Source organism: Parageobacillus sp. VR-IP (genome assembly GCF_013357975.1).
GTDB lineage: Bacteria > Bacillota > Bacilli > Bacillales > Anoxybacillaceae > Saccharococcus > Saccharococcus caldoxylosilyticus.
Genome location: NZ_JABVYQ010000003.1, coordinates 403,701 through 461,371 on the forward strand (window position 1 = coordinate 403,701; position 57,671 = coordinate 461,371).

Consider the following 57,671-nt stretch of genomic DNA (forward strand, 5'->3'; position numbering starts at 1 on the left):
GTACATGGTGGCGAAAGCAATGAAAGACGCGGGTTATGAAATTATTCCGGTCAATCCAATGATTGAACAGTGGGAAGGAATTCCTGCTGTTAAAAAGTTAACTGATATTGAAGGACATGTTGATATCGTCAACGTTTTCCGTCGTTCCGAACATTTGCCGGAAATCGCCCGTGAATTTGTCCAAATTGACGCCGACGTCTTTTGGGCGCAGCTTGGTGTCGTCAATGAGGAAGCCTATGAATTTTTAAAAGAAAAAGGGTATACGGTTGTGATGGATCGCTGCATTAAAGTGGAACACGCGTTAACGAAACAACATTGAGTGAAATGGAAACGACCATCTTTTTAGATGGTCATTTCCATTTTTAGAGGGAATTTTGTCGGAAACGGTAAAATAAGCGTAGACGCTGGCGAATTTTATGTTACAATAAAACAGAAACAGATAGAAACAGATGTTCTTGTTTTTGGTTGAAAGGGGTATGCATGTGGCAAAACAATCCGTATATGAATACAACGATGATGCGATTCAAGTGTTAGAAGGACTCGAAGCAGTTCGAAAACGGCCGGGAATGTATATCGGCAGCACCGATAGCCGCGGACTGCATCATCTGGTTTATGAAATTGTCGACAATTCTGTTGATGAAGCGTTAGCGGGATACGGAAATTATATTCTCGTAAAAATACATAAAGATAATAGCATTACCGTCCTTGATGAAGGGCGCGGCATGCCGACAGGAATGCATAAGCTTGGCAAACCGACGCCGGAAGTGATTTTAACGGTTTTACATGCCGGCGGAAAGTTTGGCCAAGGCGGCTATAAAACGAGCGGCGGCTTGCACGGGGTCGGCGCATCGGTCGTTAACGCGTTGTCGGAATGGCTTGTGGTGACGATTCATCGCGATGGTTTTATTTATCAGCAACGTTTTGAGAATGGCGGAAAGCCGGTGACGACGCTTGAAAAAATCGGAACGACGAACAAAACGGGGACGATCATTCAATTTAAGCCTGATCCAACGATTTTCAGCACGACGACGTTTAACTATGAGACGTTAAGCGAGCGTCTGCGTGAATCGGCGTTTTTGCTAAAAGGGCTGAAAATCGAGCTCGTGGATGAACGGACCGGGATGCGCGATGTATTCCATTATGAAAATGGGATTGAAGCGTTTGTCGCCTATTTAAACGAAGACAAAGATGTGCTTCATCCGGTTGTCTATTTTGCCGGGGAACAAAATGGGATTGAAGTCGAATTTGCCTTTCAGTTTAACGACGGCTATTCGGAAAACGTATTGTCGTTTGTCAACAATGTGCGCACCAAAGATGGCGGCACGCATGAAGCGGGCGCCAAGACGGCGATGACGCGCGTTTTTAATGAATATGCGCGCAAGACGGGGCTGTTAAAGGAAAAAGACAAAAACCTCGAAGGCACCGACATCCGTGAAGGGCTGTCGGCGATCGTTTCGGTGAGAATTCCGGAGCACCTATTACAGTTTGAAGGGCAGACAAAAGGAAAACTGGGGACGAGCGAAGCCCGCTCCGCCGTCGATGCGATCGTATCCGAGCATTTAACGTACTTTTTGCAGGAAAACCCAGACATTAGCACGATGCTGATTAAAAAGGCGATCCGGGCATACCAGGCGCGTGAGGCGGCCCGCAAAGCGCGCGAGGAAGCGCGAAGCGGGAAAAAGCGAAAAAGGAAAGAAACGGTGTTAAGCGGAAAATTAACGCCGGCGCAATCGCGCAATCCGAAAAAAAACGAATTGTATTTAGTGGAAGGGGATTCTGCGGGCGGCTCGGCGAAACAAGGGCGCGACCGCCGCTTTCAAGCCGTATTGCCGCTTCGCGGAAAAGTGATTAACACGGAAAAAGCGAAGCTCGCCGATATTTTAAAAAATGAAGAAATCAGCACGATTATCCACGCGATCGGCGGGGGCGTCGGACCGGACTTTTCGCTTGAGGACATTAACTATGACAAAATCATCATCATGACGGACGCGGACACGGACGGCGCCCATATTCAGGTGCTGCTGCTGACGTTTTTCTACCGCTATATGCGGCCGCTCATTGAAGCAGGAAAAGTATATATCGCTCTTCCGCCGCTCTATAAAGTAAGCAAAGGCAGCGGCAAAAAAGAAATTGTTAAGTACGCATGGACCGATGCGCAGCTAAAAGAAATTACGAAGAAACTCGGCAAAGGCTATACGGTGCAGCGCTATAAAGGACTTGGCGAAATGAACGCCGACCAATTGTGGGAAACGACGATGAATCCGGAGACGCGCACCCTCATTCGTGTGCGCATTGAAGATGCGGCCCGAGCGGAGCGCCGCGTCACCACGCTGATGGGCGATAAAGTTGAGCCGCGCCGCAAGTGGATTGAAGCGAACGTTGCATTCGGATTAGAAGATGATCCAAATATTTTAGATCATGAGCACGTATTTGTCGCAGGAGGGGATTACTGATGGCAGAAAGGCTGCTAGACTTACCGCTGGAGGACGTGCTTGGCGACCGCTTCGGCCGCTACAGCAAATACATTATTCAAGAACGGGCGCTTCCCGATGTCCGTGATGGGTTAAAACCGGTGCAGCGCCGTATTTTATATGCGATGTATATCGACGGAAACACGGCGGATAAGCCGTTTCGCAAAGCGGCGAAAACGGTTGGTAATGTGATCGGAAATTTTCATCCGCACGGCGACTCGTCCGTCTATGAAGCGATGGTGCGGATGAGCCAGGACTGGAAGTTGCGCAACGTCTTGATTGAAATGCACGGCAATAACGGCAGCATTGACGGCGACCCGCCGGCGGCGATGCGCTACACGGAAGCGCGCCTGTCGTCGATTGCCGCCGAATTGCTTCGCGATATTGACAAGCAGACGGTCGAATTTGTACCAAACTTTGATGATACGACGAAAGAGCCGGTTGTGCTGCCGGCGATGTTTCCGAATTTATTAGTGAACGGATCGACCGGCATCTCTGCCGGATATGCGACCGAAATCCCGCCGCATCCTTTAGGGGAAGTCATTGACGCCGTATTGATGCGAATTGACAAGCCCGCTTGCACGGTCGATGAGCTGATGACCGTGCTTCACGGTCCAGACTTTCCAACCGGCGGCATTATTCAAGGAAAAGATGGCATTAAAAAAGCGTATGAAACGGGAAAAGGGAAAATCATCATTCGCGGCAAAGCAGCGATTGAACAAGGAAAAGGCGGGAAAAAGCAAATAATCATTACAGAGCTTCCGTATGAAGTCAATAAAGCGAACCTCGTCAAAAAAATCGATGAACTTCGCTTTGACAAAAAGCTCGACGGCATTGCCGACGTCCGCGACGAAACGGACCGCACCGGACTGCGCATCGTGATTGAGTTGAAAAAAGACGCCGATGCGGAAGGCATATTAAACTATTTATACAAAAACACCGATTTGCAAGTGCCGTACAACTTTAATATGGTGGCGATTCATCAGCGCCGGCCGAAGCTGCTAAGCCTTCCGGAACTGCTTGATGCCTATATTGAGCACCGCAAGGAAGTGGTGACGAACCGCTCGCAATATGAGCTGAAAAAAGCGCACGAGCGCCAGCACATCGTCGCAGGCCTGATGAAAGCTTTATCCATTTTAGATGAAGTAATCGCAACGATCCGCGCTTCCCGCGATAAGCGCGACGCCAAAGACAATTTAATCGCCAAGTATGAGTTTACCGAAGCGCAGGCCGAAGCGATTGTATCGCTGCAGCTATACCGCTTAACAAACACTGATATTACCGCGCTAAAGCAGGAAGCGGAAGAACTAGAAAAGACGATTCAGGAACTGACTGCGGTTTTAAGCGAGGAAAAAAAGCTGCTTTCCGTCATTAAAAAAGAGTTAAAAGCGATGAAAAAGCAATATGCCGATGAGCGGAGAACGAAAATTGAAGAAGAAATTGAAGAAATTAAAATCAACTTGGAAGTCATGATTCCAGCAGAAGACGTAATTGTCACCGTCACAAAAGAAGGATATGTGAAACGAACGAGCTATCGTTCGTACAGCGCGTCGAATGGTCAAGATTTCGGCATGAAAGAATCGGACCGGCTGCTCGCGCAGTTGCAAATGAACACAACCGACGTATTGTTATTGTTTACCCGCCGCGGCAATTATCTGTATTGTCCGGTTTATGAGCTGCCGGATATCCGCTGGAAGGACGTCGGCCAGCATATTGCCAATCTCATTCCGCTCGAACGCGACGATGACATTATCGCCGCAGTGCCGGTCAAACAATTTACTGAAGCGTTAAGCCTTGTGTTTGTCACGAAACAAGGCATGGTAAAACGAACTGAGCTTGCGCAATATAAAGTGCAGCGCCATACGCGGCCGTTCGTGGCGATGAATCTTAAAGAAGATGATGAAGTGATACACGTATATAGCACCGATGGTAAGCAAAGTTTATTGCTTGTGACGAATCAAGGATACGGATTATGGTTTGACGAAGCGGAAATCAGCACCGTCGGTGTGCGCGCCGCCGGCGTGAAAGGAATTAATTTAAAAGAAGGAGATTACGTCGTTTCCGCGCATCCAGTCGCGGGCGAAAAGGAGCGGTATTTAGTCATCGCCACCCAGCGCGGGGCCGTGAAAAAAATGCCGCTTAGCGAATTTGAAAAAACATCGCGTGCCAAACGCGGCGTCGTTATGCTCCGTGAGTTAAAGACAAACCCGCATCGGATCGTTGCTTCCGTGTTAACGGCGGATGAGGATGAGACACTATTCATTCGCACGGAAACGGGGACGGTCGAGACGCTTTCGGCTGCATCGCTGCGCAGTTCCGACCGCTACAGCAACGGCTCCTTTATCATCGACAGCGATGAAGCCGGAAATGTTGTTGATATGTGGAAGGCGCCGTCCAAGCTAGGAAAAGAGGAAATGGAATGAGATTTAAGCGTCAAGAGCCATTTCGTTATCAGTTTGGCCAGCCGCTCGCATGTTTGTTGCGCGTGGCGGGAATTGGCGGGCAGCAGAAGGAGGAAGAATACATCGGCTTATATTCATAATCTTAGCCCGCACGGAATGAAGCTAGAAATCTTGCAGCGCATCCCTTATGAGCATGGTAAGACGACGGTGGAGATCGCTTTTTCGATCAACAATGCACCTCTTCGTTTTTTCGGCAAGATCGTTTGAGAGAAACCGTTCGGGCGGACGCATTATTATGGGATGCGCTTGCTCGTGTCCGCTGAAGAAGAAATGCTTATTCTCGAAATCAAGCGGCACGCCGCGCTTTATCGCAAACGAAAATAAAAACAACTCGGCTTCCTGCCGAGTTGTTTTTTACCAAAATTTCCACCATTTATTTGAACGTTTCGCGCTGGCGCCAGCCGCCGCTTGGCGGAAAGAAAGGACGAGTTCGCGAAATGCTTTTTCCCGCTCGATAATTTGTTCTTCGAGGCGTTTTCGCTCTTGCTCCTGTTTTGTTTTTTCTTCCTGTAAAAACGTAGCGACATTTTCGAGATGTTCATGGATTTCTTCGGTTTCCTGTTGCAACGTTTTTGCATATTGCGCTAATGAATCACAAACGGTTTGCTTGGTAGCAGCGGACTGTTCTTGAATCTCATTCATATAGGATTTCACTTCGTTCATTGCCTGCTGCAAAACTTCCGTCGTTTCTTTTTTCAGCGCTCCGACAATTTCTTCTTTCATTCGCATTGCCAACTGCTCCGCTATGTATTGGGCATCGTGACGTGAAGAACGGGGAGCGTCAATAATTTCCCCTTCCATGACGGGCAGATCCAGTTCCATTTGCTGTGGCTGCTGTTTGAAATGACGGATAATGTCTCGTTTATGGCGCCCATTCGCCAGCCATTCTTTAATATGGCAAAACTGCGTTAGCAGCTCTTCTGTATAAATGCGAGCCCCTTGCTGGGTACGGGGGATGGTCACGCACTCGGCAAACTCTTTTTCCCACTGTTTCAGTATGTGTGGCGCTACCCCCAATTTCTTTGCCGCCTCGCGAAGCGTATATGTCTTCATCTGTGTTTGTCCATCCTTTCCTCACGATTTTTTCTCTATTTATTTTCCAACTAGTAAAGTTATTTTCCTGCCGGTTGACAAAACATAACAAAAGAAGTGGAATTTAGAGAAAAACTAACATGCATGTCGAAAAACGAACATACATGTTGAGAAAAAATTGTTGACGAACCTGTATATACAGGTTAAAATAAACATGACTTGTATATACAGGTTTTTTTGAAAACGGTTGCTGAAAGCGGTTTAGTTGGTTTCGAGGCTACATGAGAGGAAGAGGAGGCATTCTTATGGGGGCATATCAACAATCCGTTGAAAAAATTGTCAAAGCGGTTGGCGGGAAAGAAAATATTATCGCTGCTACCCATTGTGTGACGCGGCTGCGATTCGCGTTGAAAGATGAAGGAAAAGTAGATAAAGAAGCATTAGAAAGCATCGATATTGTGAAAGGATCATTTTCCGCGAACGGCCAATTTCAAGTTGTAATCGGTCAAGGGCTGGTGGATAAAGTATATGACGAAATGGTCGAAGTAACGGGAATTGGCAGGGCGACCAAGCAAGAAATTAAAGACGCCGCCGAAGCAAATTTAAATCCGCTGCAGCGCGCCATTAAAACATTGGCCGACATTTTTATTCCGATTTTGCCGGCGATCGTGACGGCCGGTTTGCTCATGGGGATTAACAACATATTAACAGGCCCAGGCATTTTCTATGAAGGCAAGTCGTTTGTGGAAGTGCATAAAGAATGGGCCGATCTTGCGGGCATGATCAACTTAATTGCCAATACGGCGTTTGTGTTCTTGCCAGGCTTAATCGGCTGGTCGGCCGTGACGAAATTCGGCGGCAGTCCGCTACTAGGAATTGTTCTTGGTTTAATGCTGGTCCATCCAGATTTGTTAAACGCATGGGGATGGGGAGCAGCGAAAGAAAAAGGAGAAATTCCGATTTGGAATTTGTTTGGCTTGGAAGTGCAAAAAGTCGGCTATCAAGGCCAAGTGTTGCCAGTGCTGGTTGCATCGTACGTGCTGGCAAAACTCGAGCTGTTTTTGCGCAAGCGCATCCCAGATGCGTTCCAGTTGCTACTGGTTGCTCCGCTCGCGCTGCTAATTACAGGGTTTTTAGCGTTTATCGCGATTGGACCGATTACGTTTGCGATCGGTAATGCGATTACGCACGCATTTGTGACTATTTTTGACAATGTTCCAGCGATCGGAGGCTTTTTATACGGAGCGTTATATGCGCCGCTTGTCGTGACGGGAATGCACCATACATTCTTGCCGGTTGACTTGCAGTTGATTGCCAACACAGGCGGCACGTTCCTCTGGCCGATCCTCGTCATGTCCAACATCGCCCAAGGCTCGGCAGCATTGGCGATGATGTTTGTCGCCAAAGATGAAAAATTAAGAGGTCTTTCCTTTACATCGGCGGTATCCGCATATCTTGGCATTACCGAGCCAGCGATGTTCGGCGTGAACTTGCGCTTCCGCTACCCATTCATCTCAGCGATGACGGGGGCGGCGATTGCCGGAATGTTTATTACGTTAAATAAAGTCATCGCGCCATCGATTGGGGTTGGAGGCTTGCCAGGATTTTTATCGATCGTGCCGCAAAAATGGGTGCCGTTCTTTATCGGCATGGCGATCGCAATCATTGTTCCGTTTATTCTAACCTTTATACTTGGCAAAGTTCGCAAAGCGGACCGTTAATGACAGTCAATATATACTATTGAAACTATGTTTTAAATAATCAATCGAACATACCATTGGTGCATCCCCACCAATGGTATCGTTTTTATCCAATAAATTAAATGAGGTGATGACAGCATGGAACAGCAACCATGGTGGAAAAAAGCGGTTGTGTATCAAATCTATCCGAAAAGCTTCAACGATACAAACGGTGACGGAATCGGCGATTTGCCAGGAATCATCGAGAAACTTGATTATTTAAAGCTTCTTGGCGTCGATGTCATTTGGCTGACGCCGATCTACAAGTCACCACAGCGCGACAACGGTTATGATATTAGCGACTATTTTCAAATTCATCATGAATATGGGACGATGGATGACTTTGACCGCCTGCTAGAAGAAGTGCACAAACGCGGTATGAAGCTGATCATGGATATGGTCGTCAACCATACGTCGACGGAACATGAATGGTTTAAGCAGGCGCGTTCGTCAAAACAAAGTCCATACCGAAACTTTTACATTTGGCGCGATCCGAAGCCGGATGGAAGCCCGCCGACAAATTGGCAATCAAAGTTCGGCGGCTCGGCATGGGAATATGATGGACAAACCGGGCAGTATTATTTGCATTTGTTTGACGTGACGCAAGCCGATTTAAATTGGGAAAACGAGGAACTCCGCCGCCGCATTTACGATATGATGCATTTTTGGTTTCAAAAAGGCGTCGATGGGTTCCGATTGGATGTCATTAATTTGCTTTCGAAGGACCAGCGTTTTCCTGATGATGACGGTTCGGTGCCGCCGGGAGACGGCCGTAAATTTTACACGGACGGGCCGCGCATTCACGAGTTTCTGCAAGAAATGAACCGCGAAGTATTTTCAAAATACGATATCATGACGGTCGGGGAAATGTCGTCAACGACGATTGACCATTGCATTAAATATACGAATCCAAATCGCCATGAGCTAAACATGACGTTTAATTTCCATCATTTAAAAGTAGATTATCCGAACGGGGAAAAATGGGCGGTCGCCGATTTCGATTTTCTTGCCTTGAAACGGATTTTATCGGAATGGCAAGTCCAAATGCATAAAGGCGGGGGCTGGAATGCGCTCTTTTGGTGCAACCACGACCAACCGCGCATTGTGTCGCGCTATGGCGATGACGGAAAGTATCATAAAGAGTCGGCGAAAATGCTCGCTACCGTCATTCATCTGATGCAAGGCACTCCGTATATTTACCAAGGCGAAGAAATCGGCATGACCGATCCGAAATTTGAGCGCATTGACGATTACCGCGATGTGGAGTCGCTCAATATGTACCGCATTTTGCAAGGACAAGGCAAAAGCGAACAAGAAGTGCTGGAAATTTTAAAACGAAAATCGCGCGACAATTCACGGACGCCAATGCAATGGGATGACAGCGAGCACGCCGGGTTTACGACCGGAACCCCTTGGATTCGCGTCGCAGACAACTATAAACAAATTAACGTCAAAAAAGCGCTCGAGGATCCGACGTCGATTTTCTATCATTATCAGCGCTTGATTCAGCTGCGCAAACAATATGACATTATTACGACCGGAGACTATCAGCTATTGCTTGCCGACCATCCGCAAATTTTTGCCTATTTGCGCAACGGCAAGAAGGAAAAGCTGCTTGTTGTCAACAATTTTTACGGTAAAGAGACGACGTTTGTCCTGCCGGATGACGTAGAGATCGACGGCTACGCGGGAGAAATATTGCTGTCGAACTACGCCGACTCGCCAAGCGAGTTTCGCACGATCCAACTTCGTCCGTATGAATCGATAGTTTATTACTTAAGTAAATCGTGATACAATACATGTCGGTGAGCGAGATGCATGAAAATAAATATTTAGCGATTTATCACGACCTTGTCGAAAAGATCCGCCAAGGTCATTGGAAGCCGTATGATAAACTGCCGTCCGAACATGAGCTAGCCGGTTGCTATCACACGTCACGGGAGACGATTCGCAAAGCGCTTAATCTGCTTTCTGAGCATGGCTATATTCAAAAAATGAAAGGAAAAGGCTCGATTGTTTTAGATGTCGGAAAGTATAATTTTCCTATCTCTGGGCTCGTTAGTTTTAAAGAACTGGCGCAAAACATGAAACAGCCGGTGCGAACGATTGTCCATGAGCTGGAAATAATAAAACCCAATTCGTACTTAAAACAACAGCTGCAAGCGGCAGGCAGAGACGAAATATGGAAAGTCATCCGTTCGCGTGAAATCGAAGGAGAACGCATCATTTTAGACAAAGACTTTTTTCTGAAAAAATATGTGCCGACACTGACAAAAAAAATATGCGAAGATTCCATTTACGAATATTTAGAGAAAGAGCTGAAATTACACATCAGCTTTGCGAAAAAAGAAATATTTGTCGACCGGGTGAATGAAGAAGACCGAAAATATTTAGATATCAGCGGATATGACTATATTGTCGTGGTCAAAAACTACGTTTATTTAAATGACGCGACACTGTTTCAATATACGGAGTCACGGCACCGGCTTGATAAATTCCGCTTTGTTGATTTTGCGCGGCGCAAGTAAATGGGCATTTGTCTTATTGAAGGCAAATGCCTGTTTCTTTTTTATTTTTATTTAATTTAAAAAACTATGTTCTAAATAATCAACTCTAATGATCATAAATTTCCGTAATTATGGCCATCCTTTTAACGATGAAAGGGTGAATGGAATGGAAGGAACATGGCTGTCATTATTGCCGTTTCTCATCATCATTCCGCTGGCGATTTGGCTGAAAGAAATTTTGCCGGGTCTTGTCATCGGTTTGATCGTCGGAGCGATTTGTTTGAAAAAAAGCGTACTTGCGGCGGTGGAACACGCTGTATTGGCAATGCTCGAAACAATCAGCGATATCGAGCATATTAAAGTGGTGGTGTTTTTGTATTTGTTTGGTTCCTTAATTGGGATGATGCAGATTACCGGCGGAATAAAAGGCTTTGTGGAGTGGATTGCGGAAAAGCTTCATTCGAAGCGGAGACTGCTGTTATTTATTTGGCTCACCGTTCCCTTTACTTTCTTCATGCCGATGTTTCGCATTATGCTGCTTGGTCCAGTGATGAAATCGGTGCTTGGAAAGTTCCGGATCGACAGAAGGAGAATGGCTTATATTATCGACGTGTCAACCGAGCCGATTATCGTCCTTCTTCCGGCAGCGACCGCATTTGTCGGCTTTATGACGTCGGTTGTGGCAGGGGCGCTGAAGCAAAACAAAATCGATGCATCAGCCTATCAATTGTTTTTGCAAAGCCTGCCATACAACTTTTTTGCCATTATTGCGTTAGGAGTCGGGCTGTTTACCACGTTTATGAACGTGAAGATTGGAAAGAAGGAAGGAAAAAAAGAAAAAGACAAGACAAACGAGCTTCACGGGCTGGGGCTGCGCAAAGAGCTGGCACTGGTGGCAGGAGAACCGCTTCATTTATTTTTTCCGCTTTTTCTTGTGCTCGTGCTGACATTCTTTTTCTTTTGGCATGATGGGAAAAGAAAAGGTGCAAGAACGTTTGTCGACGCATTTTCGCTAGCCGATGCGATGTTGGTGATGCTCATTGCCCTGTTTGTAACAATCATGATTTCTGCCGCTTTTTATCTTGTACGCAAACAACCGCTGCATGAGCTGATTTATCATTTTTTTGCCGGAGGCAATCAATTAATGGCGCCGATTGGGATGCTTCTTCTCGTTTGGGCCGTATCATTGGTCGCTGATGAGTTAGGTTTTTCCGCTTACGTTTCCTCTAGGTTTGGGACATGGCTGCCAAAAGAAATTGTGCCCGCCACCGTATTCGTGATCGGATCGTTTGTCTCTTATTTTATTGGCTCCTCGTGGGGGACATGGGGGATTTTTATGCCGCTTGGAATCACGCTCGCCAAAGCGACAGAAGCACCGCTGGCGATGACGATTGGAGCGGTGTTTGCAAGTGGAACGTTTGGCGCTTTCGCATCTCCGCTAGGGGATACGACGATCACCACAGCGTCGATTATGGAGATGGATCTAATGGGCTATGCCAAATATAAATTGCGCATTTCCTTATTGTGCGGAGTTTTATCGGCTCTTGCATATCTACTGTTGCCATTTTTGATAGGATAGCGGCTTGAAGGCAACGGCATCGCGCTTTTTGCGTTAGATGCCGCTTTTTCCATTATTTTAATCATAAACAAAACTATGTGCTAAATAATCAACAAAATAAAAAAATAGTTGTCGAAATAAAAAAATCCAGCTATGATAAAAACAACATACTGACTAGTTAGTAAACAGAGAGGGGAGAGGTTTATGGCGACCCATACAATAACGATAAACATTCGCTTTTGTGAAACAGATGCGCTCGGCCACGTCAGCAACACCAGCTATTTTATTTATTTGGAGGAAGCGCGCATTCGCATGTTTGAAGAATTAGGGTATGGAAGCGATATAAAAGACTGGTGTTTTATTCTCGCTTCGGCGAAATGTGATTTTGTCAACCAGGCGTTTTTCGGCCAGCGTTTAAAAATTGAAACGAATGTGGCGAGAATCGGCAATAAAAGCTTCCAGTTCGTCCATCGCATTTTGGACGAGAAAACGGGAAGGTTAATCGCGCTCGGCGAAGCGACGACTGTCTACTTTAACTTTCAAACGCAAAAAAGCGAACCAATTCCTGACTATTTAAGAAAACAATTGGAGCGTTATCTTATTTCTGAACCAAATGGGGTAACGAAAAAAGAGTAGGAAATCCGCCCTGATCAGGCGGATTTTTTTATGGACCAAACAATGGTTGTAACATACTTTATGAATAGGAGAAAGGGGGAGGCCGATGGAAATTAAAGCAAAAATAGGGGAAACGACGTTTACATGTCGCGGGGATTTAGAGACGTATTTCCGCCCATTTCGTGAAGCAACGATCGGCACGGATTTTACGTTTTCCACACCGTTTGGCGAACAGAAGCTGATTTATGCCGACTGGACGGCAAGCGGCCGCCTTTATCGGCCGATTGAAGAAAAAATCATTGAGGAAATTGGGCCGCTGGTGGCGAATACCCACACCGAGTCCAACATTACGAGCACGAAAATGACGTTAGCGTATCAATATGCCAAAGAAATCATTAAACATCACGTCCATGCCGGAAAACATGACGTGATTATCATGGAAGGGCCGGGGATGACGAGCGCTGTTAATAAATTGCAACGGCTTTTGGGTTTACGTGTGCCTGAACGGTGGAAAGCGCGCCTTTCCCTTGCCGATGACGAACGCCCCATTATTTTTGTGACGCATATGGAACATCATTCGAATTTGCTATCATGGACGGAAACGATCGGGGAAGTAATCACGATTCGTCCAACTGCGAATGGGGATGTAGACGTTGACCATTTGCGTGAACTGCTAGAGACATACGCGCACCGCCCGTTAAAGATCGGCGCTTTTACTGCCTGTTCCAATGTGACGGGCATCCAAACCCCATATCATTTTCTGGCTAAAATCATGCATGAACACGGCGGCATTTGCTTCATCGATTTTGCCGCTTCCGCTCCATATGTCGAGATCAATATGCATCCCGCTGACCCGCTTGAAAAACTAGACGCTATTTATTTTTCACCGCATAAATTTCTAGGAGGCCCGGGAAGCGCAGGGGTGCTTATTTTCGATGCGCGGCTGTATCAAAACCGCATCCCTGACCATCCGGGGGGAGGGACGGTTCTATGGACCGATCCATGGGGAAATTATAAATACATCGAAGACATTGAGACGAGGGAAGACGGGGGAACGCCTCCGTTTCTGCAAACCATCAAAGCGGCGCTTGCCATTCGCTTAAAAGAGAAAATGGGAGTTGAGCGTATACAGAAGCGGGAAAAGGAATTAACGTCCCTGTTGCTATCGCATTTAAAACAAATTCCCCGCGTCCGTGTGTTAGAAGGACATCGCGAAGACCGGCTTGGCATTGTCTCGTTTATCATTGAAGGAATGCATTATAATCTTGTTGTCAAAATGTTAAACGACCGCTTTGGCATTCAAGTGCGTGGAGGCTGCTCGTGCGCCGGCCCGTACGGCCATTATTTGCTTGGCATTGATAAAGAACAATCAGAAACACTGATGAAGCAAGTCGAGCAAGGAAATTTATTTGTCAAACCAGGATGGGTACGCATTTCGCTGCATCCGATTATGACAAACGAAGAGGTGTATGACATCATCCGCGCCATCCGCCATATCGTCCGTTACGCAGACACGTGGAAGCAAGAATATATGTATGATCAAACCAAAAATGAGTTTTACCATCGTGGCGACGACCGCTATATCCGCGGTTTCTTTGCATTGTGAGACATATTGGTTTCTTCCCCGCCCTGTAACAGGTAAAATAAAAACATACTAGAAGAGAAGGGGAGAACAAATGAACGAGCTATATCATTTGCTATTGCGCACAGAACGGGAGCGAAATTTATACGAACAGGCGCGCGAGCTGGCCGCTAGGTTTCACGAACGGGCGGCCTGGCATGATAAATACGGCGAATTTCCGTTTGCCAATTTCCTTGATTTAAAACAAGCTGGTTTTCTATCCTTAACCGTACCAAAGCAATATGGCGGAGAAGAAATTTCCTTATATGAATTTCTTCTCGTTCAGGAAACGATCGCCCAAGGCGACGGCGCGACCGCATTGTCGCTTGGCTGGCATTTAGGAATTTTGTTAAGTTTGGCGGTGACGAAAAAATGGCCGGAGCCCGTTTTTGCCCGGATTTGCCGTGAAGTAGTAGAAAAGAAGGTGCTATTAAACAGCGCTCATTCCGAAAAAGCGACCGGCAGCCCGGCGCGCGGCGGCAAACCGGAAACGACCGCGGAATTTCTCAACGGACGCTGGGTGATTTCCGGGCGCAAAACGTTTGCTTCACTGGCGCCGGCGCTCGATTATTTTATTATTTCCGCGACGATCGAAGCGACGGGCGAGATCGGCAATTTTCTTGTGCCAAAAACGGCAAGCGGCTTAACGATCGAAAAAACGTGGAATACGCTTGGGATGAGGGCGACACGAAGCGATGATATCTTTTTAGACAATGTCGAAGTCGAAGAAGAGGCGCTTGTCGAAATCATTGGCACGCCAAAGGCTGGCCAGCCGGCGCAAGGCTGGCTTTTGCATATCCCTGCCTGCTATTTAGGCATTGCGATTGCCGCACGCAACGAAGCGATTCGGTTTGCAAAAGCATACCAGCCAAACAGCTTGCCGCATCCGATTGCCGAAGTGCCGGAAGTACAGCGGAAAATCGCGCAAATGGACATACAATTGATGAATGTGCGCCACTTTATGTATGCCATTGCCGACCAATGGGACCGTTATCCAGAAAAAAGAGCAGAGATGAAGGAAGAGCTGGCAGCGGTAAAATATACAGCGACCAATACGGCGGTAAATGTCGTTGATTTAGCGATGCGCATTGTCGGAGGACAAAGTTTATTTGCAGACAATCCACTGCAGCGCTACTATCGCGACGTCCGCGCCGGGCTGCATAATCCGCCGGCCGATGATATTACCGTTTCTATCGTGGCCAAGCGCGCCCTACAATAAAAGAGCAGTCTACTCTCAGACTGCTCTTTTATTGTTTTTCCAATGCGGTTTTTAAAAATTGCGGAAGCTCGAAACATTGTTTTAATATGCCTTCATTTACATATTTCGTATCCGCTGGAATGGCGGCTTGTTCCGGGAAGGAGAGCGGTTTGGTCGAGCCGATCGTGAAGCTCCATAATCCCCCTGGATAAGTAGGCACGGTTGCTGTATATACTTTTACATGTGGAAATAATTCACCAATATTGTTATACGTCCGACGTAAAATATCTAAATGGAAAATCGGAGACTGGCTTTGGCACACCATTAGTCCGTCCTCTTTTAATGCGCGGCGGACGTTGGCGTAAAAATCTCGTGAAAAGAGCGCTTCCGCTGGACCGACCGGGTCAGACGAATCGATAATAATGACATCATATTCGTTTTCATGTTCTCGGACAAATGCAACCCCATCATCGTAAATAAATTTTACGCGCGGGTCGGATAAGTTACCTGACACCTCTTGCAAATGCGCCTTGCACGCTTGCACTACTTTTTCATCAATTTCTACCATATGAATTTCTTCAATATGTGGATATTTCGCCACTTCTCTCGCCGCACCGCAATCACCGCCGCCGATAATCAACACTTTTTTCGCCGCTGGATACAGTTGCAGCGGAATATGCGAAATCATTTCGTTATAAATATGGCCGTCGATTGATGTCGTTTGCACCACTCCGTCGAGGACGAGCATGCGGCCGAAATCGTAGGAATCTAAAATCATCACATGCTGAAATTCCGACGGCTCCGAGAAAATAACGTCTTTGATGCGATAGCTGATTTTCAAATTTTCACGGTCATCCTCAGTAAGCCAAAGTTCGCCGTTTTCGACTTTTACATAAGGTGGTAATGTATCTTGCACGCGTTTCATTGTGACCTCCTTTTCATGATTATCGCTTATTTTGCCACACGTCTCTAATATTAATATATTTTGCGAAATGTGACAAACAAAAGGATACTAACGGCCTGTTCCCGATGTATTCATCCCGCCGCCCATATTAGACGATTGATTTCGCTTTTCTTCTTTCCCATCATCGTTGCCGCAGCCGGTGAAAAGACTAGTCATAAGACAAAATACTGATAAAAGCAGAATCCACTTTTTTCTCATGTTTTTTCCTCCTGAAAGCGATTTTGCTTATAGTATGCCTTTTATATTTTGAAAAAATAAAAGGAGCTTGCTCTTTACACTAGAACAAGCTCCTTATTGTTCTCCTTTACGGAAAATCGCTTGTAAATGCTGTTTATTGGCAAGTAAATCGGCCAATGTATACGAATCCAGCACATGCAAAAATGCCCCGAGCGCTTCATGCAACACGTGTTTTAGCTGGCAAACCGGAGTGACGATGCAATGATTGCCATGACTGGCGAAGCATTCGACAAGGGATAAGTTGTCTTCTGTTTGGCGGACAACCGTACCAATTCGAATGTTTTCCGGTTCTGTAGCGAGACGAATCCCGCCGTTTCGTCCGCGGATCGTCTCAATATATCCAAGTTTGCCAAGTTCATACACAATTTTGCTTAAATGGTTTTCCGAAATAGAAAAAGTGCGCGAGATTTCTTTAATATTTGTTTTTTCTCCACGCTCCAGCGCCCCTAAAAAAAGAAGAACGCGTAATGCATATTCCGTATAGTTGGTCAGCTGCATTTACTTCACACCTTTGAAATTAGCTTTTTTAGTATTATTGTACCATAATCCATCCCCTAACAAGAATTGTGAACAATTTGTTAAAGATGTATTTTAAATATTGCTTTTAAGAAACAATCATGGTTCAATTAAAGATGTATTTAAAATACATGTTTTGCGGGGGATGCGAAAAATGAGCACAACAACAACATTAAGCCAAAAAACAATTGAAATTGTCAAATCAACGGTTCCAGTACTTGAAAAACACGGGGAACAAATTACAAAGCGGTTTTATCAATCCATGTTCGCAAATCATCCAGAACTGCTCAACATTTTCAACCATGCCAACCAAAAACAGGGGCGGCAGCAAAGAGCGCTTGCAGCAGCAGTTTACGCTGCGGCGAAATATATCGATCAGCTGGAAGCAATTTTGCCTGTCGTCGAACAAATCGCTCATAAGCATCGAAGTCTGGGAATCAAACCAGAGCATTATCCGATTGTCGGCAAACATCTGTTGCTTGCGATTAAAGATGTGCTTAAAGAGGCGGCGACAGACGAAATCATCAATGCTTGGGCAGAAGCGTATCAGGCCATCGCAGATGTATTTATTAAGGTGGAAGCTCAATTGTATGAAGAAGCCGCATCCAAACGGGGAGGATGGAAAGATTTCCGCCGTTTCATCGTTCAGAAAAAAGTAAAAGAAAGCGATGTCATTACCTCGTTTTATTTCGTTCCTGAAGACGGTGGGGAAATTAGCGAGTATTTACCAGGACAATATGTCAGTGTCAAAGTTTCTATTCCAGGGGAAAAATATACTCACATTCGTCAATACAGCTTATCCGATGCGCCTGGAAAAGGATATTACCGCATTAGTGTGAAGAGAGAAGCGGCAACGGCGGACAAACCAGCCGGGATTGTATCCAACTATTTACACGATCATGTTCAAGAAGGGGATGTGCTTGAATTAAGCGCACCAGCTGGCGTTTTCACACTCGATATGTCAAAAGAAACACCGGTCGTGCTCATTAGCGGCGGCGTGGGCATTACTCCACTTTTCAGCATGGCAAGCACAGTTGTTTCGCGTCAACCTAATCGCCAAGTAACGTTTATTCATGCGGCGATTAATGGAAACGTTCACGCGTTCGATCAAGAGTTGCGCCATTTAGCGGAACATCCGACATTTTCGTATCATGTATGCTATCAATCGCCTTCGGAGGAAGACCGGAACCATCCTTATTTTGGAAAAGAAGGGTTTATTGATTTGCCTTGGATACAATCGGTTGTATCGAATAAAGAAGCAGATTTTTATTTCTGTGGACCGATTCCGTTTATGAAAGCCGTCTACCGTGCGCTAAAAGAATGGGGCGTTTCGGACGAACAAATTCATTACGAATTTTTCGGCCCAGCCGGCGATTTAACGAAATAATGATTAGATGGACAGGCACCTTTCTGTTTGGAGGAAGGTGCCCTTTTTGATATGATAAATAAAAAGGTGCCCTTTTTGATATGATAAATAAAAAGGAGGGATGCGTCTTATGGGATATGAATTAGCGACATTTGCCGGCGGTTGTTTTTGGTGCATGGTTTCGCCATTTGAAGAGCAGCCGGGAATCATTCGCGTCGTTTCCGGGTATACCGGCGGCCATAAAGAAAACCCGACATATGAAGAAGTATGTTCGAAAACAACCGGCCATTATGAGGCGGTGCAAATTACCTTTGATCCGAACGTATTTCCCTATGAAAAACTGCTCGACATCTACTGGCAGCAAATCGATCCGACCGATGACGGCGGACAATTTCACGATCGCGGTCCGCAATATCGTACGGCAATTTTTTACCACAACGAAAAACAGCGTCTTCTCGCGGAAAAGTCGAAGCGGGAACTTGAAGAAAGCGGTCGCTTCTCAAAACCGATCGTGACGAAAATCCTGCCGGCATCCACGTTTTATCCGGCGGAGGAGTATCACCAAGATTATCATAAGAAAAATCCGCTTCGCTATAAACTTTACCGGATCGGCTCAGGCCGTGATGCGTTTTTAAAAGAACACTGGCGGGATAAAAAGCGGGAAGAAATGTTGCGGAAAAAGCTAACTCCTCTTCAATTTGAAGTGACGCAGCGAAATGGGACGGAACCACCGTTTGACAATCCATATTGGAATAACAAACGCGAAGGAATATATGTAGACATCGTTTCCGGGGAACCGCTCTTTAGTACGAAAGATCAATTTGATGCGGGCTGCGGTTGGCCGAGCTTCACAAAGCCGCTTCATCCGGAAAACATTAAAACGGAGCTTGATTTAAGCCACGGAATGATTCGAACGGAAGTGCGGAGCCGTAAAGCGGATTCCCACTTGGGCCATGTCTTTGACGACGGTCCGGCGCCAACCGGTCTCCGTTATTGTATTAATTCCGCTGCATTACGGTTTATTCCAAAAGAAGATTTAGAAAAAGAAGGATATGGAGAATATTTATCCTTATTTGAGACGGACGATAAGGGCAATAAATAAAAAAACGGTTGGCATTCCGACCGTTTTTTTATATGATGTTTTTTATATGATGAAAGATAAATAATATACAGGGGGAAAATGGCTATATGCAAACACTTCGTGAACATCGCTGGCAATCATTTCTACAAACCTATGAAAACCGGGCTCGTTTATTAATTTCATGCCCGGACAAACCAGGTATTGTTGCGGCGGTGACATCGTTTTTATACGAGCAGGGCGCAAATATTGTGGAATCGAGCCAATATTCCACCGATCCTGAAGGAGGCACCTTTTTCTTAAGAATCGAATTTGATTGCCCGAATATCGCGGTGCGAAAGCAAGAGATCGAATCCGCTTTTGATTCTATCGCCGCGTCGTTTCATATGGATTGGCGCCTCCGCTTACATAATGATGTCAAACGAATCGCGATATTTGTGTCGAAAGCAGAACACTGTTTGCTCGAGTTATTATGGCAATGGCAGGCAGGGGAGCTTTTCGCTGATATTGCGCTTGTCATCAGCAACCACGAATATTTGCGCAGTACGGTGGAATCAATGGACATTCCGTACTTTCATATCCCAGTGACGAAAGAAACGAAAGCGGAGGCGGAACGAAAACAGATCGAATTGTTAAAACAATATGAAATCGACACAATTGTACTCGCCCGCTATATGCAAATACTATCGCCAGCTTTTGTTGCTGAGTTTCCGGGGAGAATCATCAATATTCACCATTCGTTTTTACCCGCGTTCGTCGGAGCCAGACCGTATGAGCGGGCATATGAACGCGGGGTAAAACTGATCGGCGCCACGTCGCACTACGTGACCGATGATTTGGACGAAGGGCCGATTATCGAACAAGACGTCGCCCGCGTCGATCATCGCCATCATCCAGAAGATCTGAAACGCATAGGTCGTATCATTGAAAAGACAGTGCTCGCCCGCGCCCTGAAATGGCATTTAGAAGATCGTGTCATTATTCATGGGAACAAAACGATCGTCTTTTATTAATACCGCTTTGGAAAGGAAAGAGGGAGCCTCTTTCCCTTTTTCTTTATGATATAATAAATCCATGTTCTAAATAAAAAATCATCTCAAAAGAAGGATTTCAGCCTAAGAGAAGGAAATATAATAAAGCAAATATACAAGGAGGAAAGAAAAATGGGAGAGAAACGGACACCAAGCGGTTTTCTGCTAAAACAGCGTGCGTTTTTAAAATTATATTTAATCACGTTAACGGAACAGGAACGTTTATATGGACTTAAAATTTTAGACTTGCTGCGTCAGGAGTTTAAGCCATATGGATATCGCCCTAATCATTCAGAAGTGTACAAAGCGCTGCATGATCTGATTGAAGATGGAATTTTAAAACAAGTGAAACAGAAAAAAGAGGGAATGAAATATCAAGAAGTGGTATATTACCGCTTTGCCGATGGCGGATATGAAAAAGCAAAACTGTACAAACGGCAGTTAAAAGCGGAATTAGACCGCTGTGCGGCGCTCATCCGCAAAGCGATTGAGGATAATTTCAGCTGACAGGGAGCTATTAAGGTACGGTAACGGCTCTCTGTTTTCTTTTTCTGCTTATTTTACATAACATATTTATTGTATATAAATATTTTTTTTGCGTGAAAATAGGACATTTAGTAGAATAATAACCGTAATTGTTAAGAGAAAGGAAGACTACTGTGTGAAACTGCCAGAGAAAATTGAGCAAATCATCCAATATCGAAAAAACGCATTTCTCAATGACAATGACGCCGATCTGATCGGAAAAGGCGGTTACACCGCTTCCGATGAAGCGATTCTATATGATGCCATTGTGGCGCTGGCCCTTGGGAAAAATGTGCTCTTAAAAGGTCCAACAGGCTCAGGCAAAACAAAGCTAGCCGAGACGATATCCTCCATCTTCGGCCAGCCGATGCATAGCATTAACTGCTCCGTCGATTTGGATGCCGAAGCGCTGCTCGGCTTTAAAACGATTCAAAACCGTGACGGAAAAACGGAAATCGAGTTTGTTCCAGGTCCTGTCATTCAGGCAATGACAAAAGGACATTTATTATATATTGACGAAATCAATATGGCAAAGCCAGAAACATTGCCGATTTTAAACGGTGTCCTCGATTACCGCAAAATGATTACCAATCCATTTACCGGGGAAGTGGTAAAAGCAAAAGAAACGTTTGGTGTGATCGCTGCCATCAACGAAGGATATGTCGGCACCGTGCCGCTCAACGAAGCGTTAAAAAACCGCTTTGTCGTCATTGAGGTTCCGTATATTCAAGGGGATACATTAAAATCTGTCTTGCTGGCACAAACTACATTAACGGACGAAAAGCTGATCGATCGTTTTGTTGCCTTGTCTGCTGATTTAATTACGCAAGTGAGAAACGGACAAATCTCTGAAGAAGCCGCTTCGATTCGCGCGCTCATTGATACGTGCGATTTAGCCGTCTATTTGCCGCCGCTACGCGCCATCGAACGTGGCATTGTGGAAAAACTAGAAGACGATCGTGAAAAAGCAGCGGTACGCAACATTGCAGAAACGTTGTTTGCACAATGAGGGAGCAGCCATGAAACCGTTTATTTTATTTAACGATAAAAAAATTGACTCCTTTTTGTTTATGCAGCTGTCTGATTTGGCGAAAACATTGGCAAGGAGCGGAGACTGGGAGATCGAATTCGGCTTTCAATCGTATGTCGACTTTCGCGGTCGGAAGATTTACGTCAGCCATTTTTGGGACAACCGTCCAAAGGAAGAAAAAGAACATGGCCTAAAGAGCGATGTATGCTTACGAACCGTCGGAACACTCTTTCATACCGATATGGCACAAGTCATCCTTTTTCTCGATCAGGTAAAACAGACGGCCATTCCTCATTTTGCAAAGCAGCTGTTTATGTTGGCCGAAGATTTGCGCTTAGAAGAGATTTGCAAAAAGGAGCGGCCTGGCACAAAAAGATGGTTTCGCACCCGCCGCGAAGTATACCGCCGCTATTTCCAAAGCCAACTGAGCGCCAATTTAACAAGAAGCGTTTATACCGATGCCCTTTTTTCCGCCATTTATTTATTATTGACATCCGATTCGCCGGTGGAAGACATTCCCGCGATGAACGAGGCGGTCGACCGCATGATGCCGTGGCTTCGTCGGACGCTTCCGCAGTATTTTGATGCTGCTTCGACAAAGGAAGTGTCCCGCATCACGCTGCAAATTACGGAAGCGCTCGGCGAAATACTCGAAAGCGATATGCTCAACACCTATTTTTATCTGCCGGAAAACAGCTATGACAGCGGAGAAACAGGACTCACCTTGTCTGATTTAAAGCGTACGGATCCGCTTGCGAACTGCGATGTGCTCGACAAAGAAAAACGCGGCGATGAAGATGTCCATGAGCAGGAAATGCCGACATGGCACCGCGAAACAAGCGATATGGCGAAAAGTTTTTTCCGCTTTGAACTGGAACGAGGCTCACGGACGGATTTATTGGGAAGTAGCGCGCGCCCAGGCGAGGACGGAGACCAAGCGCTTGCGATGGTGCAAGGTTCCGCGCGGCAAACGAAGCGGAACGATTACGCCAAACGAAACGAGGTCGTGCGAAGCGACGACTACGACCGCAGCGGTAAAGGGAAGATTTATGGCAAGGAAAACCGATATGCGGAGGCGGTCTTTCTCGTTCCATATCCACCTTCACGCGAACATATCGCCGCATATGAACAAATGAAAACGGAGATTTTGCCGTACCAAAAAAAATTAAAACAAATGATCGAGAAAACGCTCGAACATAAAAAAATTCAGCCGCGTACCGATTTGCATGCCGGCCGCCTGCATAAAAAACTGCTTCGTTTTTGGACAGAAGAACAGCCGCGCCTGTTTTATAAAAAGCAGCAGCCATCTCCGCGCATAGACGCTGCTTTTACCTTGCTCGTCGACTGCTCGGCATCGATGTACGATAAAATGGAAGAAACGAAAAAAGGAATTGTTTTGTTCCATGAAGCATTAAAATCTTTGCTTGTCCCACATCAAATCGTCGGCTTTTGGGAAGACCCAAATGAAGCAACGGAAACAAAACAGCCAAACTATTTCCAAACAGTCATTTCTTTTGCTCAATCGGGCAAAGAACAGTACGGACCGGCGATCATGCAGCTTGAAGCGCGGGAGGATAACCGCGATGGATTTGCGATCCGCATCATGACGGAACAGCTCCTTGAACGTACGGAAAAACAAAAATTTTTACTTGTCTTTTCCGATGGAGAGCCAGCCGCATACGGCTATGAACAAAACGGGATTATCGATACGCATGAGGCCGTCTTAGAAGCGCGCAAACAAGGAGTGGAAGTAATCAACGTCTTTTTAGCAAACGGGGAAATGGATGAGGGACAACGGCAGACGATTCAAAACATTTATGGAAAGCATAGTGTGCTCGTGCCAAATGTCGAACAACTTCCTGACTTTTTATTCCCTTTATTGAAAAAACTATTGTATAAAAGTTTGTAAAGAAAAGGATGGGTGCTGAATGGTGAAATTGTTTACCGACAGCGATTTAGATGGAATCGGCTGCGGGTTGCTGGCAAAACTAGCGTTCGCGGAAGTCAATATTTCCTTTTGTTCGTACCGCAACTTGGATGAACGAGTAAGACAATTCCTTGAAGACGAGCAAAACAGGGAAGCCGAGCTTTTTATTACCGATTTGGCCGTCGGTGAAGAGGTCGAGCAAAAATTGGCGGAACGTTTCAATGCCGGCGGTCATGTGCAAGTGATCGACCATCACGTCACCGCACTTCATTTTAATCAATATCCATGGGGATGGGTCAAGCCGACCGACGAACAAGGCAAGAAAACGTGCGCTACATCTCTGTTTTACGACTATTTAATCCGTGAGGGAAAACTTGAGCGGAACGAAACGCTCGATGAGTTTGTCGAACTCGTCCGACAGTATGATACATGGGAATGGGAAGAAACGAACAATACGCGCGCCAAACGGCTGAATGATTTATTGACGATTTTAGGACTGGATGAGTTTTGGGACAAAATGAGCGAGCGGCTTGCTGCTGATGGACCGTTTTCCTTGACGGAAACAGAAGAACTGATTTTAGACATGGAAGAAAAGAAAATCCAGCGCTATATTCGCATGAAGCAAAAACAGCTCGTTCAACGCTGGTTTGGCGATTATTGCGTCGGCATCGTTTTCGCCGAGCGGCATCTGTCGGAGCTTGGCAACGCCCTGTCGAAACGCTGTCCTCATTTAGATTTAATCGCCATGGTCAACATGGGAACGAAACATATCGGCTTTCGCACGATTCATGATACCGTGAATGTCGCTGAATTTGCGAAGCAGTTTGGCGGCGGAGGCCATCCGAAAGCGTCCGGTTGCTTTGTCGATGAAACAACGTTCCCGCTTTTTGTTGTCGACACGTTTCCACTTACGCCGGTATATCATGATGCGGAACAAAACAAGCTCAATACAAAAGATCAAACAGAAGGGTTCTTTTTTACCAATCATCAAGGCCAATGGTTTTTCTTTCATCAAGCAGAGGAAACATGGATGGTTTGCCAGGAAGGAAAAGAGAAACGGTCATTCCTGGCTCAAGAAGAAGCCGAGCGCTGGATTAAACGGCAATTTGCCGCTGGATTGGCCGATGACCAGTCGGTAATCGACTATTTGCACCAACAGTTGTCCTTAGAAAAAGAAAAAATCAAAGAAGAATATGTCCATGTTTTGCAGCAATATAAACAAAAAACCGGCATTCCTTCATGATGCCGGTTTTCCTCTGTCCCATCTTTATCCTTCCTTATACAAAATTCCCTTATTTGCCATTTTTCTTCCCTCTCATTTCCTTATAAAATGCAAATATATAACCCATACGGCTCGAGCTAGCGAATTGCTTGCAACGATCACTCGCGATTACGGAATATCAGTCACCGATTTAAAAGCGTGGAATTGATGAAAATCCGAACTCACTACCGCCGGACAAACATTGTTCGTGGCCAAACCCGAAGACATACCGAAATCTCCGGGCAAGCCTCGCGGCAAAAATTTCGGAATGTACGATGAGAACTGGAAGGCAATCAATTCATACACGTACGTAGAATATTGAGAATGGAAGATGCAGAGCAACTGAAAAAACAGGCTTCCGTGTAAGTGAGGAAAGCCTGTTTTTGCTGCTGTATAGAAGAAAATGTTAACATAATTGTAACAGTTTTTATGTTTAGGAAAAACAGTTTTTGATTATAATTGATAAATAGGGAGGTGAGAAAAGTGAAACAGTATGTCTTTTCCTTTTACACAGAGCAAGCAAAACCGGTGGTATGGGAAGAAGCCATCTTGGCATCTGGAATGATGGAAGCCTTTTCAAAAGTGAAAATGTTAATGGCGAAATACAAGCGGGAAAAAGGTGTGCCAATCCGTGTAAAATACAAAGGCGTTCGCTACCGTCATACCGATATTGCCTAATGAATCAACACGGAAGGATGATATCATGATTTCCCTACTGCAACGACAATGCAGCGGGTAAACGTGCAGCGGTTCCTCCATTCATTTAAGAACGCTGCACGTTTTTATTTATTTTAATCAATATAGTTTAACTATTTAAAAAATATCGCATACCAATTGCGGAACAATCAGATGAAGACGAAGCAGAAAACCTTGCTTGAAGGGAAAAAGGGGAGCCGTCATAGGCAGAGATAGATGGATTCGAGCGGCAGGATCCGTGCATGCATATATTAATATATACGTACATACAGTTTAATACATTACAAGTAAACGGAGGAATCGCAACAAACTTCAAACAATTACATAGTGACAAAAAACGTTTAGCATATGCGGAAGCAATCGTCAAACTTCACCCAACAATGGAGTACATAAAGGAATTATCAAAATTTCCTTTTATTCCATGCCATATAAAGGCGGGCGACCGTCTTGCGCTGATTATATGTTGGCTATGGTCTTGAAGCATCGCAAACGCAATGGTAGAATGGTAGGAAAAGGATATGAAGGGAGTTACTTTCGTGAGTTGGAAAAAAATGATCGGCTGGATATTGGGGATTGTTGTCGGGGGTGGCGTCATTGTCGCATCTCTTGCTTTTTATGTGTTCATTGTGTTGGGGAACTTGGACAAAGGAAAATCAATCGTGAAGAAACCCGACAACGAATCGTCGGTGGTGGAAGCGTCGGCAAACGAGTCGGAAGACGTTGACAAAAAAGTCGTGAACGAACCCGTTGACAAAGCGGTTGTGACGCTTGCGGACGGAACGGACGGACATTCGTTCATTTCCAAATATCACGAATTTTACAATGACACGCTTTGCTGGGGAAGAATTGACACGGCGTCATATTCGGAACAAGCGCAAACAGCAAGTGAAATCCTTCAGTCGTTAGAAGGCGTCAAGATAACGAACAAGGACATTGCGAAAGACTTCGAAGCTATTAAAGAAAACGCAAAGATTGTTGTGAAAGAAGACAACCGTGCAGCAATGCGCCAGCTTCACCGATTGTTTCATGACTTGGATATTTACTTCAACGGATATGACTATCACCAAACATTTGGAGTTACGGAATTCACGGGCGAATAGAATAAATGTCCGTGGTTTTATATTTTATGTAATGGAAACTCCGTCCATAGCGTTTCCCGAGATCCGTATCACGTATCAAAATGAACTATCTTGGTGGCCCTAGCTACATGCCGAGGATAGAGGGGGAATTTTCCTTTTATTCAAGAGGAAGGATTGAATTTTTGTTCGCTGATTTCCAGTACATTCCAACGTTGCAAACGGTGTTTTCGTAGGCAGTGCAGGGTTTACCAAACCCATATACATGTGACGGAAATGGGAATTTGATAGATCAGAAAATATCTGACTTGGCGCAGCAAAAATGTATGCTTCACATTTTTCAATAAGGACATATTTTCCAAACCAAAATTAATGTTTTTGCTTTAATGCTCATGGTAATAAATGATATACGATACAGCCAAAACTGAACGCTGGACTCGATTTTTTCATTTTTGTTTTTGTCTCAATGACACTAGTTTACTTTATAATGAGATGAATTCACCTCTAACTTCCTATAATTTATATTATGTAAACTAACCAAATTCCCCGAAATTTGAGGGTTTCTCCCCTCAAGTGCCCATAAAATCAATTATCCGGAACTTGTTAACCTAAGTTCCTCATAATTTTTTGTGTCTACGAATTATCATTATTTTTTACCGATTATCATCGGTTGTTGATTATCAACTGGAGGTGTTTTTTTATGTTGTTTCGACAAGCCATTGATGAATTTGTTTTGTACTTGCAAATTGAAAAAAACTATTCACTTAACACCGTTGATGGTTATGCGTATGATTGAGATGTTTCGAGAACTTCTTAATTCAACACGGCTATTCTGTACAACTTCATGACATTACAAAAACACATGTTCGTCGCTTCATCCAGCATCAAATTACAAAAGAAAATGTCAAGCCTCGAACGATCTATCGGAGAATTTCTTGTTTGAAATCGTTCAGTAAATACTGTGTCAAAGAAAATCTAATCGACAACGATTTTATGATCGGAATTGATACTCCTAAAACGGATAGTAAATTACCGACTTATATGTCCTTGTCTGAACTACGAAAGCTATTTCATTTTTTGGAGCAAGACAATAGCCGAATGGCGATACGAAACCATCTTCTATTTAAACTGTTAGCCACTACGGGTATGCGAAGATCTGAAATTGTTGAACTAACTTGGGAACAAATTGATTTATCTAACAACACGATACGTATATATGGGAAAGGAAAAAAAGAGCGCTTACTCCCCCTTCATCCCATGGTTGTCCCATTAATTAAAAGCTATATGGGAAGTTTAGAAGAATATCAGCTCCATCCTTCCCAACCAGTATTTTTAAATAAAAACGGTAAAAAACTGAATCCGCGTGGTTTACATAAGATATTTAAGAAAATCTTACAAAAAGCAGGTCTGCCACCTCAACGGTTCTCACTCCATCATTTACGGCATACGTTTGCTACCTTGTTGATACAAGAAAATAAAGAAAATGTTGATTTGCGTACCGTACAAGAACTACTCGGTCATGAAAGGCATCGTACTTTTTCTATTCTGGATTCTCCACACCATATATCAGGTTATACAGAATCGGCAAATCATCGTGCGTTGGTGTCCGCAGAGATATTCTTTTTCCTGTCAATAACAACTTTCGCAACATATATCCACCCCCCCCTACCTTATGGAATTCAACATCTATGCTATTCCCCCTTTTCTAAAATTTTCTAAAAGGCTCTATTATCGTTAATTGTTGATTTTCGACCAAATGAAAAAGCCACCTTAATGATGTAAGGCAGCGTTTTTGTGCATATCTTATTTAACTATCGCACCATTCGTTCAATAACCCATCGTTACTTTCTTTAACTCCCGAATATATATAATGGTTCTTACCGAAAATAAATACTTCTTTTTCCATAGTGAAACCAATCTTCTCTGCCACACGAATGGATGGAACGTTTCTTGGATCAATAATACTGATCAGCTTATTTAAACCCAATTTATAAAACGCATATTCCTTGCACGCTTTGGCTGCTTCTGTTGCGAACCCCTTGGACCAATATTTTTTATTCATGTGGTATCCAATCTCCACTTCTATACTGTCATATATTTTTTGTTTAACCAGACCACAATCACCTATCAATTCATTCGTTTCCTTCAAACAAACCGCCCATAATCCATAACCATCATTCCGATATCTATCTTGATTTCGTTTAATCCAGTCTTGAGTTTGCTCAATACTAAAGGGAGCTGGATAAAACTTCATGGTTTCTGGGTCAGAAAAAATATGATGTAGAGGAGTAATATCTTCATCTTCATACTGTCTTAATATCAACCTTTGTGTTTCAAGAACAACCATACTCACTACTACCTCCATCTGACATATAATTATCTGATTGCGGGGTTACGATCGTATCATCAAAAGCATTGATATACACCTCAAATGCTTTCTTCCAATCATATCCATTTGGAATAATGGTCACAGTAATAATATCAGGTGCCAATATCTCTCCTGTCTCTGTATCAATAGAGTAAGGATTGTTTTGAGCTGAATATAACTTTGTAATTGTTTAATTGGCTTCTTATTTCTTAGAAAAGCCTGTGATTGTAAAACAAGTAATAAACGCAACTGTTGTAACTATTATGCCGAATATTAAACCAATAATTCCCCCCATACAAGCATCTTCATTTGGATAAGAAGATTGCTTAATAACTCTTTTCTCCATAAATTTTGCACATTTATTTTCTATGATGATATTAGCATTTCAATCACATGTTTGTTTACGGAGGGAAATACATGAAGAAATTATTGGTTGGAACTATTTTAGCGGGAGTTGTTGCTATTGGTGCAGCCTGCTCAAATAGTACTTCGCACAGTTCCATGCAGGGGCACGATATGTCAAACATGAATATGAAGGAGGAAAACACCGCCAAGGACTCCAGTAAGCAACTGCCTTTGGCAACGAATACAAAAGTTTTATCCGGTAAAGAGTTTTATTTAACCGCTAAAGAAGCATTATTACAAATAAATGATAAAGTAAAACTCCCAGTTTACACGTATAATGGATCTGTGCCCGGGCCGCAAATTCGTGTGAAACAAGGGGACCGAGTAATAATTCACTTTAAAAATGAATTGCCAGAATCGACGACGATTCATTGGCATGGCTACCCTGTTCCGAATAGCCAAGATGGAGTTCCGGGTGTCACGATGAACGCAATTAAACCGGGGGAAACCTTTACGTATGAATTTACTGCAACCGTACCGGGAACGTATTGGTATCATTCCCATCAAGAAAGCGCGAAACAAGTGGACAAGGGGCTATACGGTACATTAATCGTAGAGCCTAAGAATGAGGAAAAAGTAGATCGAGATTATACACTTGTGTTAGATGAATGGATGAGCAATCCGGATGAAGGAAATATGCATATGAGTAGTATGGATCATAGTAATATGGGACATGGAAATAGCTCCGATAACCAACATATGGATATGAGCAACATGGGCCATGATATGAGTATGTATGATATTTTCACGATTAACGGGAAAAGTGGTCCCGCTGTAGAAACTTTAAAAGTGAAGAAGGGCGAAAAAGTGCGGCTTCGCCTTGTAAACGCAGGATACATGTCCCACAAACTCCACCTGCATGGTCATGAGTTCAAAATTGTCGCAACAGACGGGCAGCCGTTAAAAGATCCGCAGCCAATCAAAGATGAACTTTTAAATATTGCTCCGGGTGAACGGTACGATATTGAATTTACAGCAGATAATCCGGGTGAATGGTTATTAGAATGCCATGGTGATATGAAAGGCACCGATGGCATGAAAGTGAAAATTCAATACGAAGACCAGACAAACAATACGGATAAAGAAAATGCAAAAAAAGACCTCCCTATCGTTGATATGACAAAATACGGAAAACATGAATTAGGCCAATTTACGTTAGACCAAAAATATGATGTAGAGTACACCATGGATTTAGGAACAGCGATGGGCAAAGATGGCATGATCTTCACGATTAATGGGAAAACTTATCCTGAAACAGCACCTGTAAATGTGAAGAAAGGAGATCTAGTAAAAGTAAAATTAGTAAACAATTCACCGAAAGATTTACATCCTATGCATTTACACGGACACTTCTTCCAAGTATTAAGTAAAAATGGCAAGCCAATTGCAGGCTCTCCATTGATTAAGGATACCTTGAATGTAAAACCGGGTGAAGAATATGTAGTCGCGTTTAAAGCGGATAATCCGGGAAATTGGATGTTCCATTGCCATGACTTACACCATGCTTCAGCTGGAATGGTCACAGAAGTAAAATATAAAGATTACAAATCTAACTATACACCGGATCCTAACGACACAACCAATAAAGGTGAATAACGGCTTATCGTAGTAAGTGAAATCCCCTCCAAGTTTTACTTGGAGGGGATTTTATGTTATTTCACATCGTAACCTTGCTCTTCAATCGCTTCTTTGAGTTTTTCTAAACTTACCTTTGTTTCATCATAATCTACATCCACAGTACCTTCTTGCAGATGTACTTCTACATTTTGTACTCCGTCTAGCTCTTTAAGAGCATTCGTCACTGCCATTTTGCAATGGCCGCAAGTCATTCCTTTTACATGTAATGTAATGGTCATCATCGATTCCTCCTTATTCTTTATATTTTCACGCGTTTCAAACGAAGCGCGTTTGTCACCACAGATACGGAACTGAACGCCATTGCCGCTCCGGCAACCCAAGGCTCCAATAATCCAGCGGCAGCTACAGGAATACCAATGGTATTATAGAACAAAGCCCAGAACAGGTTTTGCCGAATGTTTTTCATTGTTTTGCGGCTTAACTCAATCGCTTTCGGAATATGGGCTAAATCTCCGCCGACCAAGGTGACATCGGCCGTTTCGATGGCGACATCCGCTCCTGTGCCGATGGCCATACCAATATCCGCTTTCGCAAGAGCTGGAGCATCATTAATTCCATCACCGACCATTGCTACTCGTTTCCCTTGTTTTTGCAACTCTTCGACGATATTCGCTTTTTCTTCAGGAAGTACCTCTGCATATACACGATCCACATTCACTTGCTTAGCAATAGCTTCCGCTGTACGTTTGTTGTCACCCGTTACCATGTACACTTCGATACCCATTTGTTTTAATGTTTGAATGGCTTCTTTGGAGCTTTCTTTTACCGTATCAGCGACAGCAATGATGCCAGCAAGCTGCCCGTCAATAGCAACTAACATGGCAGTTTTTCCTTGTTTTTCAAGCTCTATCATTTTATCTTCATGCATAGAAATCTCTACAGAGCGTTCCTTCATCAGCTTTCGCGTTCCAACAAGGACATTTTTTCCATTAATAGTCGCTTCAATTCCGTGACCGGTAATCGCGGAGAAATGCTCCAGTGGCTTAACAGAAATCGCTCGTTTCTTCCCATATTCCACAATCGCATGAGCCAGCGGATGTTCCGAAGCGCTCTCGGCGGAAACGGTATAATCGAGCATGTCTTCTCGGAACTTAAGCACATCTGTTACTTCTGGTTTTCCTTTTGTCACTGTTCCTGTTTTATCCAGTAACACGGCATTGATTTTATGCGTTCCCTCTAGGTACTCACCTCCTTTAAAGAGGATCCCCTTTTCTGCGCCTTTGCCTGTACCGACCATAATGGATGTCGGTGTGGCAAGGCCAAGCGCACAAGGACACGCAATAACGAGAACCGCGATGGCTACCTCAAGCGCCTTTGGCAAGTCGCCCGGCGCCACAAAGAAGTACCATATAATGAATGCAACGACAGCAATTCCTACAACAATTGGTACGAAAATACCCGAAATGACATCAGCCATACGCTGAATAGGCGCTTTCGATCCTTGCGCCTCTTCTACGATTTTAATGATATTGGCAAGTGCTGTATCTTTCCCAACCTTTTCTGCCCGAATGGTTAGTACACCATTTTTATTAATGGTTGCTCCGATGACAGAGTCGCCTTCCTTCTTATCAACAGGAATGGATTCACCAGTAATCATCGATTCATCTACGGAAGATACTCCGGCGATGACGGTACCGTCTACCGGAATTTTTTCTCCCGGTTTGACGAGAATGGTATCACCTATCACCACTTTCTCAAGTGGAACTCTTATTTCTTCCCCATTACGGATGACAGTAGCTTCTTTTGCCTGCAGGCTCAACAGTTTAGAGATGGCTTCCGTTGTTCGCCCTTTCGCCAACGATTCAAAGTATTTTCCAACAAGAACAAGCGTAATCAGCACGGCACTTGTTTCAAAATACAATCTTGGCATATATTCAGGATTTCCTAATGTTTTGAAAGCCTCGTACAAGCTGTAAAAGTAAGCTGCCGATGTTCCAAGCGACACTAGTACATCCATGTTGGCACTCTTGTTACGTAATGCCCGGTATGCCCCTACATAGAAAGGGCCGCCAATGTAGAACTGAACGGGTGTAGCCAAAAGAAGCTGGAACCACGGATTCATCAAAATGTCCGGCATCGGTAAGCCTATATCAAATGGCATATGAGCAATCATCGTATAAAGCAAAGGCAGCGATAAGATGATAGAAATGGCAAGTTGTCGTTGCTTTTGTTTAAGCAACTTTTCTCTCCGACCTGCATGATCTTGTTCTTCGTTTCGGATCTGCCCTTTGTACCCAAGCTTTTTGATTTTCTCTAAAATGTCTTCTACAGATGTAATGCCTTCCTTGTATTCTACAACAGCGCTGTTTGTCGCCAAGTTTACAGCAGCGCTCGTAACACCTTCCATACGATTTAACCCTTTTTCAATCCGTGCCGCACACGCTGCACATGTCATCCCTTCAATATCTAGCGTCACCTTTTCCGTTGCAACTCCATACCCCAAGTTCTCAATTTTCGTTTGGATATCGGCTATGCTTTGTTTCGATGGATCGTATTTAATCGTTGCTTTTTCCATCGCCAAATTGACATTGGCTTCTACCCCATCCATTTTGTTCAACACTTTCTCAATACGATTGGAACAAGCGGCACAGGTCATGCCGGTTACTTTCAGTGTCACGGTTCTTTGTTCACTCATCCAGCTTTCCCTCCTTTACTTTTACTTTGAGAATTGCTTAATGACATCCATTAATTCCCGAATGGATTCTTCTCCGCTTCCTTCGCGGATCGCCTTGGCAACACAATGATTTACATGTCGTTCCAGCAAGTTCAACCCGACTTTGTTTAATGCGGCTTGAATCGCGGAAATTTGCACCAAAATATCAATGCAGTAACGATTGTCCTCGACCATTTTTTGCACCCCGCGCACTTGCCCTTCAATGCGCTTCAGGCGCTTGACGATGCTTTCGATCTCTTCTTCAGTTCGCGGAACCATTTTGGCATTTATATTGTTATCTTGATATTGATTTGGATTCACTGGTATCACCTCAATAATTATCTTCTAAATACATCATACCCGTAATGGGTATAAAATGCAATTGATAAGATTAGCGTTAAAAAATGTATTTCTTTAGAGGATATCGTTAAAATGCCCCTATTTTTATTCATAGTTTAATAACGATTTTAAACTAAAGAAAAAATTTGTTCTTTCATCCTCTTCTTACCTTATGCCTCCCATTTATATCCTACCCCCCAAACGGTTTGCAGAAATTGATCGATCGGAAAACCAACTTGTCTCAGCTTTTCTCTAATATTTTTGACATGAGAGTCTATGGTACGCTCTTCTGTATTTGCGTTATAGCCCCATAATGACACGATGATTTGTTCTCGGCTGAACACTCTGTTTCGATGCTTCAAAAACAGCCCCAATATGGCAAACTCTTTCGGCGTTAGAAAAATCGGTTCGTTTTGATAGTGGACTTTATGTTCGTCTTCATCCCACACTAATCCTTGAAATTCTATTTTCGAGCGCTTTCCTACGGAGCGGCGCAGCACCGCCTCTATGCGGGCAAGAAGCTCGGCTTCGTCAAACGGTTTGGCGATGTAATCATCCGCTCCAATATTGAGTCCTTTGACGATATCTAACGTTTGATCTCTTGCGGTCACCATGATAATAGGAACATCGGAAAATTCTCTAATTCGCTTGCACGTTTCCCAACCATCTATCTCTGGCATCATAATATCCAGTAAAACTAAATCCACTTGGTTATTCTCTAAGTACTGTATCGCTGATAAGCCGGACTCACATTTTACACAATGATATCCTTTAGGCGACAGATAAAGATCAAGTAAATCCAACATTCGTTTTTCATCGTCAACCAGTAAAATCGTGTACATGTTCATCCCTCCGGCAATGTAATAATCATGTTTGTTCCTTTTCCATATTCACTTGCGGCGCAAATCGAGCCTCCGTGCGCTTCCACAATTTCCTTGGCGATGGCCAGCCCCAGTCCTGTTCCGCCGCTGGTTCTTGATCTTGATTTATCCACTCGGTAAAACCGTTCAAAAATATGCGGCAAATCCTCTTCAGGGATCCCTCTGCCTTCGTCCGAAACAATAATCACAATGTTGTTTTTCTCTGTTCTTACATCAATAGACACGGTAGAACCTTGATCGGAATATTTTAAAGCATTGTCCAACAAATTCATCATCACTTGCTCAAAACGTTTCTGGTCTATATGGACGGTAATGTTTCCATCACAGTAATATACAAGAGACATTTTTTTCGCTTGAAACGCGGGGTGCATTTTGTCATGCAATTTTTTTAAGAAAGAACATAAGTTTGTAGGTTTCTTATGGATTTGAAAGGAATGTTGATCCATCTTCGCTAATTCAAAAAGATCCTTCACCAATTTTTGCATATGCTCTGCTTCTTCGTAGATAATGGACAAATATCGATTTCTCTCCTCTTCCCCCATGTTGGGTCTCCTAGCTATATCCGCATACCCTTTTACATAAGTGAGAGGGGTGCGAAGCTCATGAGAAATACTGGCGAGAAATTCGTTTCTTTCTTTTTTTAAGTATTCTAAATCCCTCGCCAATGTTTGAATGGCTTTTCCTAATTCCGCCAATTCGTTCTCCCCTTTTATTTGCAGACGAACAGAAAAATCGCCTTTGCTCAATTTTTCGGTCGCCTCTTTCATGCGAATGAGAGGGATGGTAATGACTCTTGATAAGAAAGCAATCGTAATAATCGTTAAAAATACCGAAAGAATTCCAACCATAATGAAATGATGCTTTAACTTATAAATCATGTTTTGAATGGAATCCGTATTTTGAAACATATAGACATACCCTTTGATCTTGCCGTCAATCCGAATCGGGCTTACCGTTGAAATATGCGCCTCTTTTTGCCAATTTTTTTGCACAATCATTCCACTATGGGGAATGTTTTTATTATTTGCTTTTTTTATGATTCTTTTAGCAAATGGTAAAATATGATCTGAAAAATACAATATCTTCCCATTTTCATTTGTAATAACGACATCTGTCTCTGCTTCAGACTCCATCATGGTGACATGTTCTAACGTAGAAGGGTTATAATTTTTTTCTAACACATCGCGATGATTATTCCCTCTTGCCAACAGCTGTTCAAATTCCTCATTAATTCGAGAATGAACCAGAGTAACATATAAAGACACAAATAAAATCGTCTCTACTCCTAATACGAATACAAAAAATAATAGTCCTAATTTAAATGAAATTTTTCGCACTTTTGTCCCTTCCTTATCAGCTTACTCTCCTCCATATAATAACAAACAAATGTAGAGAAAATGTGCAGAAAAAACGGAGATCCCTTAAGGTCGTTTCCAAATAGAAAATAATGAACAAGGAGTAGCCACAAGTCCAGATCATAAAATGTGTTTTCGTGACCAATATGTTTGAAAACACAGTTAGTGTCATAGATAAAGAACAAAACAAAGTAATAAAAACGGTTCAAGTAGGTGAAATTCCTAACGGGATAAGACGTCATGCCGCAAATATAAATAAAAATAAACAGCAGATTGAATTTTTAAACCTGCTGTTTTCTTTTCTATTTACTGAAATTTACGTATGAAAAAAGCACCGTAGTTTTAAAGCCTGCAGTGCTTAAATATAACTGATTAAGCCTTGTTACATCTGGTTGTTCATATGCCCTTATTTCATCATTTGTTGATTCATTCTGTCATAATTCATCATATGTTCCATCATTTTTTCTCCGTTATTTCGACACTGTTCATACATTTTTAGTAATTGTTCCTCTGATAAATTTGGATGCATTTGTTTCATCATTGGTAACATTTCTTTCCAACCATTATTATCATCTTTATTTGCTGCAAAGACAGCTGTAGCTAGCATAAAAGCTGAAACAAGTATGAACAAACCTGAAATAAGTTTTTTCATTTTCAACACCTCCATCCTTTTCTGGTTTTAGAATAAAGGAGAAGTATGGAGAAAGTGTTCATAAAAATTTACAAATTTTTGTCGTGGATTGATATTTGCAAAAATCGACTAGAATTTCTAATGGCTCTATCCTGAAAACACCATTTAAGACAAAAAACGGTGGCCGCCTAGCCTTCGGAATTCAATTCCAAATGGAGGTATTTCAGTATATATATGGTTAATAAGTGCTATGCACTCGTTTTTTCCAGTTTCACTATCCTTCGGACTTTTACATACCATAGATACCACAACCTCATAGCCCCAGCTGCAAGGAGACCATTCGACAGAAGGTTGTTTTCATCCTTCCGATGGCGACGAAATTTTTTCGGCATGGGAGTCTATCCTCATAATCATACTTTGTGCTTACATGTTTCTCTAAAGAATGTGAATCATTATAAATTACTTGTAGAAGTCAGGCGTGATTGTATAAGAATAATTCAAAAAACTGTGTTGCTAGCTGGAGGCATAATTTTGTTATATTCAAATGTTTTCCGCTTTTTTATGTGATCACGATGAGTATACATAATTAATTTTATATTAGTCAGAAATTTCACTCTACTTATTATTCTTAGATCTAATTTTAGTGATAAAATTATTAATAAATCCAAGAATAATTCTGCACTATTTTATGCACAAAGTGATTATTAGTTCATACCTACAATTTGACGGCGACGTTTAAGAATTATAACAACACATCATACATCATGTACTTTCCTATACACCTACATTGTTTACATTGTTATTTCCAGAAAATACTAACAGAAAAGTTACTTAAAAACAATCTGTTATGTAACACTTACACTTATGTGTCACACAACAAAAATATTAGACTATTCGGTCTTTATGAGGTTCACCGCTTAGTTATATTTTATACTGCAGCGTCTTTATATTGAGTTAATACCATTGTAATTATAGCTAGATTTTCACTAAAACAAGGAAATAAAAAATAACCCATAGATCTTTAACTCGATGGATTAGCACCGATAGCACATACAGCTGAAACCGGCTTCATTTTTTTCACTTCAAGTTGAATTGGTGAGAACCCTGCCTCTTTGAGATACTGTACTAATTTTTCCCCTTCTTGACGTGCTATTTCATTAGTTGCACCCTTGGAACGAGGCTGGAGTGTAATTGCAATCAGCCCGTTTGGCTTCAGCAAATTCCGCAACTCTTTTAATCGTTCAATAGGTTGTTCCCAGAATATAATCGAATTGATCGAAAAGATTTTATCAAACGCTTCGTTAAACACGGGAAGATCCTCAATAGCCGCAAGTTGTAGCTTTACTCTTCCTTCCCGTATAGCGGCCTCATTCCTTTTTTGTGCTTGTGAAAGCATTACTTCTGAGGGATCAATTCCTACGAACGTCCCCTCCTTAATGATGTTGCTTATCTTCTCAACTGCAATTCCGGGACCAAATCCAATCTCTAGTACCGTATCATTACTTCGTATATCCAATAATGACACGGTCCATTCGTTGATTTCTTTATTAGTAGCTGCCATAATCCTTCCACCGATGTTTCCCAAAAAACCATATGGCCGACCAAATAAATTCATCAAAAATCGACTCATTAAAAACCTCCTCTAATTACTTGCTTCAATATCACTCATTTGTTTCTTGTTAATATCCATATTTTTAGTAAAAATGCTAACAACTAAAGTTACTACAGTATTTATTAATAATGCGATTGCTCCTGTGCTGATATCATTAATTACATGGGGCACATTTGGAAAGAAAGTTGCGATCTTTACATGAAAAATCGTCGCATATAAAACTATAAACACCCCCGCAACAATTCCTGTAATGGCGCCGTACTTATTGATAAGATTATTTTTTGGAAAGCTAAAAAACAATGCTGTTACTAATTGAGAAATAAGACTATATGACATGATGTTTAGTATGGCTAGTGCTTCTCCACCTGTTATGGTAAAGATTAAAGCGAAAGAAGAAATTCCAATTAAAAATAATTTCGATGCAATTAATTGCTGTTTTTCCGTAGCTTTTGGAACAATGGCATTGTAAAAACTTTTTGTTAAACCAACAGATGCAGACATTAGCATAACAGAAGCCGGCACCAAAGCAGTCAGTAAACCAGCGGCTCCGACTATACCAATTACCCATGGATCAAAAGTTTCAATCGCTAATCTTAAAAGAGAGAGATCTCCTTCGGCTCCTTGCAAACCTGGAATCTGTACAACAGCCGTAAAGCCTATGAAAAAGACAAAAAGCAATAATAAAGTGTATAAAGGTAAAGTAATAGCATTTTTACGGAGTGTTTTTTCTCCATTTGCGGATAAAACGACGGAGAAAGAATGAGGTAATAAATAAAAACCTACAGCATTTAAAAGAACCGTTGAGATAAACCAAGATATGCTTAGTCCTTGATTTGACAATGTCAGCATCTCAGGTTTAACAGACTGAACTGACTCAAACATTGGCTGAATTCCGCCAAAGTAGTGGATAGGAATATATATCCCCAAAAATACAACAACTACTAAAATCATAATATCTTTAATTACAGCAGTCCACGCTGAACCATGGATACCAGAGATTATTACATAAGTAGTTACAGCTATTGCGCCTATAAAACTTGCAACAACTGGTGAAACGGCTCCATAAGAAGCTTCTGAAACAATTATTCCTAATCCTTTAATTTGTATAACTATATAAGGTACAAGGGCCATACTTCCCAAAATAGCCACTATAATCCCCATTGAACGGCTGTTGTATTTAGATGCAAAATAGTCAGGTTGCGAGATAATGCTGTGTTCCTTAGCATATTTCCAAATTTTAGGGACAAGCCAATAAGATAGCACATATGCCAAACATATATATGTGGGAACATAATAAACTGCAGCTCCTTTTGAGTAGGCCCACCCACTTCCACCTAGAAACGTAAACGTTGTATAAACCTCACCTGCGACTAACAAAAAAACGAACAAGGTTCCAAAGCCTCTGCCACCAACAGCAAATTGCTGCATATTCATATCTTTTCCTTTTCTTGCGTTTATTCCTAAATAAAGAGCTAGGATTAAGAACATAAAAATAATAATTAAGGATATATTCATTCTGGATCCCTCCCCTTATTATCGGGATCAAATCTATACACAATCGTTAAAATAACCGAAGAAAGTACCATCCAAAATACAATCCAAAACAAAAGAAAAGGCATTCCTAACACATATGGCTCTATTTTATTCGCAAAGGACAAGAAACCTAACAATCCTATAAAAGGTACCCAGAGCAAAATTTTAATATATTTCAAAATACCCCTCCCCTCTAGCCAAGATGTTTTTTATGATTTAAAATTTTTTTGCATTGCAAGAATGGTTTCTAATATTACATTTACTCCCTTTTCACAATCTTCCCAAGTGGTAAGTTCATCTTCACTATGGCTCTTTCCATTGATGCTTGGAACAAAAACCATGGCAGTTGGTATATAGTTAGCTATGAATTGAGCGTCATGACCCGCGCCACTAACCATTCTTTTATAGGAATAGCCTAATTTTTTTGTAGATTGTTCTAACAGATCGCAGATTTGCTTATTAAACCAAACCGTATCCCGATCCCATAATTTTTTTGTTTTGATTTCACATCCTTCTTTGAAAGATGATTGTGCAAGTCCTTGAATAATTTCCTCCACTTGCTTGATAACCGCTGGATTTTTATGTCTAGCTTCCAATGAAAAGACAACTTTATTTGGAATAACCGTGTGTATATTAGGGAATACGTTCAATCTTCCAATGGTATACACCAATTCATGATCAAGCGCGCTCATTTTTTGCCTTACTTCAGTTATTAAGTTGTTTGCTGCAAAGAGAGCATCTTTTCTCATGTCCATAGGAGTAGTTCCTGCATGGTCAGATTCCCCAGTTACTTCAATCTCATAGCACACCATTCCAACTACACATTCAACGATACCAATAGAACATGATTCTCGTTCAAGAATTGGACCTTGTTCAATGTGCAACTCTAAAAAAGCAGTAGCTTCTTTCAAACGTGCCTCTTCTTTACCTGCATAACCAATAGAATTTAATGCTTCTTCAAAAGTGATACCATCAGCATCTGTTTTTTGTAGCATGATAGATTTTTCGAATTTACCTGAAAGAACCCCAGATCCCATCAATGAAGGTTCAAATCTAGCACCTTCTTCATTTGTAAAATTAACAATCATGATTGGGATTAGTGGTTTGATATTATTTTCTAATAATGTTCTTACCACTTCTAAACCAGCAACCACTCCTAAGACTCCATCAAACCGTCCGCCATTTTTTACAGTATCTAAATGTGAACCGATCACTATTGGCGGCTTGTTTTCAAGCCCTTCTAAAGTAGCATAAATATTACCCATATCATCGATCTTTATGGACATACCTAATTCTTCGCAACAAGAACAAAAATAATCTCGAGCTAATCTATCCTCTTCAGACAATGATAAACGAGTTACTCCATTGTTTTCTGTACGTCCAAAATTTGCAAATTGTTCAAGCGTATTTTTTAGCCTTTCCCCATTAATTAACAATTTTTGTTGTTCCATCATTTACACTCCTTCTTCAAATAATTTAGTAATCCTATAATATATTTGTGGCTTTCGTATCGTTTAACTAACCGGGTAATCCGTTTGCCGAATTTTCAGAACAAAATTTTTGCAAAATTTACCGTGGAGAACCAGTTGATAAGAAATTTTACTTGAACTTTACCTTGAAATAACCATACACAAGTTACATCATTTCAACTCCATTTCCCTCTTTTCAAATTTCCCCTTTGATAGAGAATCTCACCATCAATCATTGTTGCTTCTACTTTCAAATCCTTAATTTTATCTGGATTAACACGCAAAACACTATCACTTAAAACGACTAAATCCGCTAACTTTCCGACTTCTATACTTCCTTTTATCTCTTCTTCAAAACTTGCATAAGCGCCATTCCACGTATAAAGTTTAATCGCTTCCATTACACTAATGGATTGATTAGTTCCAATCTCCATTCCAGATTGGCTTTTTCTATTAACTGCGGTATGAATTCCTAATAAAGGATTATAATCAGTAATTGGTGAGTCTGAACCACCTGCTACCATGATACCCTTATCCATAAAGTCCCGAATAGCGTACATATAATTGACACGATCACCATAATTGTGAATATATATCTCACCAAATTCATATGGAAACGGAGGATTTGGAATAGGGATAAGTTCAAGTTTTTTTATTCTTTCTTGTAAATCAGGTGTTGAAATGCCTGCATGTTCGATCCGATGTCGATGGTTTGTCCTTGGAAATTCCTCCAACGCTTTTTCCACACAATTTAAATACATTTCAATGGCTCTATCTCCTTGGGCGTGCACAGTGATTTGATATCCTTTTTTATGTGCCTCGCCTAGGACTCGATAGATTTCTTCCTCACTATAATAAAGAATGCCTGAATTGTTAGGATCACTTGAATAAGGGTCGCGAGTTGCAATGGTTGGACCTGTGCTACTTCCATCTATAAACAATTTAGCCGGTCCGATTTTGAACTTTTCATCCCCAGTACCGGTTATTACTCCAGCTTTGATCATTTTGTCAACAAATTCATGGGAATTATTTAACGAAGAAATCATAGCATATATACGAACACGGATATCCTTGTTTTTTACAGCTTTTTGTAGCAAACGGTAACTATCAGGGCCAAATGCACCTGCTTCATGAATACTTGTAATGCCTGCTGCAATGAAGTGATCTGATGCTATTTTCACTGCCTTCATAAGTTCGCTCTCTGTATAACTTGCTATTTCGTTCATTTTCATATTTGCTGCTTCAATTAATCTTCCTGTCAACCTTCCTGCCTGATCTTTTTCAATCACCCCTCCCTTAGGGTCTGGTGTATTCTCGTCAATTTTCGCCATCTCCAGCGCCTTGCTGTTTACCACACTGATATGTCCACAAGTGCGAGATACGATAATTGGATGATCTGTTGAAATTGCGTCTAGCTCAGCAATCGTTGGATAACGTTTTTCCTTTACCGCGGTTTCGTTAAATCCCCAAGCCCGTATCCATTCACCTTTGGGAGTTTCCAGTGCTTTTTCCTTCAGAGCATCTAACACAGCTGCAACAGAGTCGATATGAGGTGCTTTACAGCTTACCCCTAACTGAAAAACACCATATAAAATCAGGTGAATATGAGAATCAATAAATCCAGGAAGAAGTGTTTTTCCTTCCAAATCAATAACTTCTGTTTCTTCCCCAATAAAACATTTAATTTCCTGGTTTGAACCAACACCTACGATACGGTTGCCTTTTACAGCTACAGATTCGACTATTGAATTCTTTTTGTCTACTGTAATAACTTCTCCGTTTATAAATACAATGTCTGCTTTCATAAACACATCCCTTTCAAAAATTAATCTTTAAAAACGCCGGTATTTAGAGGTATATCCGAACAGTAGGTAACGGAAAAAGTGCTAAAAAATAAATAACTTGAAAACTATTTATTTTATGCAACATGTGCCAGCTGATGATCTCTACCAAAAAGATGTCAATAAAACCGCATCAGCTGCTAAAGAAACGTTTAAAACATGGAAGAAAGTACTGTTACCACAATGCATTTAGTATCGCTAATTCTGTGGATTATTCTAATACTACATTGTATCAATGATGTAAATCGCTTTCATTAAACAAAAAGTAAAATATTTCTAAATTATCATCTTACATTAAGTATAAAATAGCGTTGCAAAACGTAAAAATTCGAATTTATGCATAAAAACGCAATATAACACATGCAGTAAGAAGGGCTTTCCTGCAAACGATAAAAATCGTCTTCCTTTGATGTTAAAAGTAATGGTGCGATCTAAGAAATCAGCAATCTTTTAATGCTCATTTATTAGTCTCCGAACCCAATGATTCTATACTGCTTACAAGGTGTTCGTAACATGACCGCGAGTGCATACAAACAGCTTGCAGTGTAATGCCTATTGCAAGCTCTTACTAATTTTCTTTCTGCCTCATTTCACGGATAAGATTTTGGAATTTGGAATTGTTGCTAAAGGGATATTTTGTTCATATAACCTAAGAGGCTCTAATACCTATAACGTATTATGTGCAAGAAAAGTTATTTAGCTACATAATATTTTAATTAAAAAAGGAGGTGAATTATGAAGCAGCAAAAATGGGCCGTTGGAGGATTAGTGTTTGTTGGCTGTATGTTTCTCGGTGGAGGATTGGGAGCTTGGTTAGGGAGTCCCCAAGTCGGATGGCTCATAGGGATGGGTTTTGGATTTCTTGGGATGGCTTTAACGAGACTGATGGGTAAATGATAAAATAAAACACGTCTCTTCTCCTCTTAGATAAGTCAATATGCATGAAGTTACATACCAGGCCCTGTAACATGTAATAATTGTACTCATACAAAGCTACACTCTAACAAGAAATGGTATTCTCCCCTACAAGTAGACAACGAAAAAAGAGGACCATTTGACATGATGTTCTTAAGAGTCTACTTGGGAGGAGATTTTTTATGGCGAAGAAAGGACAAACTTTTAACACTTATTCCGAAGAGCCGAAACAGGAAGTCGTTCGTTTGAAATTCTCTTCTGTAACCGATTTTTCTTGCCAACAATGGCAAAACAAGATAATATCCCATCGCTAATCCTGCTTGACCCGCACCGATAACAAGAACATCAGCGTTTTGTCACATTTCCATCAGTTTCGAAAAGGGTTAGACTTTCATTTCCCCGTGATGGATTTGAGAGGTTTCAATTTGAATGGTTGTATGCAAAATCTTAAATTTTTCTTCAATCATGTGAATGGCATCTTGTAAAACCTTTTGGCTGTCTTGATGATCTTCAATCAAAATATGGCAACTTAATGAATCCAACCCTGATGTAATCGTCCAAATATGAAGGTCGTGAACGTCAATCACTCCTTCGATACTTTCTAAGGCTTTTTTCACTTCATTTTGGTCAATGGTAATGGGCGTTCCTTCCATCAAAATGTGAACCGTATGTTTAATCACTCCCCAAGCACCTTTCAAAATTAATAAAGCAACCAAAATGGAAATAGTGGGATCTGCCACATACCAATCAAAGAGCCACATGGCAAGCCCAGCGATGATAGCACCTACAGAACCTAAAGCGTCACCGATAACGTGAAGATAGGCACTACGAAGATTGATATTATTTTCCACATCCCCTTTTCTCATTAACGCCCATGCACTTAAAAGATTGGCAAAAAGACCGATGGACGCAATCAACATCATAGAGCCGCTAGCTACGGTAGGCGGGTTGTAAAAACGCTGAATAGCTTCCCATACGATAAACCCAGCGATAACAAACAAGGTAACTCCATTAAACAAAGCGGCCAAGATTTCAAAACGATAAAAGCCATACGTTTTATTAGGCGAAGCTGGTTTGGTAGCAAACCAAATAGCAACTAAGCTAAGAACAAGGGAACTGGCATCACTAAGCATATGTCCAGAGTCGGAAAGAAGGGCTAGGCTGTTTGTGATTAAACCTCCGAAAAACTCTAATAACATAATTCCAGCGGTAATAAAAAGCGCAATCGTAAGCCCTTTTTTATTACCTTCTCTTCCGTGATGGTGATGGTGTCCGTGGGGATGGTGGTGACCATGGTGGTCGTGAGAATGATGGTGATGATGCATGATAAAATGCCTCCTTAATGATGTTCAGAATGGTCAATGGCTTGTTTTAATAATGAAATAACGTGTTCGTCATCGCAGGAGTAAAATAGTGTTTTTCCTTCACGGCGATACTTAACCAATCTCAGATTTCGTAACATACTAAGCTGATGGGAAACGGCTGATTGAGACATTTCCAACACTTCCGCAATGTGATTGACATTGCACTCTTCTTGCGATAACAAATAAAGAATTTTGATTCTTGTTGGATCGGATAATACCTTAAATATTTGCGATACATTTTCAATGGTTTCAGATTTTAAGAAAGAATGGTCTTCTACCTTCATGATGATTCCCTCACTTTTATATATGAGCATATGTTCATATGTATGTATATCATATTTTACATTCATTTTTTTGTCAAGTTTAGGAAATGTTTTGCCTTTTATAGAAAAAACAAGTAAAATGAAACCAATATAAAACCGATTATAGCCATGATAACGCAGTATATTTTGGCAGATGTGCGTAAAGCTGTTCCGAAAATCTCTTTTCCCGTTACAGAAAGCATTAATCCCATTGCCAATGCGATAATCATTGCTGCTAACCAAGGAACTCCCATTCCATAACTATTTCCTATGAAGGCTCCAACTCCTACGGGGACGGAGGCTATGGTTGCCCCAAGTATGATGCTGAGGATTCCAAACCCAGCCATCAGCAAGGGAGTAAAAACAGCAATCCCTTCTGGAATATTGTGAAGCATGATCGTAGTCATCATTGGTTTAGTCAATGAATCATGAGTATTGGCTCCAAGTGCGATGCCTGTTGGAAAATTATGCAAGGCAATACTGAATGTTAAAAATAGACCAGAATGTACAAATAAGTCTTTTTTAGCGTCATTGGTAATAATGATCACATGATGGGAAACCTTTTCTAGATACTTGTATATAAAATAACCAAAAATCAATCCGACAATAGCAATAAACCAGCCTCCAATTTCTATGCTTTCAGGCAAAATTTCCATTGTGACCAGCCCGAATATCATTCCACTACATATGGAAAAAATGGTAGGTGTTCCTCTTTGCCAGCCTTGAAACAACCAAGCAATCGCTCCACCAGATAACATTCCGATAGCAGAAGCAGAAAACCCTAAAAGCCAAATGGAGTTCATCCATCATCCCCACCTTGTACTAAGTTGTCTTTACTTTGTATATCTACCAACCTCATAAAATATGCCTTAAGAAAACAAAAAATCCTCCGCCATAGGAGGATTTTACAGTGGTTTCCCCGATAACGCGATTTATTTGACTTGTATGACAGATCAATCAGAATTAAAATTAAAATATTCATAATTTTATTCCAGTTGCTTAAGGGGGAGACATATGAACAGTTTTCATTATTTTTGCCCGACACGCATTGAAATGGGAATGGGGAAAGCAAAGCAGCTGCCGGAATTGTTGGAATCACTGCAAGTTGGAAAATCGATTTTACTTGTTAGTGACCCGGGAGTCGTTCAGACCGGCTTAGTTGAACCGATTCAAGCAAAATTGCAGTCAGCCGGCTATCGCGTAACGTTGTTTGATGACGTATCGCAAAATCCGCGCGACACGGAATGCCTGAAAGGCGCGGAGTATTTTAATGAACAGAACGCTGATGCCGTTATCGCCATCGGCGGTGGAAGTGCGATGGATACGGGAAAAGCGATTGCACTCATTGGACGAAATGGCGGGACACCAATTGAATATGCAGAAGGAAAACGGCGGTATGAGAACGTAGCTCCCATTATTTGTGTCCCAACAACAGCGGGGACAGGCACCGAAGTCACCCGTTCGTCCGTTATTACGGAAGCTTCCACCCACCGGAAGCTGACATTGAAAGATGCTGCGCTTCGTCCGGTATTGGCTGTTCTTGATCCGGAGCTTACATTCACCGTACCTAAATCCGTTACGGCTGCGACTGGGGTTGATGCATTAGTTCATGCAATCGAAGGCTATACGTGCAAAGTGACGAATCCAATATCGCAAGCACTGGGAGCAAGAGCAATGAAAATCATTGTGTCAGCACTTCCTGAAGCATATCGGGATGGCCGAAACGAAAAAGCCCGATACGACATGCTGCTGGCTAGTTTGCTTGCGGGATTATGTTTCGGATCCGCAGACGTAGCGGCTGTCCATTGTTTGGCGGAGGCTCTAGGCGGGCTCTATGATACGCCGCATGGTGTCGCAAATGCTGTATTTTTGCCGTTTGTGTTGAAATTTAATGCGCAAGAGAATAAGGCAATGCATGCAAAATTGGCGCGGTATATGAAATTTGCGGCAGAATCTGATTCGGATGAACAAGCTGTCGAACAATTGATCCAGGGCATCGAGGCGTTCACCCGCAGTTTGGACATTCCAAAACTAAAAGACTTACCTGGTTTGCGTAAAGAAGACTTTGGAAAAATTGTGGAACTGGCGGTGCAAAACGGATCCACTCCAAGCAACATCCGGACTGTGACGGCCGAGGATTATCTTCACATTCTTGAAGATGCGTACAACGCTTGAATCGTGTAAAGACCGTAAATAAAAAAGGTTCAACATCTTATTCTACATAAATTCCCATATGATAAATACACGATATATAAACTCCGTATTTATACACGGTTGGAACTTGAGCGGCCCTCCCTATGTCCATGACGATGATAAAATGGTTCTTACGTTCTTTTGGTGAAAATTCGAGATAATGAGAATGAGAAACTAAAAACCTCTAATTTGCACACTGATTTTCTCGATTAGCCACTTCTTATCACCAAAATGGCGTAAGAACCAAAAAACTCTTTGCCAGTGGATATTTTACGAAATAAAGAAAAGAAGAGCTCCTGCGGCGGCGGAAAATACAACGACAATCCAAGGCGGACACTTCCAGACCGTTAATAGGCCAAAGTCGGCTAAAGCAAGGCAAAAATCTAACGGGCTTTTTATTGCTTTCGTCCATACAGGATGATATAGTGCTGCAAGTAAGATTCCTACAACAGCTGCATTGATACCATATAGTGCTGCTTGAAAACGGGGGCGATGACGAAGCCAATTCCAAAAAGGAAGGGCTCCAAGGATTAACAGAAAAGAAGGTAGAAAGATAGCAAGAGTTGCCACGATAGCACCTTTCCATCCGAAACTAGCCATTCCTAAGTACGATGCAAAGGTAAACAATGGCCCTGGTACTGCTTGTGCCGCTCCGTACCCAGCTAAGAATTGATTGGCTGTTAGCCACCCAGTAGGAACCACTTCTGCTTGCAGCAAGGGAAGCACAACATGTCCTCCGCCGAATACCAAGGCACCAGATCGATAAAAGCTATCAAAGAGTGCAACCAGATTAGAACCAGTGAACTGTCGGACTACAGGAAGCAACCCTAACAAAGCAAAAAATAAAATGAGTAAGATCATGGCTGCCTTTTTATTAAACGAGATAGAAATTGGAATTGGATTAGAAACTGGAGTGCTTCGGAACAAAAACCATCCTATGATTCCAGCACCTACGATGATTCCCACTTGACTAAAAACACTCGGAATCATTAAAGCCAACATAGCTGCTGCGATCGCAATGGTGGCACGCGGCCGATCAGACGCAAAGTTTTTGGCCATGCCCCACACCGCTTGAGCCACTACAGCGACCGCCACAACCAGCAGTCCATGGAGCCAGCCTGTCTCACGGAAGGAAGTTCCTTTCAAAAAGTAGGCAAACAAGATAAGCGCAATGGCAGAAGGAAGAGTAAATCCAAGCCAAGCGGCGATAGCGCCCCAAAAACCAGCTCGTATAAACCCAATCCCCATTCCAACCTGACTACTCGCCGGACCCGGTAAAAATTGACACAGTGCTACCAAATCGGCATATGTTTTTTCATCCACCCATTTTCGCCGGTTCACATATTCCTCTCGAAAATATCCTAAATGAGCAATAGGCCCTCCAAAAGACGTCAATCCTAGTCGAGTAGCTGTTTTCAATACTTCCCAAACAGAACCTCTTTGTTCCCGTTGCATCTCATTTTCTTGGTCCATCTCTTCTTATTCCCCCCCTAGTGATAAATGGTCATGATATATGTTACAAATATTGTACAACCCAAAGTGTGTACGATTAATTCATCAAAATAATTGAAGCTCGTTAATCCTTTATTTCTTTAAATAGCTCGTAGGCTTTTTCTCTCGCTTTTATAAGTACCTCATTTCCTTTTTCCGTTGTTCTGTAGTATTTTCTAATCTTCCCTTCAACATTTTTTTCTTCTTTTTCTAATAGACCGTTTAACTCCATGTCATGCAGTAAAGGATACAATGTTCCAGCACTCATCTGATAACCATGTTTTTTTAGTTCTTCTAACATCCATGAACCAAATATGGGCTCTTTTTTCGCATGATGTAAAATGTGTATTTGAATAAAACCAAGAAACAATTTACGTAACACTTTATTTTCCATCATGATCCCCTTCATTATCGATTTTCGATATCGAAAATCGATAGCATTGTATCACGTCTATGTGGTGTTTTTCACGAAAGGCCATATTAAGGTAATGTTAATTTTGTATACCTCTTATAACAAGCATCAAAAATGTTCCTTTTGCGTAAAAGTCATTACTACTAATGCAAGAGATGCTGTTCATATCAATGATGATCTACTTCGTGAGTCGAATATACGACAAAAAGTGTTTACTTTAAAAAAGTAAACACTTTTTGTTGCTAACTAGATAGTATTGTCCAGTCGAAAATATATCAAGACATTGTTTCCTGATAATTAACATTTTTATGGTTACATTCTTCTACCGGTTTGATTGCATTTCCCTTTTCATCTGTACACCAGGATTGAGATTGGAAAGCGAGAAAAATGGCTACCCACCTTTTTTCTTGTTCGAAATGTATTAGAATCCCCCCATCTTGCCATATCCCGTTATCTTTTTTCCATTTTCCCACATTTCCTTGGTTCATATGAATATCATGTATGCCATTACCAGGTAAAAAACCAAAATACTTATCAGGCTTATTTTGCTCTGGGCCCCATCTCTCTCCAAAAGCGTATATGATTGCCTTCTTATCAATAGCTTGCTTAATATAATGTTGAATCTTTTCGTTCAAATCGTTATCTGGACCCTCTACATCAGCTGGGAGGGGAATCATTTTTCTAGGATCTAATAAATTTCCCCGTATATAATCAAGTCCAATGTCTGGATGATTATTTTTTATAGGAGTAAAGCCAAACTCTAAGTCAGGTAACTTTGTAATGTCTTCCGAGTGGAAATCCTCACCGACGAAATATAATACTTCTGAAGGATAAGATTGAGATTTAATATTAATGGCTATTCGATACTTAGTCCCTTCCTCATCCTCGATAAGAACTTGATAATGTGGATTTTCCCCTCTTCCCATCATAGAGTCGACTGGTTTTCCCTTTAGAACTCCATAATTTTTTAAAGGCAAATTCCATCATCTCCTGTTCATTTATAATACATACGCAAATTGCGTATCCATATCTTCTGCTACTGTAATTCCTTTTTTGATGCGAAAACTTCCAACCACTCGCTTTTTTTGCTCCGCTTTGTAAAAGCATCCATCCGTCGACGCTGATTTGGTGTTAATAATTGATATATCTCTTTCTACTTCTGCTTCAGTCAAAGGTGTATGAAATTTCTTCAAACTCATATTGGCACCTTTCTTGAAACATGTAACTCCATTTCTATTAATTAACATTCGACGTCTACATCTAAAAACCCTTCAACAAATTCCAAAAAAAGAAAAAACCTTCACTCATTCACCAAAAAAACGTAAGAATTATTTTTTCTTTGCCGAAAACACCGATAAAACACTAATTTATTATCCTATGAAGAAGGAATGAAGCTGTTTCTCCACGAAATAAAGCGAAGGAAAAGAAAGCGAAGAATGGCCTTTTATTCTATCCAAGAGAGGTGTTGTAAATGGATTTCACATTAACCATGTCCTTCTTAGGAGTGGCGATATTGCTGACAGTAATGCCCGGACCAGATATTCTGTTTGTGATTACCCAAAGCATTTCACAGGACAAAAAAGCAGGAATCGCCACAGCGCTGGGACTTTGTTCAGGCCTTATTGTGCATATCACGGCTGCAACGCTTGGGATTTCCGCCATCATTTATCAATCCGCTTTGGCTTTTACCGTCGTCAAATATACGGGTGCGGCTTATTTGCTGTATTTAGCATGGCAATCATTTAAGGAAAAAGAAACAGGCTTTGCTATTAACCATAACAAGCCTTTCAAGTATCCATCATTGTATAAAAAAGGAATTCTCATGAATCTGCTTAATCCAAAAGTATCCTTGTTCTTTTTGGCATTGTTGCCTCAATTTGTGAATAAATCGATGGGGCACATTACGTTGCAGATGTTGATTTTAGGGATGATTTTTCTGGTTCAGGCTTTAGTGATTTTTGTCGCTGTCAGCGTGTTTTCAGAGAAACTGCGCCATGTCCTGCTTACCAACTCGCTCATCGCAAAACGAATGAACATTGTAAAAGGTTTGTTATTAGGGTTGATTAGTATACAGATTGCGTTTAGTGAAAAATGAAATCGTTAGAGTGTTATCTTTTAATTTGACTATGACAGGTTCTTACGTTCTTTTGGTGATCAGTTGAAAAATGTAAAGAAACAAAGTAATCATATATGCACTTTTCTACATTTATAAAGATAGTTCATCATAAAAAATCGAACAAAGATCTTGTAATTTTAGCTACCGTTCGATAGTTCACCAAATTTGCGTAAGAACCTTAAAATTCCCTAATTTCAGCATCATTTTCTCACTCCATCTAAAACGCTGTTTCAGCAAAAGATTTTCTCTCTGTTTAACGTGTCCAATTTTCTTGACATAACACCAATAAAACAGTTATTCTTCCGAAGAACTAAAAACAAAAATGCTCTGCCTATTGTTAAAGACAGAGCATTCATTATTTTGTTGCTCTACTTGACCAATACTATCAGCTGGATATGAAGAAATTTCTCTACCAATTAAAGTTTCGTTTTATTTTGTTGTAATTTCCCTTGTCTTGAATCGCTTAATCATATCTTGGAGGTTGTCAGCCAAGAGTTTTAACTCTGAATTTTGTTGTTTTAAATAATCAATTGTATTGTTTTGCTGAACAGCAGAAGCAGAAATTTCTTGAGTTGCAGCCACTCCCTGCTCTGAAATTGCAGCAATTTCTTGAATGGATGTTAAAATTTCGTCAGATGCTTGATGCAGATCTTCTGTACTTTTAGCAATCGTATCAATTCCTTTTGCCAATTGCTCTACTGATGCAAAAATAGAATTAAATAATCGTCCATTATCCTCAACAATCTCAACACCTTTTACAATATCTTCAAAATCTTGTTGGTTCAGATTTAGCACGATATTAGCCTGTTCGTGGATTTCACCTATCGCTTCAGATATTGTTTTAATGGATTCATCAGTTTGATTTGCAAGCTTCTGAACTTCTTGGGCAACAACCGAAAATCCTTTACCGGCTTCTCCGGCACGAGCTGCTTCAATCGATGCATTTAAAGAAAGAAGATGGATTTGGGACGAAATGTCTTGGATAATCTTAATGATTTCATTAATATGTTCTAATTTTTTACTCAGATTAAATAAGTTTTCTTTACTCACCATGCCATTTTGTTTTATTTTGTTCATTTGTTCGGTAATTATTTGAACTTGAACATTTCCTTTTTCAGCTTGCTGACTTGTTTGATCGGTAAGGTTTTTAATCAACTTAGTTTGTTCATCCACATTGGATATCGCTATTGACATTTCAGACATCATATTTGAAATTCGGTCAATATGATTAGCTCTTTCTTCGGACCCTTTTGCCTCTTCATCTGTACTCATTGCAATCTGTTTAGAAGCTTGAGCTAATTCCTCAAAGGATTCTAAAAGGGTTTGACCAGTATGATGAATTGCTTCGGATTTCTCTCTTACATTATCGATGATGCGACTTAAATTTTTTCTCATTTCTTCAAAGCTATCTGCTAAGACCCCTATTTCATCTTCTCGCTTAATATTTACCGATTGGCTAAGATCTCCAGTAGAAAAGGTTTTCGTATATTGCACTAAACGATGAAGAGGTTTAGACATTCTATTTCCAATGAATAAAGCTAATAAGATTCCGATAACAATCATCACAGCTGTTAAAATAAGAGAAACGGTCATTATCCACTTTTGTAGATGGTCGATAAATTTAGCGCTCATATCTATTCCGACGATGGCATCCACGCCATCTACAGGAATGAAAAATGATTTATGGACGCCCCACTTATCTCTATAAATGGAACTTAAAACACTCTCTTTTTTTTCATATGATAATTTTTGATTATTCGTAAACGGAGACTCAACCATAAATTTGTCACTGCCATTTAAAGCAACAATGACATCCCTTCCATTTTTTCTAGACAGTACATATACATATTCGATTCCTTTTTTTCTTTCAATAAATGAATCTAATTTCTGCTTCAGCTCCATCCCATATTTCTCTGGGAAAACCATTGTATTCTTAATTAAATCCGGATCAATCGTCTCTGCTAATAATCGTCCATTTTCTGTTAACCGTTCATCAAACTGCGGGATAACATGTTCTTGAATAATGTAATCTGATACATATCGAACAAATCCAAAAAGAATCAGTGAAAATACAAGAAAGGGGAATAAAAAACTAATCACTAATTGCGCTTTAATCGATTTTTTCCAAATTGCATTTCTCATTCCTTATCTCTCCCTTGAATGTTCCATTTCCTTTAATGTGATAAATGGGCGTAAATCCATTTGCAGTAATCGATAAAGCTCTTCCATTGTTTCGCTTTTGAAAAATACAATGGCAAATGTTCTATCATTTGTTGCTTGTATTTCTCTGTATTCTAAAATTTGTTGAAACTGCTTTTTAAACGACTGATGGTTAATAGATTTTATAAGATTTTGTGAAATGTTCATCGGAATTTCCGCGCAGAAGAAACTGTAGATACTTTGATCCATATTGTGAAGTGCTTCTTCCCAATTCGGACTTGTGCCTTGAAAATAATGTTTATATACATTGCATCCATAAGCATAATATCCAAGATCTGTTGTTCCTGCCCCAGCAAATCTGAGCGGATTCATTTCAATTGGAATGATGGTATAATTACTTTTTCTCACTTCAAAGTGAATGGGAAAATTTTTTACCGGGACGATTTCTCTAAACTTATGCATAAAAGTCAATATGTCATCGTAAATTTCATTGATGACTTGTTTGGACGTATAGTAGATTCGATCCGACGTATCATATTCGTCCTTAAACAAACGTTTAAAAATATTTAAAATCACAGGATCACCATTATAATCGTAATAACTGTCAACGGCATATTCTTCTCCGAATATCCATTTTTCGATTAAAATGCTCTCTCCGTTAATCACTTCTTTATCATAAATATTTTTTATAAAAAGTAGATCTGTATTTAATTTATGTAAAGTATCTTCCCATTGATCTGCACTTTTCACTTTATACACTCCGACACTGGAATATCCTTTGCTTGGCTTAATTACAACAGGAAAAGGAATATCCTTTACCGGAATTTTATAAAGCTCATCCATGTTTACTACCTTATAAAAATAATCAGGGTACATATTCGAAAGAATTTGACGGAACGTTCCTTTATCTTTTAATTGTTTTGCCCAATGATTTTGAACACTATTAGGAGCATAAGATTCAAGCAATGCTAAGCAACTTTCTGAGTTTGTCAACAACTTTTGGTGTTCGTCAATAAGAGAGAAAAACTCCTTAGCTTCCATTCCTTGTAAGGATTTTAACATTTCGGAATGGTTGCCTTGTTTGAAAACGGGCACATTAAGCTCTTGTAACGATTCGGCTAGAATAGGGGAAATGATTTGATCATTGATGAGAAGCATCTTGCTGCACCTTCCTCAAGTAAAAAGATTGTGTTTCTTTAATATAAAGTTTCATCAATGGGAAACTTTGAATAAAAGAAAAAAGCAGTGTTCTCATAATAAACATCAAGGTCACTATCGGTTAGTAACCTTGATTTCTTTGCTGAGATCATTCATTAAATTGCCCTCTTTAATTGCTCCTTCAACAAAACTTCTTTTATTCACATACTTAATGTCGGACTAAAGAATTATATTTTTATAGGAAAAATATCCTATTTCAAAACAACAGATTGTCCCCTACACCTGTTCATATTTCTTTTTCTGCCTTCAATTGTGGTTTCCGTTCTTGAATATAGACACATACGGCACAATAAGGACCTGGAAACCCATACTCTTTTTGCAAGCTCTCAATCCCGTTTTGTTCTTCGATCTTTTTGAGACAGTTTCGCGTTTTCTACTAGCCAATCATCGACGACCTCTCCATATCCTTCCTCGTACATCATCTCCCATTTCTTTTTGAAAATTTTTTGTCCGCTAATATCTCCATCCGCATATTTTTTGACTGTTCTCCAGTTATGGCCAATCTTTCTGGAAACTTCGGAAATGGATAAACCTTCGCTTTCCCTTAAATGGACGAATCCAAATAAAAAAAGCAGAAGATTGTCTTAAAACATACAGCTCCTTTTTCACCAATTTATGTGATGAGTAAACTGTGCTATTATTATCCGTAATACCTGTTGCGTCTTTGTCACGAACGCTCCTATACCTCTAAGTCCCATCATCTTATCGGTGGTCATTTATAATGTTTTTAAATGAAAAGAACGCTACGGCGATATAAAAAAAGAAAGGTACAACGATTAAACCGGATGACATCGTTCCATGTCATGGTGCCATCCCTCTAAACGGACGTTAATCATGAAACTTCCTTATTCCTATTTCGTATATAAATATAGAGTAATCTTATCGTAAAGGAGAGATCATATGTTAAAGAAAATCATCAAAGCACTGTTGAAAGAACACATGCTTCATCAGCACCATAAAATGCATTACAGCAGCAGTGACCATTATCCGAAGCATTATGCGAATATCCATCCTTCCCACTTCGGTCATAAGTATTATAAAAAGAAACATCATAGCGGCAGTTTCTTTTCAAGCTTTTTCGGAAGCTAATGATGCGTTTTTTGTATCGTCACCCGGCGCTTGCTCGCCTATTCGAACGTCCGTATCGAAAAGGGAAGGTTATTCGGCGCCGCTATCAAATTGTAGCAGAGCTTGGGATGGGAAGCTATGGCATTGCTTACATGGCCAACGACTTACAGACAGGCAGGAAAGTCGTTGTCAAACAATGTCGAAAAACAAGAAGGAAAGAAAGCGAACTGTCCTTCCAGCGGGAAGCGGATATATTAATGCGGCTTAAGCATCCGCAAATTCCCGCGTTATATGACATGTTCCTGGAAAATGGAACGCCCCATCTCGTAATGGACTTTGTCGAAGGAGAGACAGTTGAAGCGCTTATTTTCGAAAAGGGAAAAACGTATACAGAACGAGAAGCATTTCAATTATTGCGGGATGTGCTCGCCGTAGTCGAATATATTCATGCCAATCACATTGTCCATCGCGATTTGCGCATCCCGAATATTTTGTTGCGCGACGGTACCGTATTTGTGATCGATTTTGGGTTGGCGCGTTTTTTTGGTGAGTCCGTTTCTCATATCGAAACGTATGTGCCCGAAAAGAAGCTGTGGCGCGATATTCATCCAAAAAGCGATTTTTACGCGTTAGGGCACTTTACCTTATTTTTGTTATATTCCTCGTACGAGCCGAAAACAGAGGAAGAAAAAAGTTGGGAAGAGGAGCTATCCATTTCCGAAGACGCGCGTTTCATACTGCGGAAAATGCTGCAAATTGATCAACCGTACGATGATATTTACACGCTAATAAACGAT

General features: G+C 41.5%; 55 protein-coding genes and 2 pseudogenes (2 of these 57 cut by a window edge). 31 read left to right on the plus strand and 26 right to left on the minus strand.

Annotated elements, in window-relative coordinates; translation table 11 throughout:
• The 4 genes from HT574_RS10010 to HT574_RS20220 all read left to right on the plus strand — a co-directional run.
• On the plus strand, nt 1-319 hold the 3' portion of the coding sequence (locus tag HT574_RS10010) for a CoA-binding protein (RefSeq protein WP_042408072.1). 101 nt of this gene lie to the left of the window's left edge; 319 of the gene's 420 nt are visible here — the last part of the coding sequence; the start codon falls outside the window, past its left edge; its stop codon occupies nt 317-319.
• Nucleotides 320-482: 163 nt separating this feature from the next.
• Nucleotides 483-2,453 (plus strand): DNA topoisomerase IV subunit B, encoded by a 1,971-nt coding sequence (gene parE, locus HT574_RS10015; RefSeq protein ID WP_175244481.1) that lies wholly within the window; start codon nt 483-485, stop codon nt 2,451-2,453.
• Entirely contained in the window at nt 2,453-4,894 is a 2,442-nt protein-coding gene (parC, locus tag HT574_RS10020; RefSeq protein ID WP_061579179.1) for a DNA topoisomerase IV subunit A, read from the plus strand. The genes parE and parC overlap by 1 nt, the downstream gene beginning before the upstream one ends.
• Entirely contained in the window at nt 4,891-5,013 is a 123-nt protein-coding gene (locus HT574_RS20220) for a hypothetical protein (RefSeq protein WP_255212263.1), read from the plus strand. The genes parC and HT574_RS20220 overlap by 4 nt, the downstream gene beginning before the upstream one ends.
• 274 nt (nt 5,014-5,287) lie before the next feature.
• On the opposite strand, the gene HT574_RS10030 is transcribed toward HT574_RS20220, so the two are convergent.
• Nucleotides 5,288-5,986, minus strand: coding sequence for a MerR family transcriptional regulator (locus HT574_RS10030; RefSeq protein WP_061579178.1), 699 nt, complete (start codon nt 5,984-5,986; stop codon nt 5,288-5,290).
• 284 nt (nt 5,987-6,270) lie between these two features.
• Here HT574_RS10030 and treP point away from each other — a divergent pair, with 284 nt between their 5' ends.
• The 7 genes from treP to HT574_RS10065 all read left to right on the plus strand — a co-directional run bounded on the left by treP (nt 6,271) and on the right by HT574_RS10065 (nt 15,224).
• Complete coding sequence (treP, locus tag HT574_RS10035) at nt 6,271-7,686, plus strand: PTS system trehalose-specific EIIBC component (protein WP_042408082.1); 1,416 nt, start codon at nt 6,271-6,273, stop codon at nt 7,684-7,686.
• 117 nt (nt 7,687-7,803) lie between these two features.
• Nucleotides 7,804-9,495: an alpha,alpha-phosphotrehalase gene (treC, locus tag HT574_RS10040; RefSeq protein WP_175244482.1), complete on the plus strand. Its 1,692-nt coding sequence runs from the start codon at nt 7,804-7,806 to the stop codon at nt 9,493-9,495.
• A 23-nt stretch (nt 9,496-9,518) separates the two neighbouring features.
• A complete protein-coding gene (gene treR, locus HT574_RS10045) occupies nt 9,519-10,232 on the plus strand; it encodes a trehalose operon repressor (RefSeq protein WP_175244483.1) in 714 nt (237 codons plus the stop codon).
• A 145-nt stretch (nt 10,233-10,377) separates the two neighbouring features.
• Nucleotides 10,378-11,790, plus strand: coding sequence for a Na+/H+ antiporter NhaC family protein (locus HT574_RS10050; RefSeq protein WP_175244484.1), 1,413 nt, complete (start codon nt 10,378-10,380; stop codon nt 11,788-11,790).
• Nucleotides 11,791-11,973: 183 nt separating this feature from the next.
• Nucleotides 11,974-12,405, plus strand: a complete 432-nt coding sequence (locus HT574_RS10055) for an acyl-CoA thioesterase (protein WP_175244485.1) — start codon at nt 11,974-11,976, stop codon at nt 12,403-12,405.
• A gap of 85 nt (nt 12,406-12,490) precedes the next feature.
• Entirely contained in the window at nt 12,491-13,990 is a 1,500-nt protein-coding gene (locus HT574_RS10060) for an aminotransferase class V-fold PLP-dependent enzyme (protein WP_175244486.1), read from the plus strand.
• 70 nt (nt 13,991-14,060) lie between these two features.
• Nucleotides 14,061-15,224, plus strand: coding sequence for an acyl-CoA dehydrogenase family protein (locus HT574_RS10065; RefSeq protein ID WP_175244487.1), 1,164 nt, complete (start codon nt 14,061-14,063; stop codon nt 15,222-15,224).
• Nucleotides 15,225-15,252: 28 nt separating this feature from the next.
• Here the strand turns inward: HT574_RS10065 and speE are convergent, their stop codons facing one another.
• The 3 genes from speE to HT574_RS10080 form a co-directional block, all read right to left on the minus strand.
• A complete protein-coding gene (gene speE, locus HT574_RS10070; protein ID WP_175244488.1) occupies nt 15,253-16,128 on the minus strand; it encodes a polyamine aminopropyltransferase in 876 nt (291 codons plus the stop codon).
• 87 nt (nt 16,129-16,215) lie between these two features.
• On the minus strand, nt 16,216-16,365 hold the full coding sequence (locus tag HT574_RS10075; protein ID WP_175244489.1) for a hypothetical protein: 150 nt from the start codon (nt 16,363-16,365) through the stop codon (nt 16,216-16,218).
• Between the two features lie 93 nt (nt 16,366-16,458).
• On the minus strand, nt 16,459-16,902 hold the full coding sequence (locus HT574_RS10080; RefSeq protein ID WP_175244490.1) for an Rrf2 family transcriptional regulator: 444 nt from the start codon (nt 16,900-16,902) through the stop codon (nt 16,459-16,461).
• 172 nt (nt 16,903-17,074) lie between these two features.
• Between HT574_RS10080 and hmpA the strand changes: the two genes are divergently transcribed.
• From hmpA to HT574_RS10130, 12 genes and pseudogenes are all read left to right on the plus strand, one after another.
• Complete coding sequence (hmpA, locus tag HT574_RS10085; protein WP_175244491.1) at nt 17,075-18,307, plus strand: NO-inducible flavohemoprotein; 1,233 nt, start codon at nt 17,075-17,077, stop codon at nt 18,305-18,307.
• A gap of 109 nt (nt 18,308-18,416) precedes the next feature.
• Nucleotides 18,417-19,388 (plus strand): peptide-methionine (S)-S-oxide reductase MsrA, encoded by a 972-nt coding sequence (gene msrA / locus HT574_RS10090; protein WP_175244492.1) that lies wholly within the window; start codon nt 18,417-18,419, stop codon nt 19,386-19,388.
• Nucleotides 19,389-19,474: 86 nt separating this feature from the next.
• Complete coding sequence (gene purU, locus HT574_RS10095) at nt 19,475-20,377, plus strand: formyltetrahydrofolate deformylase (RefSeq protein ID WP_175244493.1); 903 nt, start codon at nt 19,475-19,477, stop codon at nt 20,375-20,377.
• A 150-nt stretch (nt 20,378-20,527) separates the two neighbouring features.
• Nucleotides 20,528-20,902, plus strand: coding sequence for a replication termination protein (locus tag HT574_RS10100; protein WP_017434075.1), 375 nt, complete (start codon nt 20,528-20,530; stop codon nt 20,900-20,902).
• Nucleotides 20,903-21,062: 160 nt separating this feature from the next.
• On the plus strand, nt 21,063-21,929 hold the full coding sequence (locus HT574_RS10105; RefSeq protein ID WP_217499500.1) for an ATP-binding protein: 867 nt from the start codon (nt 21,063-21,065) through the stop codon (nt 21,927-21,929).
• Nucleotides 21,930-21,939: 10 nt separating this feature from the next.
• Nucleotides 21,940-23,859: a vWA domain-containing protein gene (locus tag HT574_RS10110; protein WP_175244583.1), complete on the plus strand. Its 1,920-nt coding sequence runs from the start codon at nt 21,940-21,942 to the stop codon at nt 23,857-23,859.
• A gap of 19 nt (nt 23,860-23,878) precedes the next feature.
• Nucleotides 23,879-25,120 carry a DHH family phosphoesterase gene (locus HT574_RS10115; protein WP_175244494.1) on the plus strand — a complete coding sequence of 414 codons (1,242 nt, stop codon included), beginning with the start codon at nt 23,879-23,881 and terminating at the stop codon, nt 25,118-25,120.
• A 501-nt stretch (nt 25,121-25,621) separates the two neighbouring features.
• Nucleotides 25,622-25,816 (plus strand): hypothetical protein, encoded by a 195-nt coding sequence (locus HT574_RS10120; protein WP_017434079.1) that lies wholly within the window; start codon nt 25,622-25,624, stop codon nt 25,814-25,816.
• A gap of 554 nt (nt 25,817-26,370) precedes the next feature.
• On the plus strand, nt 26,371-26,934 hold the full coding sequence (locus tag HT574_RS10125; RefSeq protein WP_175244495.1) for a hypothetical protein: 564 nt from the start codon (nt 26,371-26,373) through the stop codon (nt 26,932-26,934).
• Nucleotides 26,935-27,610: 676 nt separating this feature from the next.
• On the plus strand, nt 27,611-27,706 hold the full coding sequence (locus HT574_RS19915) for a site-specific integrase (protein ID WP_254698639.1): 96 nt from the start codon (nt 27,611-27,613) through the stop codon (nt 27,704-27,706).
• Nucleotides 27,703-27,843, plus strand: a pseudogene (locus HT574_RS19920) (tyrosine-type recombinase/integrase); the annotation flags it as partial. The gene HT574_RS19915 and the pseudogene HT574_RS19920, both read left to right, overlap by 4 nt.
• 6 nt (nt 27,844-27,849) lie before the next feature.
• Entirely contained in the window at nt 27,850-28,629 is a 780-nt protein-coding gene (locus tag HT574_RS10130) for a tyrosine-type recombinase/integrase (RefSeq protein WP_254698653.1), read from the plus strand.
• A gap of 88 nt (nt 28,630-28,717) precedes the next feature.
• Here HT574_RS10130 and HT574_RS10135 read toward each other — a convergent pair whose 3' ends face one another.
• Entirely contained in the window at nt 28,718-29,257 is a 540-nt protein-coding gene (locus HT574_RS10135) for a GNAT family N-acetyltransferase (RefSeq protein WP_175244584.1), read from the minus strand.
• Nucleotides 29,244-29,402: a hypothetical protein gene (locus tag HT574_RS10140; protein ID WP_175244496.1), complete on the minus strand. Its 159-nt coding sequence runs from the start codon at nt 29,400-29,402 to the stop codon at nt 29,244-29,246. The genes HT574_RS10135 and HT574_RS10140 overlap by 14 nt, the downstream gene beginning before the upstream one ends.
• Nucleotides 29,403-29,695: 293 nt before the next feature.
• Here HT574_RS10140 and HT574_RS10145 point away from each other — a divergent pair, with 293 nt between their 5' ends.
• Complete coding sequence (locus tag HT574_RS10145; protein ID WP_175244497.1) at nt 29,696-31,279, plus strand: multicopper oxidase family protein; 1,584 nt, start codon at nt 29,696-29,698, stop codon at nt 31,277-31,279.
• Between the two features lie 56 nt (nt 31,280-31,335).
• On the opposite strand, the gene copZ is transcribed toward HT574_RS10145, so the two are convergent.
• The 5 genes from copZ to HT574_RS10170 all read right to left on the minus strand — a co-directional run bounded on the left by copZ (nt 31,336) and on the right by HT574_RS10170 (nt 36,531).
• Nucleotides 31,336-31,539 carry a copper chaperone CopZ gene (gene copZ / locus HT574_RS10150; protein WP_175244585.1) on the minus strand — a complete coding sequence of 68 codons (204 nt, stop codon included), beginning with the start codon at nt 31,537-31,539 and terminating at the stop codon, nt 31,336-31,338.
• A 20-nt stretch (nt 31,540-31,559) separates the two neighbouring features.
• On the minus strand, nt 31,560-33,956 hold the full coding sequence (locus HT574_RS10155) for a heavy metal translocating P-type ATPase (RefSeq protein ID WP_175244498.1): 2,397 nt from the start codon (nt 33,954-33,956) through the stop codon (nt 31,560-31,562).
• Nucleotides 33,957-33,977: 21 nt separating this feature from the next.
• Nucleotides 33,978-34,253, minus strand: a complete 276-nt coding sequence (locus tag HT574_RS10160) for a metal-sensing transcriptional repressor (RefSeq protein WP_042412041.1) — start codon at nt 34,251-34,253, stop codon at nt 33,978-33,980.
• Between the two features lie 230 nt (nt 34,254-34,483).
• Nucleotides 34,484-35,155, minus strand: a complete 672-nt coding sequence (locus HT574_RS10165; protein WP_175244499.1) for a response regulator transcription factor — start codon at nt 35,153-35,155, stop codon at nt 34,484-34,486.
• Between the two features lie 2 nt (nt 35,156-35,157).
• Entirely contained in the window at nt 35,158-36,531 is a 1,374-nt protein-coding gene (locus HT574_RS10170; RefSeq protein WP_175244500.1) for a sensor histidine kinase, read from the minus strand.
• Between the two features lie 118 nt (nt 36,532-36,649).
• Here HT574_RS10170 and HT574_RS20350 point away from each other — a divergent pair.
• Nucleotides 36,650-36,782 (plus strand): annotated as a pseudogene (locus HT574_RS20350) (YncE family protein); the annotation flags it as partial.
• Between the two features lie 173 nt (nt 36,783-36,955).
• Here the strand turns inward: HT574_RS20350 and HT574_RS10180 are convergent.
• From HT574_RS10180 to HT574_RS10205, 6 genes are all read right to left on the minus strand, one after another.
• Nucleotides 36,956-37,201 carry a hypothetical protein gene (locus HT574_RS10180; RefSeq protein WP_175244501.1) on the minus strand — a complete coding sequence of 82 codons (246 nt, stop codon included), beginning with the start codon at nt 37,199-37,201 and terminating at the stop codon, nt 36,956-36,958.
• 1,000 nt (nt 37,202-38,201) lie between these two features.
• Nucleotides 38,202-38,810 carry a class I SAM-dependent methyltransferase gene (locus tag HT574_RS10185; protein ID WP_175244502.1) on the minus strand — a complete coding sequence of 203 codons (609 nt, stop codon included), beginning with the start codon at nt 38,808-38,810 and terminating at the stop codon, nt 38,202-38,204.
• A gap of 12 nt (nt 38,811-38,822) precedes the next feature.
• Entirely contained in the window at nt 38,823-40,307 is a 1,485-nt protein-coding gene (locus HT574_RS10190; RefSeq protein ID WP_175244503.1) for a sodium:solute symporter family protein, read from the minus strand.
• On the minus strand, nt 40,304-40,504 hold the full coding sequence (locus tag HT574_RS10195) for a DUF3311 domain-containing protein (RefSeq protein WP_175244504.1): 201 nt from the start codon (nt 40,502-40,504) through the stop codon (nt 40,304-40,306). Before HT574_RS10195 ends, HT574_RS10190 begins: the two co-directional genes overlap by 4 nt.
• Before the next feature lie 30 nt (nt 40,505-40,534).
• Complete coding sequence (locus HT574_RS10200) at nt 40,535-41,776, minus strand: Zn-dependent hydrolase (protein WP_175244586.1); 1,242 nt, start codon at nt 41,774-41,776, stop codon at nt 40,535-40,537.
• Nucleotides 41,777-41,970: 194 nt separating this feature from the next.
• Nucleotides 41,971-43,599, minus strand: a complete 1,629-nt coding sequence (locus tag HT574_RS10205) for an amidohydrolase (RefSeq protein WP_175244505.1) — start codon at nt 43,597-43,599, stop codon at nt 41,971-41,973.
• A 771-nt stretch (nt 43,600-44,370) separates the two neighbouring features.
• Between HT574_RS10205 and HT574_RS10210 the strand changes: the two genes are divergently transcribed.
• Nucleotides 44,371-44,532, plus strand: a complete 162-nt coding sequence (locus HT574_RS10210) for a hypothetical protein (protein WP_175244506.1) — start codon at nt 44,371-44,373, stop codon at nt 44,530-44,532.
• A gap of 200 nt (nt 44,533-44,732) precedes the next feature.
• Nucleotides 44,733-44,864 carry a hypothetical protein gene (locus tag HT574_RS20225; protein ID WP_256410662.1) on the plus strand — a complete coding sequence of 44 codons (132 nt, stop codon included), beginning with the start codon at nt 44,733-44,735 and terminating at the stop codon, nt 44,862-44,864.
• Nucleotides 44,865-44,933: 69 nt separating this feature from the next.
• Here the strand turns inward: HT574_RS20225 and HT574_RS10215 are convergent, their stop codons facing one another.
• The 3 genes from HT574_RS10215 to HT574_RS10225 form a co-directional block, all read right to left on the minus strand.
• The gene (locus HT574_RS10215) at nt 44,934-45,875 is read right to left on the minus strand and encodes a cation diffusion facilitator family transporter (RefSeq protein ID WP_175244507.1); all 942 of its coding nucleotides are present in this window, start codon (nt 45,873-45,875) and stop codon (nt 44,934-44,936) included.
• Between the two features lie 14 nt (nt 45,876-45,889).
• A complete protein-coding gene (locus tag HT574_RS10220) occupies nt 45,890-46,198 on the minus strand; it encodes an ArsR/SmtB family transcription factor (protein WP_175244508.1) in 309 nt (102 codons plus the stop codon).
• A gap of 98 nt (nt 46,199-46,296) precedes the next feature.
• Nucleotides 46,297-47,019: a ZIP family metal transporter gene (locus HT574_RS10225; RefSeq protein WP_175244509.1), complete on the minus strand. Its 723-nt coding sequence runs from the start codon at nt 47,017-47,019 to the stop codon at nt 46,297-46,299.
• Between the two features lie 211 nt (nt 47,020-47,230).
• On the opposite strand from HT574_RS10225, the gene HT574_RS10230 reads away from it, so the two are divergent.
• Nucleotides 47,231-48,391: an iron-containing alcohol dehydrogenase gene (locus tag HT574_RS10230; protein WP_175244510.1), complete on the plus strand. Its 1,161-nt coding sequence runs from the start codon at nt 47,231-47,233 to the stop codon at nt 48,389-48,391.
• 288 nt (nt 48,392-48,679) lie between these two features.
• Here the strand turns inward: HT574_RS10230 and chrA are convergent, their stop codons facing one another.
• From chrA to HT574_RS10250, 4 genes are all read right to left on the minus strand, one after another.
• Nucleotides 48,680-49,882, minus strand: a complete 1,203-nt coding sequence (gene chrA / locus HT574_RS10235; RefSeq protein WP_175244511.1) for a chromate efflux transporter — start codon at nt 49,880-49,882, stop codon at nt 48,680-48,682.
• 103 nt (nt 49,883-49,985) lie between these two features.
• On the minus strand, nt 49,986-50,294 hold the full coding sequence (locus HT574_RS10240; RefSeq protein ID WP_175244587.1) for a PadR family transcriptional regulator: 309 nt from the start codon (nt 50,292-50,294) through the stop codon (nt 49,986-49,988).
• A gap of 293 nt (nt 50,295-50,587) precedes the next feature.
• Nucleotides 50,588-51,289 (minus strand): DUF2278 family protein, encoded by a 702-nt coding sequence (locus tag HT574_RS10245; RefSeq protein ID WP_017435380.1) that lies wholly within the window; start codon nt 51,287-51,289, stop codon nt 50,588-50,590.
• 21 nt (nt 51,290-51,310) lie between these two features.
• The gene (locus HT574_RS10250) at nt 51,311-51,511 is read right to left on the minus strand and encodes a hypothetical protein (protein WP_061580058.1); all 201 of its coding nucleotides are present in this window, start codon (nt 51,509-51,511) and stop codon (nt 51,311-51,313) included.
• Nucleotides 51,512-51,783: 272 nt separating this feature from the next.
• Between HT574_RS10250 and HT574_RS10255 the strand changes: the two genes are divergently transcribed.
• Nucleotides 51,784-52,407, plus strand: coding sequence for a LysE family translocator (locus tag HT574_RS10255; RefSeq protein ID WP_175244512.1), 624 nt, complete (start codon nt 51,784-51,786; stop codon nt 52,405-52,407).
• Between the two features lie 450 nt (nt 52,408-52,857).
• On the opposite strand, the gene HT574_RS10260 is transcribed toward HT574_RS10255, so the two are convergent.
• Together HT574_RS10260 and HT574_RS10265 are read right to left on the minus strand one after the other, a co-directional pair.
• Nucleotides 52,858-54,570 carry a methyl-accepting chemotaxis protein gene (locus tag HT574_RS10260; RefSeq protein ID WP_175244513.1) on the minus strand — a complete coding sequence of 571 codons (1,713 nt, stop codon included), beginning with the start codon at nt 54,568-54,570 and terminating at the stop codon, nt 52,858-52,860.
• A 3-nt stretch (nt 54,571-54,573) separates the two neighbouring features.
• Complete coding sequence (locus HT574_RS10265) at nt 54,574-55,746, minus strand: ATP-grasp domain-containing protein (RefSeq protein ID WP_017435384.1); 1,173 nt, start codon at nt 55,744-55,746, stop codon at nt 54,574-54,576.
• Between the two features lie 960 nt (nt 55,747-56,706).
• Here HT574_RS10265 and HT574_RS10270 point away from each other — a divergent pair.
• On the plus strand, nt 56,707-56,895 hold the full coding sequence (locus HT574_RS10270) for a hypothetical protein (RefSeq protein ID WP_017435387.1): 189 nt from the start codon (nt 56,707-56,709) through the stop codon (nt 56,893-56,895).
• On the plus strand, nt 56,895-57,671 hold the 5' portion of the coding sequence (locus HT574_RS10275) for a serine/threonine protein kinase (protein WP_375154098.1). 48 nt of this gene lie beyond the right edge of the window; the window shows 777 of its 825 coding nt (coding positions 1-777); it begins with the start codon at nt 56,895-56,897; its stop codon lies off the right edge, out of view. The genes HT574_RS10270 and HT574_RS10275 overlap by 1 nt, the downstream gene beginning before the upstream one ends.

Coding starts and splice junctions, on each gene's coding strand:
- parC (WP_061579179.1), top strand. CDS start 2,453: ATGGCAGAAAGGCTGCTAGACTTACCGCTGGAGGACGTGCTTGGCGAC.
- HT574_RS20220 (WP_255212263.1), top strand. CDS start 4,891: ATGAGATTTAAGCGTCAAGAGCCATTTCGTTATCAGTTTGGCCAGCCG.
- HT574_RS10030 (WP_061579178.1), bottom strand. CDS start 5,986: ATGAAGACATATACGCTTCGCGAGGCGGCAAAGAAATTGGGGGTAGCG.
- treP (WP_042408082.1), top strand. CDS start 6,271: ATGGGGGCATATCAACAATCCGTTGAAAAAATTGTCAAAGCGGTTGGC.
- treC (WP_175244482.1), top strand. CDS start 7,804: ATGGAACAGCAACCATGGTGGAAAAAAGCGGTTGTGTATCAAATCTAT.
- treR (WP_175244483.1), top strand. CDS start 9,519: ATGCATGAAAATAAATATTTAGCGATTTATCACGACCTTGTCGAAAAG.
- HT574_RS10050 (WP_175244484.1), top strand. CDS start 10,378: ATGGAAGGAACATGGCTGTCATTATTGCCGTTTCTCATCATCATTCCG.
- HT574_RS10055 (WP_175244485.1), top strand. CDS start 11,974: ATGGCGACCCATACAATAACGATAAACATTCGCTTTTGTGAAACAGAT.
- HT574_RS10060 (WP_175244486.1), top strand. CDS start 12,491: ATGGAAATTAAAGCAAAAATAGGGGAAACGACGTTTACATGTCGCGGG.
- HT574_RS10065 (WP_175244487.1), top strand. CDS start 14,061: ATGAACGAGCTATATCATTTGCTATTGCGCACAGAACGGGAGCGAAAT.
- speE (WP_175244488.1), bottom strand. CDS start 16,128: ATGAAACGCGTGCAAGATACATTACCACCTTATGTAAAAGTCGAAAAC.
- HT574_RS10075 (WP_175244489.1), bottom strand. CDS start 16,365: ATGAGAAAAAAGTGGATTCTGCTTTTATCAGTATTTTGTCTTATGACT.
- HT574_RS10080 (WP_175244490.1), bottom strand. CDS start 16,902: ATGCAGCTGACCAACTATACGGAATATGCATTACGCGTTCTTCTTTTT.
- hmpA (WP_175244491.1), top strand. CDS start 17,075: ATGAGCACAACAACAACATTAAGCCAAAAAACAATTGAAATTGTCAAA.
- msrA (WP_175244492.1), top strand. CDS start 18,417: ATGGGATATGAATTAGCGACATTTGCCGGCGGTTGTTTTTGGTGCATG.
- purU (WP_175244493.1), top strand. CDS start 19,475: ATGCAAACACTTCGTGAACATCGCTGGCAATCATTTCTACAAACCTAT.
- HT574_RS10100 (WP_017434075.1), top strand. CDS start 20,528: ATGGGAGAGAAACGGACACCAAGCGGTTTTCTGCTAAAACAGCGTGCG.
- HT574_RS10110 (WP_175244583.1), top strand. CDS start 21,940: ATGAAACCGTTTATTTTATTTAACGATAAAAAAATTGACTCCTTTTTG.
- HT574_RS10115 (WP_175244494.1), top strand. CDS start 23,879: ATGGTGAAATTGTTTACCGACAGCGATTTAGATGGAATCGGCTGCGGG.
- HT574_RS19915 (WP_254698639.1), top strand. CDS start 27,611: ATGTTGTTTCGACAAGCCATTGATGAATTTGTTTTGTACTTGCAAATT.
- HT574_RS10135 (WP_175244584.1), bottom strand. CDS start 29,257: ATGGTTGTTCTTGAAACACAAAGGTTGATATTAAGACAGTATGAAGAT.
- HT574_RS10145 (WP_175244497.1), top strand. CDS start 29,696: ATGAAGAAATTATTGGTTGGAACTATTTTAGCGGGAGTTGTTGCTATT.
- copZ (WP_175244585.1), bottom strand. CDS start 31,539: ATGACCATTACATTACATGTAAAAGGAATGACTTGCGGCCATTGCAAA.
- HT574_RS10155 (WP_175244498.1), bottom strand. CDS start 33,956: ATGAGTGAACAAAGAACCGTGACACTGAAAGTAACCGGCATGACCTGT.
- HT574_RS10160 (WP_042412041.1), bottom strand. CDS start 34,253: ATGGTTCCGCGAACTGAAGAAGAGATCGAAAGCATCGTCAAGCGCCTG.
- HT574_RS10165 (WP_175244499.1), bottom strand. CDS start 35,155: ATGTACACGATTTTACTGGTTGACGATGAAAAACGAATGTTGGATTTA.
- HT574_RS10180 (WP_175244501.1), bottom strand. CDS start 37,201: ATGAAAAAACTTATTTCAGGTTTGTTCATACTTGTTTCAGCTTTTATG.
- HT574_RS10185 (WP_175244502.1), bottom strand. CDS start 38,810: ATGAGTCGATTTTTGATGAATTTATTTGGTCGGCCATATGGTTTTTTG.
- HT574_RS10190 (WP_175244503.1), bottom strand. CDS start 40,307: ATGAATATATCCTTAATTATTATTTTTATGTTCTTAATCCTAGCTCTT.
- HT574_RS10200 (WP_175244586.1), bottom strand. CDS start 41,776: ATGGAACAACAAAAATTGTTAATTAATGGGGAAAGGCTAAAAAATACG.
- HT574_RS10205 (WP_175244505.1), bottom strand. CDS start 43,599: ATGAAAGCAGACATTGTATTTATAAACGGAGAAGTTATTACAGTAGAC.
- HT574_RS10210 (WP_175244506.1), top strand. CDS start 44,371: ATGAAGCAGCAAAAATGGGCCGTTGGAGGATTAGTGTTTGTTGGCTGT.
- HT574_RS20225 (WP_256410662.1), top strand. CDS start 44,733: ATGGCGAAGAAAGGACAAACTTTTAACACTTATTCCGAAGAGCCGAAA.
- HT574_RS10215 (WP_175244507.1), bottom strand. CDS start 45,875: ATGCATCATCACCATCATTCTCACGACCACCATGGTCACCACCATCCC.
- HT574_RS10220 (WP_175244508.1), bottom strand. CDS start 46,198: ATGAAGGTAGAAGACCATTCTTTCTTAAAATCTGAAACCATTGAAAAT.
- HT574_RS10225 (WP_175244509.1), bottom strand. CDS start 47,019: ATGAACTCCATTTGGCTTTTAGGGTTTTCTGCTTCTGCTATCGGAATG.
- HT574_RS10230 (WP_175244510.1), top strand. CDS start 47,231: ATGAACAGTTTTCATTATTTTTGCCCGACACGCATTGAAATGGGAATG.
- chrA (WP_175244511.1), bottom strand. CDS start 49,882: ATGGACCAAGAAAATGAGATGCAACGGGAACAAAGAGGTTCTGTTTGG.
- HT574_RS10240 (WP_175244587.1), bottom strand. CDS start 50,294: ATGGAAAATAAAGTGTTACGTAAATTGTTTCTTGGTTTTATTCAAATA.
- HT574_RS10250 (WP_061580058.1), bottom strand. CDS start 51,511: ATGAGTTTGAAGAAATTTCATACACCTTTGACTGAAGCAGAAGTAGAA.
- HT574_RS10255 (WP_175244512.1), top strand. CDS start 51,784: ATGGATTTCACATTAACCATGTCCTTCTTAGGAGTGGCGATATTGCTG.
- HT574_RS10260 (WP_175244513.1), bottom strand. CDS start 54,570: ATGAGAAATGCAATTTGGAAAAAATCGATTAAAGCGCAATTAGTGATT.
- HT574_RS10265 (WP_017435384.1), bottom strand. CDS start 55,746: ATGCTTCTCATCAATGATCAAATCATTTCCCCTATTCTAGCCGAATCG.
- HT574_RS10270 (WP_017435387.1), top strand. CDS start 56,707: ATGTTAAAGAAAATCATCAAAGCACTGTTGAAAGAACACATGCTTCAT.